Below are 57,671 nucleotides of genomic sequence, written 5' to 3' on the forward strand. Positions count from 1 at the left end.
CCTCCTAAAGAGCCGTTGAAGACTACGACGTTGATAGGTTGGATGTGGAAGCATAGCGATATGTGAAGCTGACCAATACTAATTGCTCGTGAGGCTTGACTATACAACACCCAAACAGTTGGGGTTGAATGCTCAATCGATTCAAATCCAATCAGTCAATTCAGACTGACCTTGATTTAGTTAAGGCTAAACAATAAAATTCAGACCCAATACAGCCCAATCTGTTACAGATTCGGAAAACGCAGTGCATCACTATCGTGAGTAAGACCAATGCAAGTCTCCGTAAACAGTTGTGCTGGCGACCATAGCAAGAGTGAACCACCTGATCCCTTCCCGAACTCAGAAGTGAAACCTCTTCGCGCTGATGGTAGTGTGGGGTTACCCATGTGAGAGTAAGTCATCGCCAGCTCATTATTCAAACACCCTCAACAAATGTTGGGGGTGTTTTTTTATGTAGAAAAGAAAAATTTAAGAAGAATAATCACATTTTATTGTGTTTGAAATAATAATAAATCCATAATTAATAAAAGGTTTTAGACTAATGTTGAATTTTTATCTTTTGTGTTTTGTGTGAAAGTTACACAATCTACTTGAGTAGCAAAAGTGGGCATGGATGACTGATAAAAATGAAAGTCTTCACTGTAAAAATTGCTATTCAAGCTTACTGAAACACAAACTCACAGGAGGTGAGGAATGGCACATCAAGCAATTAACGTGAATGATGTCATCGATCACGCAAAATTCAAACCATTTCATTTCAATGTCGTGGCATGGTGTCTACTGATCATTTTATTTGATGGCTATGACTTGGCAATTAATGGGGTTGTTTTACCCTTATTGATGGATGAGTGGGGCTTGAGTGCTGTTCAGGCGGGGATGCTCGCGAGTACTGCATTGGCAGGTATGATGTTTGGCGCGATGATTTTTGGTTCTTTAGCCGATAAAATTGGTCGTAAGAAAGTCATCATGATCTGTATCGTTCTGTTTAGTGGTTTAACCTTTGCAGGTGGCTTTGCTTCTAATCCAACTGAGTTTGCAATTTTACGTTTCTTGGCGGGTTTAGGCATTGGTGGTGTAATGCCAAACCTTGTGGCCTTAACTTCTGAATATGCACCTAAAACCATGCGTAGCACCTTAGTGACTACTATGTTTAGTGGTTATGCTGTAGGTGGTGTAATGGCAGCCTTACTTGGCTCATGGTTTACCCCAAGTTTTGGCTGGGAAATCATGTTCTTTATTGCAGGTATCCCATTGTTTTTATTGCCTGTGATTTGGAAATTCTTGCCAGAATCTTTAACCTTTATTGTCAAAGAAAATAAGCAGGATCAAGCCCGTCCAATCGTAGCGCGTTTAGCACCAGATTTAAAAATTACCGAAGACACCACTTTTGAATTGTATCAGGTTGGTGTGCCTGAAGCTGCTAACGTGGTGAGCTTGTTCAAACGCGGTCGTGCAGTGAATACTTTATTGTTCTGGTTAGCGTTCTTTACTTGTCTATTAACCATGTATGCACTCAGCAGCTGGTTGCCAAAACTGATGATGGCGGCAGGCTATTCTATGGACAACAGCTTAATGTTCATGATGGTGATGAACGTAGGTGCAGTCGTTGGTATCGTGGGTGGTGGTATTTTAGCAGACCGTTTCCACTTAAAACCTGTATTGATGTTCTTGGGAATCATGGGTGCATTGGTGATGAGCCTCATGGGCTTCCAATCTAATCAATTCTTGCTTTACATCTTAGTATTCTTGGCGGGTGCAGCATCTATTGGTTCACAAATGTTGTTGTATAGCTATGTGGCACAATATTACCCACTTGCGGTACGCTCAACAGGTATTGGCTGGTCATCTGCCATTGGTCGTATGGGTGCGATTGTGGGTCCAATTTTAATTGGCGGCTTATTGGGTATGAATTTACCTGCACACTTCAACTTTATGGCAGTAGGTTTGCCAGTGTTGATCACTGCAATTGCGGTTGCCTTGATTATGAGTGAAGATGAAGCTGAGCAAATTAAAGCAGGCAAAGCAGTTGCTGCCAAAGCTTAAACTTGTAATGTGCTAAGTTCAAAAGTCCTCAACCTTGTTTGGGGACTTTTTGATTATGGGGTGTGTAAATAGAAAGTGATGATAGATAAAGTTATATACTCAAGACACAGATAAAAAGAAACCCCATCATCCTGACGGGGTTTCTTTGTATTTCGTGTTTAGGTATAACTCCTGTCGTACCTCACGATCCTGGTGCTCAAACCTATTATTGTTGTTTTCTGTTTGGGAAACATCCTGTCTCCTTATGCTTTAAAGAATACCGTAAGCTCAAAATACTGCCTAGCCTCATTTTGCTTCAGTGCATGTAAGCAAAAACTGACAAAGTGATGAATGATACTGACGCTGATTTTGAGCAAACGATAAAATACCGAGCTTATTTTTGTCCATAAACAGGCGTATACTGATTGCGTGATTGGAGTAAATATGTCTGATTTAGCTGCAGCATCTCATGTTCAGTATGGTACTAAGCCGTTTAAAGCCATTCTTTTTTCGTTGTTTCTAGCGGGTTTCGCTTCTTTTTCGACCTTGTACTGTGTGCAACCGATGATGCCAATTTTGGCCGATTTTTTTACGGTTACACCAACCCAAAGTAGTTTCCCGCTGTCATTTTCTACTGTGGCTTTGGCGATAGGTTTGCTTTTCACAGGTTTTATTTCAGATCGTTTTGGGCGTAAACCTATTATGGTTTTGGCTTTATTTTTAGCTGCCATTTTATTAATTCTGAGTGCCTTACTTCCAATCTGGTCATTCTTTTTAACCACACGAATTTTTATTGGCATTGCTGTGAGTGGTGTAGCTGCGGTCGCCATGACCTATATTGGTGAAGAAATTCGACAGCAAGATATTGGTTTTGCTATGGGGCTGTATATTTCGGGTACGGCCATTGGTGGCATGGGTGGACGTTTAATTGCTGGGGTCTTGGTCGATTTTATTTCTTGGCAAGCGGCAACCTTAATTATTGGTAGTTTGAACTTACTGATTGCAATCACCTTTTATATGTTACTGCCCGCATCGAAAAATTTTACAGCGTATCCGATTCGCTTCTCGCGGTTTAGAGATGCTTTTGTTGCCAATTTGGCAGACCGTAAATTAAGAATCCTGTTTTTACAGGGCTTTTTGCTGATGGGCTGTTTCGTTAGTATTTTCAATTACATTAGCTATTATTTATTGGCTAAACCATTTGAGCTTTCTCAAGTTTGGATTGGGGTAATTTCAATTGCCTATTTGGCGGGTATTTACAGTTCACCACGCGCAGCAAGCTGGGGCAATCGTATTGGACGTGAACGTGTGTTGCCTATGGTGATTGTCCTAATGTTGATCGCATTATGGTTGATGTCGATTGCACATTTAGCCGTCGTATTGGCTGCATTGGTGCTATTTACCTTTGCTTTTTTTGCCGCACATTCTACTGCCAGTAGTTGGGTGTCGATTCAAGCACTGCAGTATCGTGCAGTGGGATCATCATTATATTTATTTAGTTACTACATGGGTTCGAGTTTGCTCGGTAGTGGTAGCGGTCTGATTTGGGAACAATGGGGCTGGTCTGGTCTGACATGGGTGATGACTGCAGTCTTGGGTGTGGCGCTTTATGGTGCGTGGCGTTTAAAGATTAAACCAACAGCGCTGCGATAAGCATTCAGGATTATTGCTTTAGGCTTATCCCTTTATGCTTTTCTTATTCAGATACCAACTTAGGATATAAAAATAGTTTGCTGATTTTGTGTGTTTTTTAATCAAGCAAGATGAATGGAATTCATGCTAAAATAGTCGGCTTTCATCTTTGATCGACTTTTGATCTTCCACTTCCCAGCCGAGAATTGCAAGCCATGTCTACTGCTTATACTGCTCAGACCGCACCCAAAGCGTTGTTTGATTACGACAAATATTGGGCGTCATGTTTTGAGCCTGCGCCATTTTTGCCGATGTCACGCGAAGAAATGGATCAGCTTGGTTGGGATGCCTGCGATTTTATTTTGGTTTGTGGTGATGCTTATATTGATCATCCCTCTTTTGTATCGGGCGTGATTGGTCGTGTGCTTGAGGCGCAGGGCTTTCGTGTCGGGATCATCGCCCAACCAGACTGGACCAATGTGGAATCTTTTCGGGTACTAGGGAAGCCGACCATTGCTTGGGGTGTTACCGCGGGCAATATGGACTCGATGATCAACCGCTATACCGCAGACCGTAAAATCCGTTCTGATGATGCTTATTCACCAGACAATCAGCCGAATAAACGTCCTGACCGTGCGGCTACGGTATATTGTCAGCGTTGTCGTGAAGCCTTTCCAGATGTGCCTGTTTTACTTGGCGGGATTGAAGGCTCGTTGCGTCGTATTGCACATTATGACTATTGGTCTGACAAAGTTCGTCGCTCAATTTTAATGGATTCTAAAGCCGACTTATTGATGTACGGCAATGGTGAGCGTTCGATTATTGAAGTGATGCACCGTTTGGCCAAAGGCGAAAAAATCCACGAAATTACAGATGTACGTGGTACAGCATTTATTATTAATAAACATAACCGCGCGTCTAAAGCCAAATTTGTTGAAATTGCATCTAATGATGTAGACAGCGTGGGCCGTGTTGATCCAATCATCAACCCTTATGTGATGACCGAAGATTTAGACGGTTGTGAGATTGAAAAAGACAAGGGCAACAACCTCGCGCAATATCAAAATTTCCAGAAAGATGTGGTCAGCAATCCAATTGTGCGTGAAGGCGATCAGCTAGATGCGGATACCCAGATTGTGCAATTACAGCCTGCTTCTAAAGCGATTAAACACAAATTGCCACCACGTGAATTGGCAGTGATTCGTTTACCTTCTTTTGAGGAAGTGGTGAATGATCCTGTGCTGTATGCGCATGCTAACCGTATTTTGCATTTAGAAACCAACCCAGGCAATGCGCGTGCTTTGGTGCAAAAGCATGGTGAACGTGATGTGTGGTTGAATGCACCGCCTATTCCGTTGACTACGGAAGAAATGGACTATGTATTCGATTTACCGTATGCACGTTTGCCGCATCCATCTTATGGCAATGCACGTTTCCCTGCTTTTGATATGATCAAGTTTTCGGTCAATATCATGCGTGGTTGTTTTGGTGGCTGTACTTTCTGTTCGATTACCGAACACGAAGGACGAATTATCCAAAACCGTTCTGAAGAATCCATTTTGCGTGAAGTGGAAAAAATTCGGGATACTGCGCCTGGCTTTACTGGCATTATTTCAGACTTGGGTGGCCCGACTGCAAATATGTACCGTTTGCATTGTAAAGACCCTGAAATTGAAAAGAATTGTCGTAAACCCTCTTGTGTATTCCCGGGCGTATGTCAAAACTTACATACCGATCATGCACCTTTAACCCAGTTATATCGTAAAGCGCGTGAACTGAAAGGTATTAAAAAAATTCTGATTGGTTCAGGTTTACGTTATGACTTGGCAGTGTTGAACCCTGAATATGTACGTGAATTGGTGACGCATCATGTGGGCGGTTATTTGAAAATTGCGCCTGAACATACCGAAAAAGGTCCATTATCTAAGATGATGAAACCGGGCATCGGAACTTATGATCGCTTCAAACAGATGTTTGATCGTTTCAGTAAGGAAGCAGGTAAAGAGCAATATTTGATTCCGTACTTTATTGCTGCGCATCCGGGTACCACGGACTACGACATGATGAATTTGGCCTTATGGCTGAAAAAGAATGGTTTCCGTGCCGATCAGGTGCAAACTTTCTATCCATCGCCAATGGCGACGGCTTCGACCATGTATTACACAGGTAAAAACCCACTGGCTAAAGTGGCGCGTTATACTGAAAACGTAGATATTGTAAAAGGTGAAAAGCGTCGTCGTTTGCATAAGGCTTTCTTGCGTTACCATGATCCGAATAACTGGCCGTTGCTACGTGAAGCTTTAAAAGAAATGGGGCGTGCAGATTTAATCGGAAACTCTAAACAGCACCTGATTCCAACCTATCAGCCGCAAGGCACAGATGGACAGTATCAAACGGCACGTAAGAAAAACTCGACTGTCGCGGGTGATTCACAAAAACGTACGGGGCAAAGTGGTAATCGTGCTCAGAACAGTAATCGTCCGAAGAAAGGGCAAATATTGACTCAGCACACAGGTTTGCCGCCACGTGAAACAGGTGAAAAACGTCCATTTTCACACAAAAAATCTAAGCCAAAATCGAAAGCTTAGTACTTGAAGTTAAGATCCATCAAAAGGCGCTGCAGCGCCTTTTTTGTTTGCTTTTCATTTCATCGGAATTGTCCGACAATCGAATCTGTTAAGCATTGCTTTGTTATTTTTTTGCATGCTATACAGTATTCGTATCTAATGATAAAAACACGCTTAGATGCTACAGCACTTAGACAAAAGGCGGGCTTGTGAAACAAAATTTCTGTTTCTATGATGGTTTTGTCAATGTTTCATGTAGTTTTTTAAATGGAACGTTTAAATATAAAAGCGTGTTATATACTGATTTGATGAAAAAATCGGCATGAAGCCGAAACAACTATAAAAAATGATTTTAAGGATTGAATTATGACCATTTATATTTTGATTGGGGTTTTGATACTGATTTTCTTTCTCTTGATGGCGGTTAAGGGCTTGGAAAATAGAGAAAAACCTCAGGACAGTGCACTAAAGCAACGTGCAATTTTTAACTTAAATGAACAGCTGACGTATACACGTTTGCAGGAAATTTTACCTCAACATATCATCTTGGCGCATGTGTCTTTTGATGCCTTGCTGACCACGAAATTTTCACGTACTCGACATAAATACCGCAATATGATTGCCGATTTTGTGGTGTTGGATGCCAATCATCAGGTCGTTGCAATTGTGGCTTTAGATGATTTGTTGATGTTGAAACGTAGCCGCAATGCACAATACCAAGATGAATTGCTGCGTTTGGCGGGTTATAAAGTGCTGCGTTATGAAGATGTGCCTGAATATCACGAATTACGCGAAGCTTTTGGGCAGTCATCGTCATCTTATGCAGATTTAGATGATTTGGATACTGCCTTAAAGAAGTATGATTTTTTAGCGCATTCTGTACGCCATAAAGTGAAGGTATTAGGCTAAACGCTTGCCGCTAAAATCACTAGATAGACAACATGAATCAGCATGTCGCCATGACATGCTGATTTTTTTGGGTATGTTCCTGATCCAATCACATCTGTTATACGTTGGGTTGCTCTTCAGGTTTGACTGCAACCACAGTCATCTCAACTAAAACGTCAGGATGATATAACTTGGCTTCTACGCAGGTACGCGGTAAAGTTTGTATATCTGCCACCCAAGCATCCCAAACTTGATTCATTGCGGCATAATCGCGCTCAATGTCTTTTAGAAAAATCATTACCGACATGATGTGGCTTTTATCTGTACCCGCATCTGCCAATAAACGATCAATCAGGGCAAGTGTTTGTTGGGTTTGCCCCTCAATATCTTGTTGTGTGTCTTCTGCCAGTTGCCCTGCCAAATGGACTAAATTTCCCGAAATTGCAATTTCAGAATAACGTTTTTGGATATGTAGACGTTGAACAGCCATTGGGTGTGATCCTCGCGCCAAGCGATTGGGTATAAAAAGCGTGAGGTATTATAGAGGCAGGCAAGCACGTGGAAAATATGCAGGCAGCAGTCTACTTAAAATAAAAAGTAGTTGAATGGAAAATACGAGGAAAAGAGAGACGGTGTATCAAAGCGGCGAAGTGCCAAGCGCAGAGTTGTCCTGTAATCTTCGGATTTGATCGTCACGCCAATCACAGGACAAGTATGCCAAAAGTAATGGTGATTTTTGACATCTCAGCGTATGTACGGATAAATACATCGCGCGCATAGATTACTCTAAAAAGCACAACTGTGAAGGGTAAATTGTCTTATTTTTATTCTTTTGGCTGAAATTTATACAAAAATAGCTTTAGTATTCATCGGTAAGCATTGCTTTGGCAGGCTGTCATGCCGTGCTGCGAGTTTATAGCTTTAATATCCGTGATATTTACGAGTCGTGATATTTACAGTAAAGACAGTTGTGCTTGTTCATCGGCAGAGCTGAGTTGATACAGACCGACCCCAATTAAACGGAATTGATCCTGTGCGGGAATATGCATTTCGTGAAGCAAAAGTTGCAGGACTTTTTCAAGATCGTTTTTGCTCTCAAGTGGCTGTTTAAAACTTTTGCTATGTTGTAAGACCTGAAAATTTTTGAGTTTCAATTTGGCCGATACGCCACGTGCAACATATTGTTTTTTCACTAAACTGTGCCAAACCTGATCAATCAAGCTAGACCAGTAAGCTGCACATTCGGCTAAGTTTAAGTCATCATCAAAGGTGATTTCTTTGGAAATTTGCTGGCGCTCACGTTCTGCCTGCACAGGACGTTCATCAATCCCTTGGGCAAATAAAAACAGGCGTTTTCCATATTTGCCAAAATGATGAATCAACAGGTTTTCTTCAATGTGTTGCAAATCGCCTAAGGTATTTAAATTCAAGCTTTTTAATTTTTCCTGCGTGACTTTACCTACGCCTGGAATTTTCTTTAAGGGTAAGTCCTGAATAAACTGCTGCACTTGACTGGGTTTAATCACGCAAATGCCATTGGGTTTATGCCAGTCCGAAGCAATTTTGGCTAAAAATTTATTCGGTGCGACACCTGCCGAGGCCGTTAAACCTGTACTTTGAAAAATATCTGCCCGAATCCGCATTGCGACTTCAGTTGCGCTTGGAATACCTTGTAAATTTTCGGTGACATCTAAATAAGCTTCATCTAAAGACAAGGGTTCAATAAGTGGTGTATAACGCTGAAAAATCTGATGAATTTGTGCGGAAACCTCACGATAGAGCGCAAAATTAGGCTCGAGCACCACCACCTGCGGGCAGCGTTTGCGGGCTTGTGCCATCGACATGGCAGAACGTAAACCAAACTCACGCGCAGGGTAAGATGCCGCAGCAATCACAGCACGAGGATGATGCGAAGCAATCACCACAGGTAAATGCTGCAATTCAGGACGACTGCGCAGCTCAACAGAGGCATAAAAGGCATCCATATCAATATGAATGATTTTCCGCATGGCACAAACTAGATGAAGCGTTTAGATTTCAACAGTATCGCATGTTTAGGAAGTCGGTTGTAGCATCGGAGCAAGCGGATAAGGCGTGTTGCTATTCAGCAAAATCACCTGTGTCGATTGCTGTTCTGCATAGTCGATCAAACGCTGTAAACTCCGTGGGCTATGGTCGGCAATGCGAGGCAAAAACTCTTTAGGGCGCGCTAAAGGCTGAAAAATTTATCCCAATGGATTGGAGTCATAACATGAGGACGCAACGTCCCTGCAGTTTCGTCTAAATAGAGAGGCGACTAAAAATCCATCAATTAGATTCTAGTTTCGCATCATCAAATAATAGGGTAGATACGCCAAAATAATGTACCTTTAAATTAGAACTTATAGTTTTTGTTGGATATTGCCATGCGGAAAATTGCTCCAGTTTACCCGCAGGTTGTAATAGGTAAAGCAGCGTGAATCCTGAAAAATGCAGAGCGCGAGAGCAGTCCTTTAAGCAATTTCATGACGGTATTTTTTTATTGTGATACGGCTAGCTTGTTATTTTTTTGGTTCGGTTCAAGTCTAGCGGGTTGAATCGCGTTGTCTGTTAAAAAACGCTGCCATTGTTTGGCGTTTCCATAAAAAACATTCAGGTCGACTGGGGTGTGAATACCTTTTATTTGACCCTGATTGGTATGTTGCCAAAACAACCATTTTGGCTGACCTACCAATTGTGGTTTACCCTGATATTCTCTGACCCAAAGTGGTGTTTGCTTGAAACTTTCAGTCAATACCATATTGTAAAAGGCTTTAGATACATAAAAAATCGGTTGTTTTTCATAATGTTGATATAGCGCATCATGCATGATTTGAATTTCGCGCAGTAACTGTTCTTTGCTATAGGTATTAATGCAGTTGCTGTCATATTCCAAGTCAATCACGGGGGGCAAACTGTCGGTTTTTTTGGGAACAGTTGCAATAAAGTTTTCTGCCTGGATTGTACCATCACGGCATAAGCGATAAAAATGATAGGCGCCGACCAAAAAACCATGTTCACGGGCTTTGAGCCAGTTATCCTGAAATTTACGGTCTTTAAAATCGCCTCCTTCGGTGGCTTTTAAATAGACAAAGGGATATTTTTGTGGGGAAATTTTTTGCCACTGAATATTGCCTTGATGATGTGACACATCAAAGCCTTGAATCGGATATTCTTCGGCTGCCGCAGGTTGTTGGCGCAACACACCCAAATACAATAAAACCGCCAAAATAGTACTGCCCAGCACCGCAATCATACGATAGTGCGGTGTAAAAGCTGAGTTTATAGCTCGATTTGGTGGTTTGCGCATGTTGGAAAAGCTTCGCGGGGCAATGTCATATCATAACGCGCAGTGCGGTGTAGCACTATGCGCTTTCGGTAATGGCGTTTTAAACAGCCGTGTGTTTAGGAATATTCCAAAACACTAAAAATGCCAAAATATTTAATACACCCAAACAAATTAAAGTGGCATGAAAGGCACTCACTAACTGTTCTGCACCGTAATAGGCACTAAACATATTCACCAAAGTACCTGCTAGTGCCACGCCAATACTCATCGACAGCATCATAATCATGGATAAAAAACTATTGCCGCTGCTGGCATCTTGTTGAGGTAAATCTTTGAGCGTAAAGGTATTCATACCCACAAACTGCAATGAATTAAGCACCCCAAATATAAAAAAATGTAAGGCACGTAACCAAGTCGCAGTTTCAGCAGTGGTCAGCGAAAAACTGGCAATACAGGCACCGACCAATAACGTATTAGTCAGTAAAAACTGCCGATAGCCAAAACGTTGAATTAAAGGCCGAATAATTGGTTTAGATACCAAAGAACCAAGCACAGTTGGAATCATCATCAAACCTGTGATAAATGGTTCAAAACCAAAAGCCACCTGCAGCATGATTGGCATGATAAAAGGCATGGCATTGCCCCCGAAGCGGGCAAAAAAGTTACCTAAAATACCAATCGCATATAAGCGATTTTTAAATAAATCACTGCGAAATAAGGCATTTTGATGGGTGTGGGCATGGCGGGCATAGCATGCTGCAGCAATACCGCCAGTCAAGATTAACGCTAAACTCCAAAGCAGATTATGGTGTGGATTGGCAAAATTTTCGATGCCTAAAGATAAGCCCGCCATCGCCACAACCAATAGAATAAACCCGAGTAAATCAAAGTTTTTAACCTCAGTTTCAGTCACATTCGGCATGGCTTTGATACAAATCCAACAGCCCAAGATGCCCATCGGAATATTGATCAGGAAAATCCAGTGCCATGTGGCGACTTCGACCAACCAACCGCCCAGCGTTGGGCCAATTAAGGGGCCAATCAACCCCGCCAGACTCATCAGGCTCATGGCAGATAAAAATTGGCTACGTGGAATAATTTTGAGCATCGCCAAGCGCCCGACAGGCAAGAGCAATGCACCCCCGATGCCTTGAATCACCCGATAAAATAGTAATTCATTCAGGCTCGCCGCAGCGGCACAACCCAAAGAAGCAAGGGTAAAAATAATAATCGCTGCAAAATAGGTGTTGCGAACTCCAAAACGATCTGCCAGCCATCCACTTAATGGAATACACGCTGCCACCGAGAGCACATACGCCACTACCACACTGTGCATCCGCAGCGGGTCTTCCTGCAGGCTATGTGCCATTGCAGGGATTGCTGTATTCACAATGGTGGTGTCGAGCGCCTGCATAAAAAAGCCAATTGAAACCAGAAATACCAAAAGGCGATATTCAGGATGCAGGGCTTGATGGGTCGATGTTTGGTTCATAACTCGGCAAAATGGGCATTTGGTCTAGTTTAAACCATTTTGCAATCTAACGGACTGCATCTGTAAAAACATGAAAAGTGTTCGAAAATTCAAGAGAATGCCATGAAATTGTCATTTATTTGTCACCGATTATTCACTTTGAGTTTGTAAGTTGGGTGCATTTAGAAAAATGATGAGTAATTTATGAAAACGCAAATTTCTGCATTAATGTTGGCTTTATTGTCTGTGGGGATGGTGGGCTGTAATGATAATAATGATCCTATTCCTGTAAAAGAAGAAGTTGTTGAAGCAACACCTACAACAATTAGTTTGGAGCGTTTAGGGGAATACGATGCACAAGTTTTTGGTGCGAGTGCTGCGGAAATTTCTGCTTATGATGCTGAAAGTAAACGTTTATTTGTAGTCAATGCGAAAAATGGCGTGGTCGATGTACTGGATTTAAGCAACCCAAGTGCACCTGTTAAGCTGAACAGCTTGGATGCCAAGACTCATTTGGCGAATTCTGAAGTCAATAGTGTTGCGGTACATCAAGGTATTGTCGCTTTAGCTGTTCAGGCAACACCTAAAACTGATAAAGGCATCGTGGCATTTTTTAAAGCCAAATACCTGAGCTTTATCAGCAAAGTTGAAGTCGGTGCATTGCCTGATATGTTGACTTTTACTCCAGATGGCAAAAAAGTCTTGGTTGCCAATGAAGGTGAGCCAAATGAAGGTTATAAGATTGATCCAGAAGGTTCAATCAGTATTATTAATCTAACTGACATCAACAAGCCTACTGTAAAAACTGCAGATTTTCAGGCATGGAATACACGTAAGCAGGAATTGCTTGATGCGGGCGTGCGTATTTTTGGGCCAAATGCGACTGTCGCACAAGATTTAGAGCCTGAATATATTGCGGTGAGTGACGATGGTAAAACTGCTTGGGCAAGTCTACAAGAAAACAATGCTATTGCTGTAATTGATTTGATTCAAGACCAAGTGGTCGATATTTTCCCATTGGGTTATAAAAACTTTGGCTTAGCTGCAAATGCTTTAGATGCAGGTGATCGTGATTGTGTTGTTGGTAAGCAAGACTATAACGGTAAAACGATTACAGCCTGTGCTAAAAATGAGGGGATGATTAATATTCAAGCTTGGCCAGGCTTATATGGCATGTATATGCCAGATGCAATTGCGCAATATCAAGCCAATGGACAAAGCTACTTGGTCACTGCCAATGAAGGTGATGCGCGTGAATGGTTGGTTGATGAAGACTTATATTTTGGTACGGATGAAATAACTCAGGGTTATGCAGAAGAAATTCGTGTTAAACACTTATTCAATAATAAAGGCTTCAGTACCAATGGCGATTATGCAGCGCATTTACGTCTATTAAAGTCAGGGGTTAAAGGCGCAAAGCTTGATTCAAACGTATTTAAAGCATGTACCACTACAGATGCCAATGAAGTTTGTGCAGATAATTTAATTAAAGATTCACAATTGGGTCGTTTGACGATTACTTGGACGCAAGGTTACAAGAAAGATACAAATGGTGAGCCTGTGCTAGACAGCGATGGTTTCATGACCTATGACAAACTATATGCTTATGGTGGCCGCTCGTTCAGTATTGTAGATCCTAAAACCAAAAAAATTGTTTGGGACTCAAAAAATGACTTTGAACGTAAAGCTGCTGAATTATTTCCAGAATACTTTAATACCAATCATGAAAAATTAAGTATAGATGATCGTAGTGACAATAAAGGCCCTGAGCCTGAAGGCATTGCTTTAGGTAAAATTGGTCAAAAAACTTTTGCCTTTATTGGGTTGGAGCGTATGGGTGGCATTATGGTGTACGACATTACCCAACCGACACAAGCATCTTTTGTTGAGTATTTTAATGATCGTAAGTTTGGTGAAACCCGTACATCTTTCGATGCAGAAGGTAATGAGGTTACCGTTGAAAATTCAAATCTCGGTCCCGAAGGTTTGATCTTTATTGCAGCCAAAGACTCGCCTAACGGCAAGCCACTGTTAGTTGTGGGTAATGAAGTCAGTGGAACTACTGCCGTCTACCAAATCAAGCTTAACTAACAGCATTGCAAAATTAGAAATCTATTAAAGAGGGCACTTTGGTGTTCTCTTTTTTGTGCTGTAAAAACCAATGAACAGTGAATTAAAAAAAGCGAGTCACCGACTCGCTTTCACTTTCATTTTTATTGCTATTTCATGTAGCTAAAAAAGTTCAACCCACAAAATGACGTGGAGAATCCAAATTCTTCAAGGCATTAATAATTTTATGGGAGTGGTTACACACGATCAGTTTAGCGCGGTGCTGTGGTGGTAAAAAACCTTCGTGTACCGCATGATCTAACTGCTGAATCAGCGCATCATAAAAGCCATTTACATTATATAAAATCATCGGTTTTTGGTGCTGATTCAATTGCCCCCAAGTGGCAATTTCCAAAATCTCTTCAAAAGTACCCAAGCCGCCTGGCAACGCCACAAAAGCACTGGCGCGATCTGCCATCATCGCTTTACGCTCATGCATGCTTTTGACTACGTGTAACTCGGTTAAATTACTGTGGGCAATTTCATAATCCAGCATAAATTCAGGAATTACTCCCACCGCTTGCCCACCATGTTGCACAACGGTGTCGGCAACCAAACCCATTAATCCAATACTCGCACCGCCGTAGACCATACCAAAGCCTTGCTCGGCCAGTTTTCTTGCCAGTTGTACTGCTTTTTCCTGATAAATCGGGTTATTGCCAGAGCGCGAACCACAGTACAGTGCCACCAAAGGTTGAGAGGTTTGAGGAGATGGATTATTGATATATTGGGTCATTCTTAATTCGCTATTCATTTATTTTCTTCACCATAGCATGTTCTTTTTGTTGGCTCTAGCTTAGTGCTCAAATATGACAAACCCGTCAGTATGCAGTGTTCAATTTGCAAAGATTTGTGAAAGTGCTGCATTGACGTGGATGATGTCGCAAAAAGGGGATGAATCTGAGCGCAAACTTTCCTATACTCAAAGCTTGTCTGACAACTATAGAATCGTCATGGACAGTGGCAGTAGTCGCACCGAACGAATATTTTTAAATTACATGCTGTGCCAACCAGAGCAAGCAAACTTATCTTTTCAGTGTCATCGCCGTGTGGCACGTTTGACCCATGATATTCAGGAGAAGAGTGCATGATCTTTGAATGGATGTCTGACCCCGCTGCGTGGGTTGGGTTATTGACCCTGATCGTACTCGAAATTGTATTAGGCATTGATAACTTGGTGTTTATTGCCATTTTGGCAGAAAAGTTACCGCCAGAACAACGCAATACGGCACGGGTGGTGGGCTTGCTTCTCGCCTTGGGGATGCGCCTGATTTTACTCGCCTCTATCGCGTGGGTCGTCACTCTGACCCAACCACTGTTTCATATTTTTGAACATCCTTTCTCTGGACGTGACCTGATTTTACTGTTTGGTGGTGTGTTCCTGTTGTTTAAAGGCACCATGGAACTGCGCGAACGCATTGAAGGCAAACCAGCACTAAAAGAAGAAAACCCTGTGCACGCGACTTTCTGGATGGTGATTGTGCAGATTGTGGTGCTAGATGCGGTGTTCTCACTCGACAGCGTGATTACCGCTGTGGGCATGGTGCAGCATTTATCGGTCATGATGATTGCGGTGATTATCGCCATTGGCATTATGTTGTGGGCCTCTAAAGCGCTCATGGACTTTGTCAATAAGCATCCTACCGTGGTGATTCTATGCCTGTGCTTCCTGATGATGATTGGTTTCTCATTGGTGGTGGAAGGCTTTGGCTATCACATTCCAAAAGGCTATTTATATGCCGCCATCGGCTTCTCGGTGATGATTGAATTCCTGAACCAAACCATCCGCAGAAATCAGGAAAAAACCGTGACCACCACCGATTTACGCTACCGTACTGCTTCGGCTGTGATGCGGATGTTAGGTGGCAAAAGTCAAAATACGACAGAAAGCAGTCATATCAACGAAGATGTTTTGGCTACCCGCGCCTTTGCTGATGAAGTCTTTGATGCTGAAAATGGCGTCTATCACAGCGTGATGGTACAAGGAGTGTTGGGCTTATCTGAGCGTCCTGTAAAATCGGTAATGACGCCACGTCCTGAACTGGAATGGATTGATTTAGACGAAGATGATGCCTCAATTCGCAGCCAATTATTAAGTATGACCCATTCACGAGTGATTGTGGCACGTGGTGAACTGGACAATATCTCAGGCATTGTCTTAACCCATAAAGTCATGAATCAATACATTGAAACAGGTGTACTGGACTTTGAAACACATTTGCGTGAACCCGTGATTGTGCATGAAAATGCCCAAGTTTTGATGGTGATGGAGCAATTGCGTCAAGCACCGCTGCAAATGGCGATTGTGCTGAATGAATATGGCTCGATTGAAGGCGTTGCCACACCTATTGATATTCTGGAAGCAATTGCAGGCGAATTCCCTGATGAAGATGCTCTCGAAGCCAGTGCTGAAAGTTTGGAAGATGGCACATTATTGCTAGATGGTTCCATTGATATTCGTCACGTATCTTTATTATTAGGTCGTGATTTGGTGGATGAAAGCGAGCAATATTCAACTTTATCAGGCTATATTTTATTCCATTTGGGGCGTTTGCCTGAAAACGGTGAAAAGCTGCTTTCCGATGGTTATGTTTTTGAAATTGTGACCATGGATGGACATAAAATTGAAAAAGTGCATTTGATTCAGCAGGAATCTTCAAGCGCATCATAAACTGAACGCCAAACTGCATTTCAGTCTTGTGCTTCCGCTAAAATAGCCTGCATTGTCAGGCTGTTTTGGGGCTGTTGCCATTGCAAATATAGACGAAGTGTCAACAGACCCTATTATTGATTTAAATTTCTGGAATTTTCTATGCATCACTTGGCATGTCCGTGCGGGCAAGGCGATTATCAATACTGCTGCCAACCTTTACACGTGGGGCAGGCACATGCAGAAACCGCGAGCCAACTCATGCGTTCACGCTATAGCGCTTTTGCCTTGCAACAAATTGATTATATTGTGCAAACTACTGCGCTAGGACAACAGGCAAGTTTGGATGTTGACGCAATTGCAGATTGGAGCAAGTCGAATCAATGGTTAAAGCTCGAAGTGCTGAATAGCAATGAAAAGTTAGATAAAAGCCATGCCCAAGTTGAATTTAAAGCCCATTACCATGATGCTAAGCAGGCGCAAATTCACCATGAAATTTCCCATTTTGTGCAACATCAGGCACGCTGGTATTTTCTAGATCCGACCACAGGGCAACAGCCGACCATGAAACAGCCGTGTATTTGTGGTTCGGGTAAAAAATTTAAGCAATGTTGTGCGCAATTTTTATAACTTTATCTTGGTTTTTCGCTTATTATAACGCGCATCTATTGGCCTAGTGAAAGAAGGGCAAGTCCATGTTGTTGTTGGTCATTTACTTAATCGCGATTACCGCAGAAGCGATGACAGGCGCATTGTCTGCAGGGCGTCGCAGCATGGACTGGTTTGGTGTCACCTTAATTGCCTGTGTCACCGCATTGGGCGGTGGTTCGGTGCGAGATGTATTGTTGGGGCATTATCCGCTGACTTGGGTCAAACATCCTGAATATTTGGTGCTGACCTGTATTGCAGCTTTTATCACCATTTTAATTGCCAAATGGATGCGTCATTTACGTTCCATTTTCTTGGTGCTCGATGCTTTAGGCTTAATTGGCTTCACTATTATTGGTTGTCAAATTGCTTTGGAAATGGGGCATGGCTTTGTGGTGTCTGCCGTTGCAGGCGTCTTAACAGGTGTGTCAGGTGGGATTCTGCGTGATATTCTGTGTAACGATGTGCCTTTAGTGTTCCGCCGTGAGCTATATGCCAGTATTTCTTTTGTGTCCGTGATTTGCTATTGGTTGTGTATCGAAATCGGTTTGTCGCTTGAATTGACCGTGATCTCAACACTTGTTTTTGGTTTTACTTTGCGTTTGATTGCGATTTATTTTGGCTTAGAAATGCCTAAATTTATTTATCAGGACGATGATGAACATTCAGCATCCTCTAAAGATGAAACCTAATTGGTTATAAGAATTGTATTGAATATCTAAATAGAAGCGAACCGATCACCAGATCGGTTTTTTAATGCTATCCACATCCTGTCAATTCATAGTATAAAAATACAACAGCAGTTGTGTTTTAGCCTATATCCTTTTAGCCAACTTAAAGAGTGTGTTATGGATTTAGTTTCGCGTGTGCAACGTCTACCCATTGGAAAATTCCACTATAGCCTACTGGTGGTGATTGGTCTGGGCTGGATGTTTGATGCCATGGATACAGGACTGATCTCCTTTATTTTGGCAAAAATGGCAGAAGACTGGAGCATGACCCCTGCCGAAAAAGGCATGGTGGTGTCGATTGGTTTTGTCGGAATGGCCATTGGGGCAGTCTTTTCAGGTGGTCTGGCCGATAAAATTGGACGTAAAACTGTATTTGCCACCACCTTGGTGATTTACAGTCTAGCTACTGCCGCTTGTGCCTTTGCACCGAATTTAACTTGGTTACTGGTCTTTCGCTTTATTGTCGGTTTAGGTTTGGGCGGGCAGCTTCCCGTAGCGGTGACGTTGGTCAGTGAATACATTCCTGCGCATGTGCGTGGGCGCTTTATTGTATTGCTGGAAAGTTTTTGGGGCTTGGGGTGGTTATGTGCGGCATTGGTTTCTTATTTTGTGATTCCAAAATTTGATTGGCATACAGCATTTTTAATCGGTGGTTTGCCTGCCTTATATGCCTTGGTTATCTGGAAAAAAGTCCCTGAATCTATCCCATATCTGATCAATCGTGGTCGTATTGCCGAAGCACATGCACTGGTACAAAAGTTTGAGCGTCAATGTGGGGTAGAAGTCATTGAACAGATTGAAGTTCAGCCTGTTGCCGCTAAACAGCATATCTCTTTTACCCAACTGTGGTCGGGGCCATTTGCACGCCGTAGTTTAATGCTGTGGCTGATTTGGTTTGGCATTGTCTATTCCTATTATGGCATTTTCACTTGGTTGCCTAGTCTGTTGGTGCAGCAAGGCTACAGCATCGTACAGTCATTTGAATATGTGTTGGGCATGATTTTGGCGCAATTACCCGGTTATATTGCAGCTGCTTGGCTGGTCGAAAAATTAGGGCGCAAAGCCACACTAGCTGGTTTTATTGGCATGTGTGCCGTATCGGCGTACTTCTTTGGTCAGGCGGATAGCGTGGCGATGATCATGTTCTGGGGCTGTTTGATGTCGTTCTTCAACTTGGGCGCATGGGGTGTGCTATACACCTATACTCCTGAACAATACCCAACCAATATTCGTGCCTTTGGTTCGGGTTGGGCTTCGGCGATTGGACGCATGGGCGGTATTGTCGCCCCGATGGTGGTCACCCACATGATGGTCATGCAAAATGGCTTTAGTTATGTCTTTATGATGTTTACAGCGGTTTTATTGGCCGTTGCTTTGGTGATTGTGGTGTTGGGTGAAGAAACCAAAGGCAGAACTTTAGAGTCGATGGGTTTATAAAAGACAATTTGCCTATTTTTATTTGGCATTGCATATCGGTTATAAAATGCATATTTTTAAGGCATAAGACACAAAATGTCGCAGAGCATCTGTACTAAGTCTTGTGCAGGATGCAACTGCGACTTAGCATAAGCCCATTGATACAAAAACAAATGATTTAGGACGATAGGTTTTATGACAAACCTTGCGCATCATGCGACAGAAAACCGTTCCGTAGCAGAATTTACTGAACGTGCATACCTTAACTATGCCATGTACGTGATTATGGATCGTGCATTACCCCATATCAGCGATGGTTTGAAACCTGTACAACGCCGTATTGTGTACGCCATGAGTGAGCTTGGACTCAAGCACAGCGGCAAACCGAAAAAATCGGCCCGTACCGTAGGGGATGTATTGGGTAAATACCATCCACATGGTGATTATGCTTGTTATGAAGCTATGGTGTTGATGGCGCAGCCGTTCAGTTATCGTTACCCATTTATTGAAGGGCAGGGCAACTGGGGGTCACCCGATGATCCTAAATCCTTTGCCGCCATGCGTTATACCGAAGCCAAACTATCGCAATATAGTGAAGTACTTTTGGCGGAATTGGGGCAAGGTACTTGTGATTGGCAAGATAACTTTGATGGCTCATTAAAAGAACCTGTCAATTTGCCTGCGCGTGTACCGAATATTTTGCTTAACGGCACCACAGGTATTGCCGTGGGGATGGCGACCGATATTCCACCGCATAACTTGCGTGAAGTGGTGAAAGGCACAATTGCCCTGATTCGCAACCCAAATTTAACCGATGAAAAAGTCGCAGAATATATTCCTGCACCAGATTTACCTACCAAAGCTGAAATTATTACCCCGCCTGAAGAATTGCTGAAAATGCAAAGTACAGGTCGTGGTAGTTACCGTATGCGTGCGGTGTACAGCATCGAAAAAAATGAAATCGTAATTACCGAATTGCCGTATCAGGTTTCGGGTTCAAAAATCATTACCCAAATTGCCGATCAAATGCAGGCGAAAAAACTGCCGTTGGTGAGCGATGTGCGTGATGAATCCGACCATCAAAACCCAACCCGTTTGGTGATTGTACTGCGTTCCAACCGTATTGATGCCGAAGCGGTGATGAGTCACTTGTTTGCCACGACCGATTTAGAATCGAGCTATCGTGTCAATATGAACATGATTGGCGCAGATGGTCGTCCGCAGGTGAAATCGATTCGTCGTATTTTGCTGGAATGGATTGAGATTCGTAAAAATACCGTCACACGTCGTTTGCAATATCATCTTAATAAAATCGAAAAGCGATTGCACATTTTGGCAGGTTTGCTGATTGCCTATTTAGATATTGATACCGTGATTCGGATTATTCGTGAAGAAGATCATCCTAAAGCCGAGTTGATGGCGCATTTTGGTATTGATGAAATTCAGGCTGAAGCCATTTTGGAATTAAAGCTGCGTCATTTGGCTAAGCTTGAAGAAATGGAAATTCGTCGTGAACAAGAAGAATTAGAAGCACGCGCTGCCATTATTCGTGAACAATTGGCGAATCCTGAATCATTGAAAAATTTAATTATCAGTGAGTTGAAAGAAGACGCGAAAAAGTTTGGTGATGATCGTCGTTCACCAATTGTATTGCGTGCCGAAGCGACTGCGATTAATGAACAAGATATGCTACCTGCCGACCCTGTAACGGTGGTGTTGTCTGAAGCAGGCTGGATTCGTTGTGCCAAAGGGCATGAGGTCGATGCGGAAAATCTAAACTTCCGTGCAGGTGATCAATATCTCAGTCATGCGCAAGGCAAGTCTAATCAGCGCGTTTATATTTTAGATGATACAGGACGCAGTTATGCGTTGCCAATTAATAGCTTGCCTTCGGCACGTGGCTTGGGAGAACCATTAAGTTCAAAACTTGCCCCTGCCAGTGGCGTTGGCTTTAAACAATTGCTGATTGCCGATGATGAAGCTGAAATTTTAGCAGCCAGCAGTAAAGGTTACGGCTTTAAAACACAGGCCAAACAGCTAGATACCAATGCCAAAGCAGGTAAAGCATTCCTGTCTTTGCCCGAACAATCGACAGTGATGAACTTGCAAATGATTGAACACGCGAGTCATGTTGCACTGCTCAGTTCAGCAGGGCGTTTACTGGTGATTGAGCTGTCAGAATTGCCAATTTTGAATAAAGGTAAAGGTAATAAATTGATACAACTTGAGGAAAAAGATCAGTTGGTGTCTATGTTACCTTTAAGTTTAGATGAAGCAATTCAAATATTTGCAGGACAGCAACAACTCAAACTCAAAGGTGACGATTTGCTGAAGTATGTGGCGAAGCGCGGCACGAAAGGTCAGCTCTTACCACGCGGTTACCAAAAAGCAAATAAACTGTTAATTCAAAGATAATACTAGCGTTTTTTAAGCAAAATACGTTATATATGGTTTGTATTCGTGAAAATGGATGCAATACGGGACATAAACAAGCAAACAACGACGTCCTGTATTGAGAAAAACAGTTTAAAACTAAGGATTATTGATTGGAGAAATTGGCATTATGGAAAAGATTTGGTTTGCTGAATACCGAAAGACAGGGATTCCAGAAACTGTAGAACTGCCTGCAGAAAATACGTCACTCGTAGACATTTTTGAACGTAATTTCCAAAAATTTGGTTCACGTGATGCCTTTATCTTTATGGATAAGGTTTTAAGCTTCAGTGAACTAGAAGAAGCTAGCCGTAAATTTGCAACCTATTTACAAAGTTTAGGTTTGGCACCAGGCTCGCGTGTTGCGGTGATGATGCCGAACGTACTTCAATATCCTGTGGTTGCATTAGGGGTGTTACGTGCAGGCTTAGTATTGGTAAACGTGAACCCACTTTATACTTCACGTGAGTTAGAGCATCAATTAAATGACTCTGGTTCTGAAGTTTTAGTCATTATTGAAAACTTTGCATCCGTTTATCAGGCGATTATTGGTAAAACTCCTGTGAAGCATGTTGTTGTTGCTTCTGTGGGCGATATGCTAGGTGCATTAAAAGGCACGTTGGTGAATTTTGTTTTACGTTCAGTGCGTAAGCAAATTCCTGCATGGAACATTCCGGGTCACGTTAAATTTAACGCAGCAATGTCTAAAGTAAGCCCAAGCAACTACAAACGCCCAAGCTTAACTTTAAGTGATACGGCTGTGTTGCAATACACGGGTGGTACAACAGGTGTATCTAAGGGTGCAGAATTAACACACCGCAACCTTGTGGCAAACATGCTGCAATGTGATGGTATTTTCCAGAGTAAATTCGGTGCACAAGATGGTCAGCCAGATGACCGTATTTTCTGTGCATTGCCGCTGTATCACATCTTTGCATTCATGGTGTGTGCGCTTTACGGCATGTACAAAGGTCAGGCAAACGTCTTAATTCCAAACCCGCGTGACTTACCTGCGGTGATGAAAGAATTACGTAAATATCAACCAACTTTCTTCCCTGCGGTGAATACTTTATTCAATGCGCTCGTGAACAATGAAGAGTTTAAACAGCTTGATCACAGCCGATTGAAAATGGCGATGGGCGGTGGTATGGCCGTATTACCATCAACTGCTGAAGCATGGAAAAAAGTCACAGGCACTAACATTATTGAAGGTTATGGCTTGTCTGAAACTTCACCAGTTGCAACGGCAAACCCACCTGCATCTGAAGAATTTAGTGGCACAATCGGTATTCCATTACCATTAACTGAAGTGGCTATTTTGGATGATGATGGCAATGAAGTTGCACTGGGTGAGCAAGGTGAAATTTCAATCCGTGGTCCACAAGTCATGAAAGGCTATTGGAACCGTCCAGATGAAACCGATAAAGTGATGATTAATGGTTTCTTCCGTACAGGTGACATTGGTGTTATGGATTCACGGGGCTATGTGAAAATTGTAGACCGTAAAAAAGACATGATTTTGGTATCAGGCTTTAACGTTTATCCATCTGAAATTGAAGAAGTGATTGCGAAGCATCCGAAAGTATTGGAAGTGGCTGCAATTGGTGTACCAGATGAAAAATCAGGTGAAGTGCCAAAACTGTTTGTGGTGAAAAAAGATCCATCATTGACCACAGAAGAAGTATTAGCATTCGCTAAAGAGAACTTAACTGGCTATAAACGCCCACGTTATGTGGAGTTTATGGATGAATTGCCAAAATCGAACGTAGGTAAAATTTTGCGTAAAGATTTGCGTAAGACTGCGTAATTCATTCTGCTCTGAAATAAAAACGCCCCTGAAAACTCAGGGGCATTTTTTATATGCTATAGAAAATAGATTGTTTCTTGTTCGATAAAGGCAAAAGTATTACTCTTTCATCAGCCAACGGTCAAAGTAACGACGCCCAACACCCACAATACCCAAGAAAATAAACATCGCACCAAATTGGCGGCTAAAACCTGATTGATTAAAACTGCCATAACTTAAAATATTATCAATTAAGCAATACACCACAATCACAATAATCCAGTGCCAGAGCGGTAAGCGCTTAATCCCTACCGCATAAAACGCCACCCAAAGTACAACGAAGGTAAAAATGGTCGACCATACGTTCATGTTGGCGCAAATCACCATCAATAAAAATGCCACAATAGGCAACACAATTTTTAAAACACGATCCACTCGCAGTTGATGTTGGCGCTGCTTTTCAAGTACATCTAACATTTCCTTTTGATCTGGGCTGACCATAATGGATCCTTTATACAATTGCTTAAAACATGCTATTTAACAAAATTTATTCAAGAAATGCCATGTTATGATAAGTTCTCAATACAGTTTATGAGAAAAAATTGATGCAAAGCATAAGTGGAATTGTTTATCTAATTATAATTGCTTGCTTATTGCCGTATGTCTTTGCTGTTGTCGCAAAAATGGCAGGCGGCTTTAAACGTGAAGATAACCAAAATCCACGTGAATTTTTAGCCAAAACCACAGGTTTTGCTGCACGTGCTAACGCCGTACAGCAAAACAGTTTTGAAAGCCTGCCTTTATTTATTGCTGCAGTGCTCATGGCGGAATATATGGTCATCCCACAAGTGGTGGTGATGATGTTTGGTATTGCTTATATTGTGCTGCGCATTATTTATGGAATTTGTTATTTAGCCAATTGGGCGACGCTGCGTTCAATTGTTTGGATGCTGTCTTTACTTTGTCCAATTTGTATTTTGCTGATGGTGATTAAACTGACCTGATCAAGTCATGTCTGAAAATATGTATTTTTGCCTTGCAGATGTATAATCGCGCAGTAATTCAGGACAGAAAACCGTTATAATTGACGCGGTTTTAAAAAGATTTAACTTGTTTAAGAGTGATGCTATGAGCTACAGCAATATCCCTGCGGGTAAAGATGCACCAAATGACATCTATGTGATCATTGAAATTCCTGCCAATGCAGCGCCAATCAAATACGAAATTGACAAAGATTCTGATGCATTATTTGTAGACCGTTTCATGGGTACAGCAATGTTCTATCCAGCGAACTACGGTTATGTGCCAAATACACTTTCATTGGATGGTGATCCGCTAGACGTATTGGTTGTGACCCCACACCCAGTAGAGCCAGGTTCTGTGATTCGTTGCCGCCCAGTGGGTAAATTGAACATGGAAGATGATGGTGGTATTGATGCGAAATTGGTTGCCGTTCCGCACGAAAAATTAACCCCAATTTATAAAGATGTTCAAGAATATACGGATCTTCCACCATTATTGATCAGCCAAATTGAACACTTCTTCCAGCACTATAAAGACTTAGAGCCAGGCAAATGGGTGAAGTTAAGTGGTTGGGAAGGTGCTGATGTTGCGAAACAAGAAGTATTGAACTCAATTGAAGGCTACAAAGCTGCAAATCCATAATTTGCGCGCAGTCTATTTAGCTTTCACATGAAAGCTAAAATATAAAAAACCTGCACAGAATATGTGCAGGTTTTTTATTGGGTTGGCTATTCCGAGAAATTAGAATAATTTCACAGGAATATCTAACCAGATACGCCATTCATTAGTTGAGCCAATACCTTCGCTGTTATTCACTTTTTGGTTATTGTAGCTACTACTTGAACGCAAGTAAGAGTAGCGTAAGCGTAAGCTCGCATCTTTAAATGCACCAGATTGAACGGTGTATTTCACTTGGTTGAAAAATTCATGTTCTTCAGCTTGATCAATAATTTCAGTTCGATTGTTGCGATCCGCAACATCAATATCCCAACCGTAAACAAATGCACTTGTCCAGTTCAAGCCAGGTAAACCGTGGTTTTTAAAGTTGTAGTTATATTGCAAGCCAACTGATTTTTCATCATTGCCGTTGAAATCAGATAAGTATGAATTTGGTACATAAATACTTTGTAGACCATCTGCATTGTAAGCATAGTCGTAACCTATGTTGCCCGCATTATCTTGGTACGCAAGCATCAAATTGTGTGCGTCCCTGTTATAGCTTGCAGATACACCCCAAATCGAGTTAGTCAATTCTTCAGTTTCACTGCGTGGATCAGTTGTTTCTGCTCCAACTTTCCATTTGGTATTGTAACCCATTGCATCTAAAGTTACGCTCGCACCATTTGCTGTAGGGAAGCTATAATTCACATTCCCATAGTGACGTTCTAATTTATCTTTAACATCTACCCCATAATAAGAGGCATTAACTTGGTCGTTAAATTTGTATTTTGCACCCCAGAAAATAGCACTATCCAAACCTTGTTGGTCTGAGCTGATGTCATTTGACCATTGGTTTTTAGTAAATTTACCACCAATTAACGTCAAGTCTTTAATTTCGTTACTTTCAATATAAAGACCAGTGTAGTATTCAGGTGTTAAGCGTGCTGTATTGCTTGCAATTACTGGTATTTCAGATACTTGCGTACCATATTTAGCTGTTGTATTTGATACGCGTGCTTTTACATAAGCACCACCACGTGCCCAGTGGTCATAAGCAGAACCATCGTTGTGGACTGGAATCATTTGGTTGCCAGTATTTTTGTTTTCACCTAGTTTGAATGAAGCATCACCAATGATACCTGCACCAAAACCAACAATACCTTTAGTAAAGCCAGAATCTAGATTGATAATTGCTGTTTGAGCTGCAGAGCTTGTGTCGTTTGTTAGTCCATCTTTTTTATCACGATTCAAATAACCTGTACGGAATAAAACCGAACCGTTTGCGTCTTCTACAAAGCCTTTAGATTCACTTTGTTCGCTAGCAAATGCAGTTGAAACAAGCGCTGCGTTGATCAGCAACGCAAGTGTTAATTTTTTAGATTGCAGCATTGGGAGATGGCCTCATGCAGTAAATGTGTAGTTGAAACGTAGGCGAATTGTATCGCTATTTATGCGCGAAAATATCACTTTTAAAGCACTTATGACACTAAAGTTAAGCATTTTTTCGATAAACTGTGGGGTCATTAAAAATATCGACTTTTCAAAAGTTGAATAAATATTTTATTTTTTAGTAAAAACATAAACATATTTAAAACTTACTGAGTCACTGAAACATAGCCAAATACAGCGCATCTGCAACTTGTACATTAAAAATACAGTTTATTCAATTTTTCAACAGCTTGGTGTGTGATCAAAGCGCATAAGGCACAGCATAAATTTTAAAATAGGGTGAAGTTTTCCTGTGAAATGGTTATCTATGAAGTCGAATTTTGGGCAAGAGATAAGTGGGGAAATAAATTTATGAATCTTTATTTGAATTAAGAGTATAAAAATTACATTTTATTTAAGCTTTGAGTAATAGCTTTTGGCTATTACGGATTTCATGTGAAACATCGGTGTTAAGTTTTGGCATTACGATGAAAACAGAACTGTTTAAGCAGATATTTTATACATAACTTTTATATGGTCGTTGGCTTGCGAAAATTAAAATTGATCTATCGTTTTGGTCATTGAATTATTTTTGATGTGAAGATTGAAGTGTCGCGTCGTATATTGATGTCAAATTTTGGTGCAGAAATCTAGTGCAGTTTAGGACAGGATTTCTGTCTGTTCACTGAGTTTTGATAGTTGATGGCGTAAGGATGAACAGAGGATAGGCATGACTTTCTATTTTTTGATCAGGATAGGCTTGTGATTCTTGACTGCACTTTTTTAGGTATGTGATTTAGCTTTATTGCTATGCAAGGATGCAAAAAATAATCATAGCACTGTGTAAATTCATGTTTAAAGTGCAGTGGTTATAAGACGAGTATTGATGCAAATCAAAATTCATTCCAATCAAAATAAAAAACACACTAAAAATAATTGATGTATAACAATAGTTTAAATTTATATCTATTGCTTTTAAACGTAAAATTGCTGTTCTGAATTTAATCGTTGGCATAGAGTTTGCAATCCCTTCATTGAGTCAAAAAAAATAGACAAAGGCATCTCATCCGATGCAGGGGGAATCTAAAATGAAATTCGTACTTCAAACACTTTCTTTGGCGATGTTCGCAGCCACATCAAGTCTCAGTTTTGCTGCAGAAAATGCGACAGGCATGTCGTTTAGCGGGACAGCAGCCTTAACCAGTGATTATCGCTATCGTGGTTTAACTCAAACCTTTAATGATCCCGCAGTGCAAGCAGGTTTTGCTCTCAGCCATGATTCTGGCGTGTATGCAGGCGTGTGGGGTTCCAATGTCGATTTTGGTGGTACGGCACATTTAGAGCTTGACCCTTATATGGGCTATACCACAAGCCTAGATTATTTTGCCAGCAAACCCATTTTGGATGTGGGTTTTTGGTATTACGCCTACCCAAGTGAGAGCGATTTAAACTGGCTCGAAGCTTATGCAAAATTAGGTTTTAGTGATGTTTTGTTTAAAGATGCCAGCTTATTAACAGCCATTAACTACAGTAATGATTTCTTAGGTGGTGACACCGATGCTTGGTATTTCAATGCCACTTATACCGCACCCATTGGAAGTACCGGCTTTTCTGGGGTTGCTGGATTAGGTTACACCCAAGCAGATGACTTTGATTTTGGCGGTGGAAAAGACAGCTATGTAGATTGGAAAGTCGGTGTAAGCTATAACTTTGCTTCAGTTGAAGGTTTATCTGCTGAATTGGCTGCTGTAGGAACTGATATTGATACCGATGGTTTTTCGCATGCGGCAAAGCGTGGCGTTGAAACAGGAGCTGTATTTACTTTGACCAAAGCATTCTAAGTCCTCTGTATTTAGGATAAATAAGAAGCTCCAATTGGGAGTAACATCCAAAAGAATAACAAGATAACTCGCCCATTGCTTAGACATGGCAATGGGCTGTTTTTATATCTCAATATTTTCGCCTAGGCTGGATTGCCACGATAAGACAATGCTTCACTCAAATGGCCGCTTTGAATCTGTTCACTTTGCGCCAAGTCTGCAATAGTACGTGCGACGCGTAACACCCGATGATAAGCGCGTGCAGACAAATTTAACCGTTGTTGTGCAATGGTTAAAATATCCTGTGCAGTGCCATCTAATAGGGCAAACTGTTCTAATTGTTTTGGGCTGAGCGCCATGTTTAAACACTCTTGGCGTTGCAATTGTCGTGTATATGCTTGAATGACACGGCTTCGCACGGTTTCAGAATTTTCCACTGGTCGGGTATCCTGTAATTCATGTGCTTGCAGAGGTGGTACATCAATGTGTAAGTCGATACGATCCAACAACGGTCCTGAAATACGGTTTTGATAGCGTTTAATACTTTCTGTAGAGCATTGACAGCGCACGTCCTGATTAAAAGCATAACCACAGGGGCAGGGGTTCATTGCAGCCACCAATTGAAAGTTCGCAGGAAAGGTAATTTGTCGCGATGCCCGAGAAATCACAATTTCTTTAGACTCCAACGGTTGCCGCAATACTTCTAATACTTTCTTATCAAACTCAGGTAATTCATCTAAAAACAACACGCCTAAGTGCGCCAGCGTGATTTCGCCAGGTTTTGGATATGAGCCACCCCCGACCAATGCTACGGCAGAGGCAGTATGGTGTGGGGCACGAAATGGGCGTTGCCCAAAAGTATGCGGTGTGTTGGCGACTGAGTAGATACTCGCAACTTGTAAATTTTCTTGTAAATCTAAGGGCGGTAAAATACTGGCAAGGCGAGAAGCCAACAAGGTTTTACCTGTGCCTGGCGGGCCTTTAAACAACAAGGAGTGTCCGCCTGCTGCTGCAATTTCCAAAGCACGTCTTGGGCGTAATTGCCCTTTTACATCTGCCAGATCAAAAGCCGAAGCCGAGAGCAAAGGCTGGTTTGCTGGCGTGACTTTATGAAGTGGCTGATGTTGTGCCAAATGCTCACAAACTTGTTTTAAGTGATTGGCAGCAAAAACTTCAAAGTCTGGTAATTGTGCGGCTTCTTGCGCATTTTGTTCGGGTAAAACTAAACAGTGCTGTGCCTGTTGGCAGGCAATCGCAATACTCAGCGTACCTGTAGTTGGACGCAATTGACCATCTAAAGCCAGTTCACCAATAAATTCTAAACCATCACTACTGTGTTCGGGCAGTTGACCTGAAGCAATCAAAATGCCCAAAGCAATGGCAAGGTCAAGGCGAGAACCATCTTTAGGTAAGTCTGCTGGTGCTAAATTAATGGTTAGACGTTTGCTTGGAAATTGAAAACCACTATTAATAATGGCAGAGCGTACTCGGTCTTTACTCTCACGTACGGCAGCTTCGGCTAGACCAACTATGGTTAAAGAAGGTAAGCCTTGACTTAGATGGACTTCAACTTCAATTGCAGGGGCATGCAAGCCGAGCAGCCCCCGCGTATACACTTTGGCAAAAGACATTATTATTATGATCCGTTTTGGTGCGTTATTTTTATAGGTGTTTGGTCTTTTATGGCACTAAATTGGTGCTTATTTTTTTGGCTGCATCTTTTGTTCGAGCATTTCGACTTGTTTTAACAATTCATTTAAACGCAAATTGGCATTATTCAGCGCAGTACGCTGACGATCTAGCTCATCTTGAGAGACCAAATCCATTTTTGTCACGGCTTCATTCAGTAAAGCACGTAAATTATGTTCTAAATCTTTTTTGGGTTGTTCAATTTGTTCCAAAATGGCTTGTAATAAAGTTTCAATCATTGTTGTTTCCACACAGATGGACAAAGGTAGGCAGTGTAGCACTGGTCTTTAATAGACTATAGCATTTCAGACGAAATATGGATTTATTCGATGAGTAAAATCGTAAATCTTCTAGTAAATATGTCTATTTTTTGAAGATCAAAACCATATAAATGTATAAAATAAGGTATAAAGAAAACTCATGTCACGGTTTCTAATTTCCCCCGACCTTAGAACTTTGGCATGGAATTTGAACATAAAACCTTACTGGTGAATTAAGCCGAAGGAAAACAAACATGAAGCTCGTAACTGCAATTGTAAAACCCTTTAAATTAGATGATGTGCGTGAAGCATTATCTGAAATTGGTGTTCAAGGGATCACCGTAACAGAAGTCAAAGGCTTCGGTCGCCAAAAAGGTCACACCGAACTTTATCGTGGCGCTGAATACGTCGTTGACTTCTTGCCTAAAGTTAAAATTGAAATCGCAATTAGCGATGAAATGGTGGATTCGGTGATTGAGTCAATCACTCGTGTTGCTAGTACAGGCAAGATTGGTGATGGCAAAATCTTTGTTACTAACCTCGAACAAGTCATCCGTATTCGTACAGGTGAAACGGGTGCAGACGCTGTTTAAGAAAATGGCACGAAGTTTGCTGAGTACCTAATAACTCACAAAAACAAAGGTCGGGGGACACAAATGAAAAAAATGCTACTCGCGCTGAGTCTATCAGGCGCACTTCTTGGTGGTTCTGTTGCTTGGGCTGAAGAAGCCGTAACAGCCACCGCACCAACTTCAGATGTTGCAGTGCTTGAAACTGCCGAAACATCTCCTATCGAAACACCAAATGCAACAGAAGTTGCAGCTGTAGCAGAAGTCAGCACGCCCGAAGCTGCTGAACCAGAAGCTGTATTAGATACAGGCGATACCGCTTGGATTTTAGTTTCGACTGCTTTAGTTTTACTCATGACCATTCCTGGTTTGGCACTATTTTATGGCGGTATGGTACGCAAGAAAAACGTACTCAATACTATGGCTTATAGCTTTGTAGCAGCAGCCGTGGTCAGTATTGCCTGGGTGGCAGTGGGCTATAGTTTGGCTTTTGGTGAAGGTAATGCCTTTATTGGTGGTCTAGACAAAGTCATGCTGGCAGGCATTGGTACCGATGCGCTCAGTGGCAGTATTCCTGAAATTCTATTTGTGATATTTCAAATGACCTTTGCCATCATTACTGTGGCAATTATCAGTGGTTCAATTGCAGAACGAATGAAGTTTGGTGCCTTTGTTGCCTTTATCGCGATTTGGGTGGTCGTGGTCTACGCACCAATTACCCACTGGGTATGGGGTGGTGGTTGGTTAGGCAATGATGGTGCTCTCGACTTTGCTGGTGGTACTGTTGTTCATATTAACTCGGGTGTTGCAGGTTTAGTTGCTGCATACATGTTGGGCAAACGTATGGGCTTGGGCCGTGAATCTATGGCTCCGCACAACCTGACTTTGACTGTACTGGGTGCAAGTTTACTCTGGGTGGGCTGGTTTGGTTTCAACGGTGGTTCTGCTTTAGGTGCCAATGGTGCAGCGGGTTATGCCTTAGTTGTGACTCAAGTGGCAGCCGCAGCCGCAGCAATTGCATGGCTTGTAGCAGAAAAACTGGTACGTGGTAAAGGTTCTGTATTAGGTGCTGCATCGGGTGCTGTAGCAGGTTTGGTGGTGATTACTCCAGCAGCAGGTTTTGTGACTGTTGGTGGTGCATTAGCGATGGGTTTAATTGGTGGTGTGGTATGTTTCTGGGGTATTACTGCCTTAAAACGCGCCCTGAAAGCTGATGACTCTCTAGATGCCTTTGGACTACATGGTGTAGGTGGTATTGTTGGTGCAATTTTAACAGCCTTCTTTGCCAGCGAGTTTATTATGGGCGATGCTGCACCAAGCAACTTGATGAGCCAACTTTGGGTGCAAGTTGAAGGTGTGTTAGCGACCATTGCTTACTCTGCTGTACTGACTTTCATCATCTTAAAAGTAATTGATCTAACCATTGGTATTCGTGTGGCTGCAGAAGATGAGCGTATGGGACTCGACTTAAGCCAACATGGTGAACGTGTAGAATAATCTAGACAGTACATAATCAATATATTGTGTAAAACAGCCCTTCGGGGCTGTTTTTTTTCTATATGTTGCGTAAAACTCTACAAAGTTTGGAATTTTTGCTACACTGCATTTTCATTCAAATTTGTGCAATTAAACCGCTATGCATTGTCCATTTTGCAACACTGCAGACAGTAAAGTGATTGACTCACGTTTGGCGGCAGAAGGCTGCCAAATTCGCCGACGTCGTGAGTGTATTGGCTGTGGTGAACGCTTTACCACCTTTGAAAGTTATGAAGTGGTTATGCCACGGGTGATTAAATCCGATGGTAAAAGTGAGCCTTTCGATGAAGCCAAGTTACGTCGTTCGTTAATGCATGCTTTGCAAAAACGTCCCGTGACCCAAGAGCAAATTGAAACGGTACTCAGCGACATCCAATTACAAATTCGCCGTTTGGGAGAGCGTGATGTGAAATCACGTACCATTGGTGAGGTTGTTATGCAGGCTTTATTTGCATTGGATCATGTTGCTTATGTACGTTTTGCCTCGGTGTATCAAGACTTTCAGGATGTCGAAGCATTCCGTCGCCAAATTGAACAAATGCAGTCGCGTGAGCAATAAAGCGCAATGCCATCATCTATTCCACAGCAACCATCCATGATTGAACTCAATACTGACGCGCAACCCGATGATCTTTTTTGGATGCGTCGTGCCATTGAACTGGCACGTTTGGGGCAATACAGCACTAAGCCAAATCCGAACGTGGGCTGCGTTATTGTTAAAGATGCCCAATTATTGGGCGAAGGTTTCCATCCTCGTGCAGGACAGCCACATGCCGAAGTCTTTGCTTTGCGTCAGGCCGCTGAACAAGCGCAGGGTGCAACTGCTTATGTGACTTTGGAACCTTGTGCACACTATGGGCGCACACCACCATGTGCCAAAGCCTTGGTCGATGCAGGCGTGGCTAAAGTGGTTGTGGCTTGTCCAGACCCGAATCCATTGGTGGCAGGTAAAGGCGTTCAGATTTTACAGGATGCAGGTATTCAGGTTAGCGTGGGCGTGGCAGAAGCTGAAGCAGCGCAGTTAAATGCAGGCTTTTTAAAAGCCATGGCTACAGGCATGCCTTATGTGCGTTTAAAAATTGCTTCTAGTTTGGATGGTCGTACGGCAATGGCTTCGGGTGAATCCAAATGGATCACAGGCACGGCTGCACGTGCCGATGTGCAGCATTGGCGGGCAATTTCTGCTGCAGTATTAACGGGGATCGACACGTTACTGGCCGATGACTGTCTGCTTAATGTACGCCACTTAGAGGGTGTAGATGACATCCACAGCGTAGTACAACCCAAACGGATTATTTTAGATCGCCAAGGTCGTTTGCCTTTGAGCGCACAAATTTTGCAGCAGCCTGAAACGGTGATGGTGATGGGACCGTATCGTGCAGAGTTGGCTGCTTTGGGCGTGTTACAATTGGAACCGCAACCTTTAGCCACCTTACTTGCCCAATTGGTACAGCAACATCAAATTTATGATGTGTTGGTTGAAGCGGGTGCAACCTTATCGACCGCTTTCTTACAGGAAGGTTGGGTTGATGAAGTGATCAGCTATGTGGCACCTACATTGTTAGGGCGCTCGGCTCGTGCCATGTTTAATGCAGAATTTGAACAGATGGCAGAGCAACTTCGATTTAAACTTTGCGATGTCACTCAATTGGGTGATGACGTGCGCCTTAGGTTAATTCCTTCTCAAGAGACACTATGAGTTCAGAGTCAACGGTTTATCACAAACGTCGTCATGCGGCACGCACCACTGATGAATACTTATTCCATCAGTTAGTGCCTTATTTGGGCAATAAACGCCGTTTACTGCATCTGATTTTAGAAGCACTTGAACAGACAGGAACGCTACATCCTAAAAATGGTCGTGCACCAATTTTTGCCGATTTTTTTGCAGGTTCAGGAGTGGTATCACGTTTGGCGCGTCAAAATGGTTATCGGGTGATTGCCAATGACTGGGAACCGTACAGCCATGCCTTAAACCATGCGATTTTGGCCTGCACTGAAGCACCTGCGTTTAAAGAATTAGGCGGCTATCAAAAAGCCATTGATTATTTGAACCGTTTGCCTGAAGTCAAAGGCTGGGTGACGCATAACTTGTGCCCGCGCAATGACGAAATTTATGACCCAAGTCGTGACCGTTTATTCTTTAAACGTCGTAACGGTATGCGCATAGATGCGATTCGTCAGCAAATTGCTACGTGGCAAGCGCAGGGTGCCATTGATGATGTTGAGATGTCGGCATTGTTGGCGCCGTTGTTGTACTCTGCCAGTTTTGTCAGCAATACCAGCGGGGTGTTTAAAAGCTTCCACCACGGCTGGGGCGGCAAAACCCAAACTGCACTCGAACGAATTGAATCATTATTGTGGCTCACGCCAAGTCGTTTTTGTGACATTGGTGAACCAAATAAACCTGCTGCAGAAATGTGGTGTGTCGATGCACAGCATCTGGCCAATCAAATGAGTGGTTTTGAGGTCGATGTGGCTTATTTAGACCCACCGTATAATCAACATGCTTATAGCAGTAACTATCATGTCTTAAATGCCTTAACCTTGTGGGATCAGGTCGATTTACCAACCCCAGACACCAAAGGCTTTAAAAGTGGTATTGACCGTGCATGGCGCAAAGAACGTCCAAGTCCATACAACTCATCTAAGTACGCCAAAGAGGCGTATGAAACCTTATTGGACACCATTAATGCACGTTTTATTCTGACCAGTTATTCTACCGATGGTAATATTAGTGCCACAGACTTGTTGCAAGCCAATTTAAAACGCGGTCGAGTGACGTTATTGACGCAAGATGTTCCGCGTTATCGCGTGAGTAAACAGCGTCAGTCCGAGCGTGCGCGCGTGCTGGAATTTATTGTGATTACCGATACGCATGCCAAGTCAGGCCCACCTATTCGCCAGTTGTTAGGGCAACTTTACCATTTTGCAGAATTGGGTGGTGTAGATACCTCAGGTGTGAGTACCCAATTGGCGTTGTGGTAAATCCACAAATCCTCAGTGAATGAGAGAAAAGATTATGTTTACAGGCATTATTGAAAGTTTAGGTAAAGTAGAAAGCCTGCAAAGTGTGGGCGGTGATGTACGTTTGCGTATTCAGACCGATTTGGATATGTCGGATGTGCATTTGGGGGATTCAATTGCCACCAATGGTATTTGCCTGACTGTGATCGAGTGGGGCGACAATTGGTATGCCGCAGATGTGTCCCGTGAAAGTTTGAACCGTACCACTTTAGGCACATGGAAAGTGGGTCAGCCTGTCAATGTCGAAAAAGCCATGTTGCCGACCACACGTTTTGGTGGACATATCGTAAGTGGCCATGTTGATGCAGTCGGTGAAATTACGCTGGTACGTGAAGATGCACGTTCAATTTACTATGAAGTGACTGCACCTGCAGAAATTGCCAAATATTTGGCAGAAAAAGGTTCGGTGACCGTCGATGGCATCAGCCTGACCATTAACCATTTACGCGGCAGTGTTATCAGTCTGAATTTAATTCCACACACGGCAGAGCGTACCAATATTGGCACATGGAAAGTTGGCAGCAAGGTCAATTTAGAAGTGGATGTCTTGGCGCGTTATATTGAGCGTTTGCTCTTGGGTGATAAAGCTGCAGAAACTACGCAGCAATCTAAAATTAGCATGGAATTCTTGGCTGAAAATGGCTTTTTAAAATAAGCACAGAGCCGAATGAAATTTAAACAGTCTGATTGAAAAATTAGACTGTTTTTTTGTTTTTAGGGATAATTAAAAAGATAAAGATGTTTTTTTCATCATAAACACCCCTTTGGTTTAATGTAGATGATTGATTTTTTAATGAATTTGGAACACTGGCTGCCATTATTACTCGATAATTATGGTCTGTGGATCTATGCCATTTTGTTTCTGATTATTTTTGCAGAAACAGGTTCTGTGTTCATGTTCTTTTTACCAGGCGATAGTTTGCTGATCGCAATTGGTGCCTTGTGTTCCACCACCGATGTGGTGCATTTGCACTATATGGGGATTTTACTTTTTGTCGCTGCGGTCTTGGGATATAGCGTCAACTATTACACTGGACGAATTCTAGGGGTGAAGTATTTTCATCAACATTCACGTTATTTCAAACCTGAATATATTGTCAAAACCAACCATTATTTTATGAAACATGGTGGCAAAACTATTTTAATGGCGCGTTTTATACCGTTTGTTCGTTCATTTGCACCATTTGCTGCAGGGTCAGGGCACATGCCTTTGGCGACCTTTAGTTTTTATAATGTGGTGGGTGCTGCCGTATGGATTTTTTCTTTAATGGCAATAGGTTATGGCTTGGGTAATATTTTGTCTTGGTTGGGTGATTGGATTTAAATTCCTCATTTTTCTATTTTCTTCTTCTAAATCCACCGCGATAACTAAAAAAGTGGATTGATGGCCACAAAAAAAGCCCACCGTGTGGACTTTTGATATTGTTCAGTTTTAGTGTTTGGTGACAATTAATTCTGTGCCACCCAAGCGCGGGCTAAAAGTATCGTTACTTTGAATTGAAAACTCACCCTTTTCCGCTTCTTTAGACAAGTACATGCTTAATGATTGGAAATCTGCACGACTGATCCATAAATCCTGAGCACGAATACTCCACTGTTCGCCCGCATTAAGATGGTCGATTTTGCCTGAAATTTTCGTCAAGATATCCATTTGAAACCCATGATTACAAAAGTCATTTAAAGGAGATAAAAGTTGAGAATTCAACTTTTTCTGGATGATTATCATGTGACAAAATTATTTCATTTTGATGACATTGGGTTTAAGACTTTGGGCTAATTGGGGATAAAAAGTAAAATTATTCTTTAGAAAAATTTGAATTTTTTAAGATATAGTCAATTTCTTCTTGGGCTGCAGCATGTAGTCGCGCACGAAAGATCGTTACCGCCTGCTCAATTTGAGTTTCGGCTTCTAGCTCTAAACGCAAACGTACACTTTCAAGTTCAGAAACAATTTGATCATCACTTACCGCAGTTGCGGCTTGATTAAAAGTCACTGCAGGTAATTCAGGATTTTGCTCATAACGTGCAGTATAGTTTGAAATTTCCTGATCCAGACTTTGACGCATCAACTCAAGTGCTTGAGTTTGTTCTGCAAAGCGTTGCGCTTCATCTTGCTGTAGCTGTGCAGCATAAGCGGCTTGTTCTGCACGTTGCTGTTCTAATTTGAGTTCGAGTGCCAATTGGCGACGTTGCCGTGCTTCTTCAATCAAACGTGCTTTCAGGTCAGCATAGGCTTGTTCAATTTTTTCCTGTGATTGTTGCTGAGCGCGCTGATCTTCTGCAATCCAGTTGTGTAATTGCGTTTCAGGTTGCAAGACCTCACAAATTCGATGCAGATCATCCATAAATGTCTGGCGCACAGCCTGAGGCGCGGTTAACCAGCGCTGTTTAAAATCTGAGCCGACATTTAAAGTCACCGCATCTCTCCTTATTTTGAGCAGTATTTTTAAAAAAACGTTTTAAAATTAAAGCTTAAACGTCTGTGGTTCTATGCCCAAACGTCGATATTGTTTAAATTTTTCACGTCCAAGCACTTTAGCTGCTTCGTGATTTTCAATAATCTCAATAATGTGACTAAATTTTGCATAGGCTTCAAGTGCCTGACTGTTAAAATTAAACATAATCCAGTCCGATTGCTGCGGTAATTCGGCAGAAATACATACGCTGGCCTGTGTTTGGTTAATGCCATGTGGAATAAAGCTGCTGGCATCAAAACTCCACAGACGCTCATCCAATATTTGCTGTAACTCTGGATCAGGGCAATGCAGCCAAATGCGTGCCTGCTGCCGCAAAATTTTGCGGCATAAACGGCAAGTGCTTTCCACTTGCCGTTCAGGACTTTTTTCAAACAAATAAAAGCTAACTTTAGCCATTATTGCTTGCACGTTGTGCGAGGAACTGCATCAATAACGGTACAGGACGACCTGTTGCGCCTTTATTGCTGCCTGAATTCCATGCAGTGCCTGCAATGTCTAGATGCGCCCAGCGATAGTCACGGGTAAAGCGTTGCAAGAAGCATGCTGCAGTAACTGAACCTGCTTTAGGCCCACCAATATTGCCAATATCGGCAAATGGTGAATCCAGTTGTTCTTGGTAATCGTCAATCACGGGCATACGCCATACACGGTCAAATGCAGTGTGTCCCGCAGCATCCAATTCCGCCGCAAGTTCATCATCTGGGGTAAACATGCCTGTCAGTACCGAACCGAGTGCAACCACGCAAGCGCCTGTTAAAGTCGCAATATCAATCACCAAAGCAGGGTTGAAGCGTTTCACATAGGTTAGGGTATCGCACAGCACCAAACGACCTTCGGCATCGGTATTTAAAATTTCGATGGTTTGGCCGCTCATACTGGTCACAATATCACCCGGGCGAGTGGCTTTGCCTGACGGCATATTTTCTGCAGCGGCAATCGTGCCGACCACATGGATAGGTAAACGTGCTTCACACAGCGCGCGCATGGTGCCTAAAACTGAAGCAGAACCACACATATCAAATTTCATTTCATCCATCCCTAAGCCGGGTTTGAGTGAAATGCCGCCTGTATCAAAGGTGATGCCTTTACCAACCAATACCACAGGTGCTTCATCACGCTGTGCTTGGTATTCGAGGCTAATGATGCGTCCTGGACGGTCTGAACCCTGACTGACTGCAAGGAAAGCACCCATGCCCAATTCCGCTATTTCTGCTTCATCTAAAATGGTGACTTTGAGTAGGTCTGGATATTCTGCCGCAAGTGCTTGGGCTTGTTCTGCCAAATATTCAGGGAAACAAATATTGCCCGGGCGGTTGCCCAAGTCGCGAGCCATGTTTTGACCTGATTGCATGGCTTCAATTAACTGCAACTGATCGGCAGTCAGTGAGCTGTCCTTGGCAATTAAGTTGATTTGTTCAAGCTGAAACTCATTCTTTTTGCTTTTGTATTCATCAAAAGCATAGGCTGCTTGGGTCAGGCTGAGTGCAAATACATAATGCAGCTCGCTAGGCAGGGCAGACAAGTCAATGCTGATCTGTTTAAATTTTTTTTGTGAAGATTTGATAATGCTTTGTGCAATTTTTGCCAGCTTTGCGGCTGGTAATTCTTCGGTTTTACCCAAACCGATCAGGTTGCTATTGGCGCATTCAACAACGCTAGCCACCAAACTTAAACTTTCATTAAAGCCTGCTTTAAATTGTGTCGCTTGAATAATGCTGTCTAAATCCTTGATTTGATAAGCAGCAGTTGCCTGTGGCACCTGTTCTGCAGCCACTAAAATTGACAAAGATTCACTCGCGCTGTGTTCTTGGAATGAGGGACTTAAGCTAAATTTAATCACTGGATTTTATGCCTATCTAAATGTGCAAACTATGCAACCATTGAAACATTTTTATGCGTCGAGTTTCAATGTATAACAAGGCGATAGGTTTTATATTTTCAACATTCAGGTAAACTAACGCGAATTGGATTCCCTCACATTTTGGAAGAAATAATTTGATTATTCGGCGTTATTTGGTCAAGCAAGTTGTGTCGACATCCTTGGTTGTGATTGCCTTACTGACTTTGATCATGATGGGTGGTCGCTTGATCAAGTATTTTGGCGTGGCGGCACAAGGGCGTTTGGATGCGAGTATTTTATTCAGCATCATTGGCTATCGCTTGCCTGAATTTTTGACGCTGATCTTACCTTTGGGTTTCTTTATTGGTTTGATGCTGGTATTTGGTCGTTTATATGTCGACCATGAAATGGCGGTGCTCAATAGTAGTGGTGTGAGTCGGCATCAACTGGCACGTTTATTGGTGCCAATGACCTTGGTATTTCTAATCGTTCAAGGTTTCTTAATGCTGTGGGCATCACCGTGGGGACTGCGTCAGTTTGAAGCATTGACCACCAGTCAGGCAGTACGCACAGGTTTTGATTTGGTGCGACCCAAAGAATTTATTTCTTCAGGGCCATATACCATTTACGCAGGTGATCTGTCCGAAGATCGTAAAAACCTGAAAGATATTTTCTTTTATCAACGTGCAGAAAAAGCAGGTCGTCCTGATGTCATGATTCTGGCAAAAGAAGCGACACGGGTAGAGTTGGAAAATGATCCTGCCAATGTGGTGGATTTGGTCGAAGGGCGTCGTTATGAAATATTTCCGGGCACAGCCAAATATTCACAGGCAGAATTCCAAAGTTATCGTTTACGTTTAGAAAATGATAAAGAAGCCAAATTTGAAAGTGCCGAAGTAGAAGCCTTAACCACCTCGCAACTTTGGAAAAACCGTGCAGACCCTGTGGTTGCAAGTGAACTCGGCTGGCGTATTTTTGTGCCTTTTGCGATTGTGGTGGCGTTGTTTTTAGCCGTGGCATTGTCAGAAGTTAGTCCGCGTCAGGGGCGTTATTTAAAACTGTTTCCTGCCTTGTTAATTTTCGCCAGTTTGATTGTGGCGCTCATGGCGGTTAAAACCCGTATCAGCAAACAAGAAATGGGCATGATTGCTTATCCGTTGGTGTTGTTGGCTTATGCGATTGCGGCAGCCTTGTTCTCACGTAAACAAAAACTAGCACCTAAAATTAAGCAGCAAATTCAGCGAGTGAGGTCTTAAGATGTTGGCACGTCGTATAGTTGCAAAACACGTCACCAAGACCACTGCACTGGCTATGTTTGGTGCAACGGCAATTTTGTCTGGTTTGCAGGTGTTGTTTACCTATTTAGGCGAATTGGGTTCACTCAATGAAAACTATAGTGCATGGCAGGCATTGCTGTATGTATTGTGGGGTGCGCCAAATTATCTCTATGAAATTTTGCCGATTTCTGCCTTGATTGGCGCAGTGTTAGGCTTGGGTACGTTGGCATCCAACAGCGAATTGATTGTGATGCGTTCTGCAGGGATTAGCCTGTGGCGTATTGTGGGATGGGTGATTCGTTCCGCCATGGTATTGGTACTGCTGTCTTTTGTGCTCAGTGAATGGGTGATTCCATACACCAATGAACAAGCCAAAAGTGTTAAAAGTCACCGTAGCGTCGCTGAGCTGGGTGAAGTTCGTGGCTATTGGTCGCGCGAAGGCAATCGTTTTATTTATATTGACTACGCCAATGCCCAAGGGCAGCTCAAAAATGTACAAGTGGTCGATTTTGATGATAATTATCGCTTGCGTGGTACATTGTCTGCAGATCAGGGACAGTTTGTTAAAGACGGTAGTTGGTTGCTCAATCAAACTGAACAGATGGATATTTTGCAGGCGGGCAACGCGACTTTAGCTAAAAACAGCGAACAGGCTTTGGCTTTAGCATTGCAACCGAAATATGTGCACATGGTCACCATCGACCCTGAAGATTTATCCCCAAGTCAATTGGTCAGTTTCATGAGTTATATGCATGAATACAGCCAAGTACCCAAAACCTACCAACTGGCGTTCTGGCAAAAACTTGGTGCACCCTTTGCGCTGATTGCTTTGGTGGTGATTGCTTGCTCCTTTATTTTTGGGCCGTTACGTCAGCAATCTATGGGTTTCCGTTTGGTGATTGCTTTATTTGTCGGCTTAACCTTCTTTTATTTACAGGATTTCTTGGGCTATGCCAGCTTGGTCTATGCACCATCGCCTGCGTGGTTCGTATTTATTCCTATTATTCTGATGTTTGTCATCGGCGGTTACTTACTGCATCGTGCGCGTTAAGTGCGGACCGATGCTGCTGCTTTTTCCGTATGATTGGGTAAACCTATCTGAATCAGTGGCGGAAACCATCTTCTGAACATAGAGTCTTGACGCAAAATTCGTTAAGATAGCATGATTAATTTGTAGACGAAAAAGAGTATTGATTATGGCGGATGCAACTGCTGGCAAAATCCCTCACGTATTGGTGATTATGGATGGTGTGGGTCATCGCGAAGCGGTCGAAGACAACGCGTTTTTAGCAGCGAAACGACCAAATTTGACTGCTATGCAGGAAAAGCATCCGCATGGTTTGATCTCTGGTTCAGGTGAAGATGTGGGCTTGCCAGATGGTCAAATGGGTAACTCTGAAGTTGGTCACATGAACTTGGGTGCAGGACGTGTGTTGTACCAAGACTTTACCCGTATTACCAAAGACATTCGTACAGGCGCTTTCTTTGAACATGAAGTGTTGGTCGATGCGGTAGAAAAAGCCAAAGCAGCCAACGGTGCAGTGCATCTGCTTGGTTTATTGTCTGAAGGCGGTGTGCATTCGCATGAAGATCATATCGTGGCGATGGCAGAATTGGCATTAAAACGTGGTGCAAAAGTTTATCTACATGCCTTTTTAGATGGCCGTGATACGCCACCAAAAAGCGCGCAGCCTTCTTTGGAAAAACTGGACGCATTATTTGCACAATATCCAAATCAAGGTCGTATTGCCAGCCTGATTGGTCGTTACTATGCGATGGATCGTGACAACCGTTGGGATCGTGTAGAACAAGCCTATCGTTTACTTACCGAAGGTGAGGCAGTACGTACTGCGGCAACCGCGGTAGAAGGCTTGGCAGCGGCTTATGCGGCAGAGGAAAGTGATGAGTTTGTGAAAGCCACCCGTATTGGTGAAATTGCCAAAATTCAAGATGGCGACAGCGTGGTGTTTATGAACTTCCGTGCTGACCGTGCGCGTGAATTGACCAAAGCTTTTGTGGAACAAGACTTTGCTGGTTTTGAACGTAAAGTTGTGCCGCAATTGTCTAAATTTGTGATGCTAACCCGTTATCAAGCCAGCATTGCTGCACCAGTGGCGTACATGCCAGAAGATTTGAAAAACTCCATTGGTGAATATTTATCAGACTTGGGCAAAACGCAATTGCGTATTGCTGAAACTGAAAAATACGCACACGTGACGTTCTTCTTTAGTGGTGGCCGTGAAGATGAATATCCGGGTGAAAAACGCATCCTGATCCCATCGCCAAATGTAGCAACCTATGACTTAAAACCTGAAATGAGCGCTTATGAAGTGACTGATGAACTGGTTGCAGCCATTAACTCAGGTGAATATGACTTGTTGGTGGTGAACTATGCCAATGGCGATATGGTCGGTCATACTGGTGTGTTTGATGCAGCTGTCAAAGCAGTTGAAGCGGTAGATACCTGCTTAGGTCGCGTTTATGAAGCGGTGATGGCGAAACAAGGTCACATGATTATTACAGCTGATCATGGTAACGTCGAGCAAATGCAAGACTATGACAGTGGTCAGGTACATACTCAGCACACCACTGAATTGGTGCCATTCATTTATGTAGGCCCAACTCAGGCCACCATTTTGGAAGGTGGTGTGTTGGCAGATGTTGCACCAACTTTATTGAATTTGATGCAATTGCCAGTGCCAGCAGATATGCAAGGTCGCAACTTAATTCGCTTACAGGCATAACCCTCGATACAGGTAGATGATGGAATGACGGCTCACAAAATTTATGCGGTTGTGTTGGCAAGCGTGTTGTGTGCCAGTCATTCGAGTGTTTGGGCTGCGCCAGATTGGGAGTTAGATGGCCCTACACTACAACAGGACTATGTCGATGTGCCTGTAGAGTCGATACAGGAATTTGTACAAATCTATGGCATTGTCAAAGACAACTATGTGACTGAAAAAAGTGATGATGCCTTGTTTCAGCAAGCCATTCGTGGCTTGGTGAGCGGTTTAGACCGTTATTCACGCTATTTAACTGCTGAAGAATATAAACAACTTTTACAATATACCGAAGGCGACTTGGCCTCGGTTGATTTTACTTTGCGCTATGACGCTGCCCAGCAACATTGGGTCATTCAAAATTTAAGTGCCAATGCCGACTCGGCTAAACAAGGGCTGAAGAATGGCGACAGCCTATTTAAAATTGATAACCAAGAACTGAAAAAGCTGAGTGCAGATCAGGTCAATAACCTGCTCACAGGCTCAGTGGGATCGACTGTAAGCGTACAACGTGCAGCCAATCAGCCTGAAATTATGTTGGTACGCAACAAAAAAGTAGAAACCGATATTCAGGCGCAGATGCTTTCTAATCAGGTCTTGTTGTTAAAAGTACGTGTGTTTCAGCAAGACACCGCCAATGAAATTAAACGCTTAATTGAAGAACATAGCACGCCACGCTTAAAAGCCGTATTGATTGATCTGCGTAATAACCCAGGAGGCTTACTGTCTGCTGCGGTGGAATCTGCCGATTTATTTTTAAATCAGGGTGTGATTGTATCGACCAAAAGTCGTTCTGAAGGCGATCAACAATTTCAGGCGTTACCTAGCTTTGAATTTCAAAATTTAAAAGTCGGAGTACTGATTAATCATCGCTCTGCATCTGCGGCAGAAGTCTTTACTGGTGCTTTAAAAGACCATTCACGCGCTTGGGTGATGGGCGAAAAAAGTTATGGCAAGGGGGTGGTGCAAAAGCTGTTCCCACTTAGCGATGGTGCTGCCTTACAAATGACGGTTTCGCATTATTACACCCCACGCGAGCAAATGATTGAAGGGGTTGGGATTCAGCCGAATCAGCAATATATTCAAAGTCCTGAAATGAAAGAAGAGGCTTATCTTGAGCATGTGGCAGATTTACTGCTGAGCCGCCGTTAAGTCTCATCTGAGTAACACGTATTTTTAGACAGTCTTCATTGTTTAGCGTTTACTCATCTTCAGTATCTAATCCAAACTTTTTCAGACGATAGCGCAAAGAACGGAAAGACATGCCCAATTTTTTTGCTGCCAACGTACGGTTCCAGTGGGTCAGGTGCAGCGCATTCAGTAAAATGTCTTTTTCTACTTTTTCCAAGTAGGCTTCTAAACCTTCTTCAGGCAGTTTGCGTCCTGTCAGCAATACATCTGTCACGATCTGCTGTGGTGTTTCTGCTGTAGGTTGTGATTCAGTGGTTGCTGTATTGCTCATACTGAATTGGCGCAAGGGTGCGGTTTGTAAGTGTTTGAGATCAATAACATCATCATCACTCAGGGTAATGGCACGTTCAATAATATTGCGTAACTCACGCACATTACCAGGATAGTACTGTTCTAATAAAAATTGCTGGGCACGAGGTGTCAGTTGTTTGGCAGGAATGTCCCATTCTTGTGCAACTTTTTGAATGAAGTGGTCTGCCAATAACAGAATATCTTGTCCACGTTCACGCAAGGCAGGCAAGACCAAATCCATCACGTGAATACGGAAGAATAAATCCTGACGGAAACGTCCTTGCTGAACCAAACTTTCTAAGTCCTGATGACTGGCGCTGATCACACGAAAATCGACATCAATTTCACTATCTGAACCCACAGGACGGATGCGCTTTTCCTGAACGGCACGCAGCAGTTTGACTTGCATGCTCAGTGGCAGTTCGGCAATTTCATCTAAAAATAAGCTGCCACCATGTGCAGATTGAATCAGACCTTGTTTGTCTTGAGTCGCTCCTGTAAAGCTACCTTTTTTGTGTCCAAATAGCTCGCTTTCCATGAGTTCGGTGGGGATTGCACCACAGTTAATTGCAATAAATGGTCCTTCGTTGCGGTTACTTAAACGGTGAACCAAATTGGCGACAACTTCTTTCCCCGTACCCGATTCGCCTGTAATAAATACAGGCGCTTGCGAGCGCGCAATTTTTTTGATGGTGCTGCGCAATTGTTGAATAGGCAAAGACTGCCCAATCAACATTTTATATTCAAGCTGATCTTGGCTGTGATGATCGGTGGTGTCGAAAGGTTTATTCAGTGCTTTTTCAAGGAGTTGCTGTAAATGTATTTGATTGACAGGCTTGCTGACAAAGTCAAATGCACCTGCTTTTAAAGCAGCAATCGCAATATCCATATTGCCGTAGGCGGTCAATACGGCAACAGGTACATTCGGATATTGTTCGGAAATCCATTCAACCAGTTGCAAGCCATTGCCATCGGGCAGGTTTAAGTCGGTTAAGCAAGCATCGTACTGATGTTCTGCCAATAATTGCTTGGCTTGTGCTAAACGATACGCGACATGGGTTTGAATCCCCATACGTGCCAAAGTCATCTGCATGAGGGTACAAAGGTCTTCTTCGTCATCGACCAATAAAACCAAAGGTTGAACAGCGTGCATATTTTCCCCAAAACCACACAAAATTAAATCAAAACCACAGCAACAAGATTGATCCAATATCAATCGCGTTTATTCAATGGCACGTAGACATTTCATCCTGAAACATGCGCCTTGTTCTTGTTCTACATAGCTCAGCTTGGCTTGATTCGCCTCGCAAAAACTATGCGATAGATACAATCCTAAACCAGTTCCATTGATTTCGGTACTGAAAAATGGCTGGAACAGATAGAGGAGATCTTGACTGGCGACACCTGCACCAAAATCCCGCACATCAATATAAATATAAGTTGTTTGCGGGTAGACCGTAATCTCAATGGGCTGCTGTGCAGCATTGTGTCGAATGGCGTTACGAATCAGGTTAATCAGCACTTGGCGAAACTGTGATTCATCAAACTGGATGCTCAGTGGTTCGGTCAGTGTAAGCTGAATTTGACTCGCTGCATCAGGTAAATCTTCCTGAATGAATTGTGGCAAAAATTGATTGAGCTGAATCGCGACAGGCGTGGTTTGTTTATTTTTGACCATACTCAGCGTGTCGTGAATAATCTTATCAATCCGTGTCGCTTGTTTGCTGATCATGTCCGACAGCAATTGTTGCTGTGCAGCATCACTGCCTGTAAATAAATTGTTGGCTTGTACAATGGCTGCCAACGGGTTGCGAATTTCGTGTGCAATACTGGCAGAGAGTTGTCCCAAGGCGGCTAATTTGAGTTGCTGGACTTGCTGATTGATTTTACGTCCATCCTGCAGCGCCAATAAAGTCAGCGTTTGATGTGGCACTTTGAGTTTTTGTACCTGAATATGCACATGAAAATGACTCAGTTGCGACTCGAATTGAAATTTTTCTCCATCTTGCAATTGATCAAATTTGAACAGATCAAATAAATCGGGCTGAATTTTATATAGGGGATAGGTCGCGTGCGCATATTTAGGATGAATCCCCAACAAATGACAGGCTGCAGGGTTGCTGAGGACGACATGGCAATTTTCATCTAAAACCAAATAGCCCATTTCGGTTTGTTCTAAAATATAACGGTTGATATTTTGTAGGCGGTTTAATTCCAAAGATTGCGAAAAATTTAGATTTTCTAAAATTTGGAAACGCCGTACTGCAATACGTCCACTGCCATAAACCACCCAAAATAAAAATGCCAATAGCGCACTTTGACCAATATTATTTAGCGATGAAAAGTCCAGCAAACTCCCAACAAAGTGTTGGTAAATCACCATAATCATCGCGATGAGGGTAATGGCTAAGGCTTTACGCTTTTGCAGCAAGAGAGAGGCTGCAAAAATCGTGATCACAAACAGCAGACTTAAATATAAATTAGGGCCATCACTGGCAAAAGTCAGGCTACTCAGCGCGATAATATCGACTGCAAAAAACAGGGTCAGTTGTTGCGTGCTTTTAAAAGGAATATATTTATAGCTGATCAGTTGCAGGCAGCTAAAAATAAAATAGCAGACCAAGGTATACAGATATAAACCCGGGTGCTGATATTGTGTGCCAAGCTGCTGAAAGGTGAGCAGGGTAATCAGCAGCAAACAAAAGGCAATCAGCAGTCGGTAAGTACCATACCACATGCCAAGATGATACTGATTTAACTCAGAATGTTGTTTTAAATCTGGCATATCGTAAAGGTCTTATTTGTGCATCAACAGCGTTGAAAATTTAGGGTTTAATCAGTCCATAACGAATGGCAAGGTGAGTCAGTTTGACATCACTATCAATATTTAATTTTTCAAAAATACGGTAACGATAGGTATTTACGGTTTTTACACTGACAAACAACTTATCGGCAATTTCCTGTGCGCTAATACAATTCACCACCATCATCGCCACTTGCATTTCACGTTCTGAAAGACTATCAAAAGGCGATTGTTGTGTGTCAGATAAGTATGAACTTGCCAGTTGTTCGGCAATGTCGGCACTGAAGTATTTACCGCCCTGCATGACTTTTTTAATGGCACGTACCATTTCACTGACAGGTGCGCCTTTGGTGATATAGCCTTTTGCACCTGCTTTCAGCAATAAAGAAGGGTAGGGTTCTTCTGCCAAACCACTCACCGCCAAGACCTTAGTGTCTGGTGCAGTTTGCAATAGACGACGTGTGGTTTCTACGCCTCCAATCCCAGGCATGTTCACATCTAACAACACCACATTGGGATGATGCTGACGCACTAAGGTAATCGCTTCTTCACCCGATTCAGCTTGTCCAATCACCTGCACATCGGCATGGTCTTCGAGCATACGGCAAATCCCAGTACGTACCAATTCATGATCGTCGACTACTAAAACTGTGATCACCTACACTCTCCCTTTGAAAAAATCATCTTTTTTGTTACATAAAGCAAAATTAGCTTGCAATGAAACGACAAAATTAGCAATGCTATTCTTAATCTAGAATGAAAAGTTCTGCACAATATGGTGTCAAAAACGATTCATTGTTGTATTTTTAAATGTAAGGCATATTTGAGGTAATACGCAAATGTATCTTACCTCCCTGAGTTGAGTAAGCAGTCGTGAAAAATTCTAAGAAGTCGTTCATGCATGTGCTGGTCGCATCTATGATGTTCAGCCTAAGTTCTGTCAGTTTTGCTGAACTTGTCATCAATCCTTCCTCTGGGAGCGACGGTCAGGCGACCTTAAGTTGGTCTTCGGAGCAAGCCGATCAATTCTTAAATGGTGATCTGGAAAGTAGCAGTGCGAGCGCTCAGGCTACACCAGACACTTATGTTGCAGAGCCCACACCGCCAGGTTCAACCAAAATTACCACAACTGTACGTAGCAGCAATGGTGTTGCACCCGCGTCTACTACGCCAAAAACTGTCCGTATTTTAGATACTTCTGCTTATAGCAGCCAGCCTTCTGTTAATGCTCGCGCAGCTTTAGTGATGGATGCGCAAACTGGTGAAGTACTGTACAGCAAAAACACAAACGTAGCATTGCCAATTGCTTCAGTGACTAAAGTAATGACTGCAGTGGTCACCTCAGATGCCCGTTTGAATATGTCTGAACAAATTACCTTACAATCAATAGACTTTGCAGGTGCTGCAGGCAAAAACTCAAGTTCCACTTTACGTGTGGGTGACAAGCTCAACCGTGCCGAAGCATTATTATTTGCTTTAATGAAATCGGAAAATCCAGCAGCAGCAGCCTTAGCGCGTACCTACCCAGGGGGCAAAAGTGCCTTTGTTGCAGCCATGAATGCAAAAGCACGTGAATTGGGCATGAATGCTACCCGCTTTACCGAAGCCACAGGTCTAGACCCGCGTAACGTTTCTTCTGCACGTGATTTGGGAATTTTGGTGAGTACTGCCTCGCAATATGGTTTGATTCGTCAATTCTCAACGACGCCAACGTATGACTTTAACTTGGGTTATCGTGTTTTAAAATCTAACAATACCAATGCACTGGTACGTAATGGTGGTTGGAATATTAATCTGTCTAAAACAGGCTATATCAATGAAGCAGGGCGTTGTGTGGTGATGCATACCACTTTGAATAACCGTCCTGCAGTGGTGGTGCTTTTGGGTGCAGATACTTCACAAGCACGTACCAATGATGCAACTCGCTTAATGAGTTGGGCAAGTCAGTTACCTAAACGTATTTAAGAGCACATTCAGCTTGGAGCGTTGAGTTATCAATCGTATGACTCAACTTCCGTTAAAGTTGCATGATTCCAAATACAAAAAAACCTGCTAATGCAGGTTTTTTTGATCACGATTCAAAACTTACATGTTTGAAAGGATAGAGTCTTTTACTTGTTGCATTGTAGCATCAATAGAGAGCATCACCGCATCTGCACATTGTTTCATTGCAGTGTCAGGATCTTTCAGACCGTTACCTGTTACGGTACATACAATCACAGAACCTTCTTTGATTTTACCTGCTTTGATGTCGCGCATTGCACCACCAATAGACGCAGCAGATGCAGGCTCAACAAATACGCCTTCATACATTGAAAGCATGCGTTGTGCTTCTAAGATTTCAGCATCAGTTAGCTCATCAAACCAACCTTCTGAATCGCGTACAACGGCTTTGGCATGGTTCCAGCTTTGTGGGTTACCAATACGAATTGCAGTTGCAACAGTTTCAGGGTTTTCTACAGGCGCACCACGTAAGAATGGCGCAGCGCCAGACGCTTGATAACCCACCATGATTGGGCGGCCTTCAGGGTTTGGACCTGTGAACTTGTCCGTTGCTGCGTCATAGACCACTTGCTCGAATTGATCGGCAGATTGGTTGGCAACCGCTTCGGTATAACCCATCCAGTGTGCAGTAATGTTGCCTGCGTTACCTACAGGTAAGCAGTGGTAATCTGGTGCACGACCTAACTCATCTACAATTTCATACGCAATGGTCTTTTGACCTTGTAGGCGGTAAGGGTTGATCGAGTTCACAATGGTCACAGGTGCTTGGTCAGCAACTTCTTTAACTAGACGCATACCATCGTCAAAGTTACCGCGGATTTGCATGGTGATGGCACCGTACATCATCGCTTGTGCCATTTTACCCATGGCAATTTTGCCTTCAGGAATTAAAACGAATGCTTTGATGCCTGCACGTGCAGCATAGGCAGCAGCAGCAGCAGAAGTATTACCTGTAGATGCACAGATAATGGCTTTTGAACCTTCTTCAACTGCTTTAGTAACTGCCATGGTCATACCACGGTCTTTAAATGAACCTGTCGGGTTTAAGCCTTCATACTTCACATAAATTTCAACATCTTTACCAATAATGCGTGGAATATTCTCAAGCTTAATCAGTGGCGTGTTTCCTTCGCCTAGAGAGATTGCACGTGTGGTTGCAGACACTGGTAAACGGTCACGATAACGGTCAACTAAACCAGTATAACGATTGGCATTCGACATGATGATGTTCCAATTGTGTGTAGAGCTTGGCAAGGGGAAATACTCCCCTTCACCCGATTAATTATCAAGCGATTCTAAACGAATTCGTACAATTTCGCCATGAATGGTTGGCAATGCTTGAATTTGTTGTAACGCTTCATCCATTTTCGATTCTAGGACTGGGTCAGTCAGAATCACGATAGGAATAAGGTCTTTTAAGCGTGATTGCTGCATGATGGCATCAATACTGATTCCCGCACGGCTTAAAATAGTGGTTACATCAGCAAGTACGCCAGTTTGGTCTTCGGCATTAATGCGAATGTAGTAACCCGTGGTCATTTCTTCACGGCTTAAAATTGGCAAGTCGGTTAAGGCTTCAAATGCCAATTGTGGAATTGTACCTGCGCCATCTTCGGTATAAGAAATGTCACGGACAATATCAACGACATCGGCAACTACCGCAGAGGCTGTTGGGCCTGCACCTGCACCTGCGCCATAATAGAGCGTTGGACCAACCGCATTGGCTTGTACCAAGACCGCGTTTTTCACGCCATTAACATTGGCAATCAATTCTTCTTCAGGAATTAAAGTTGGGTGAACACGCAGTTCAATGCCTTTGTCGGTACGACGGGCAATACCCAAGTGTTTGATGCGGAAACCGAGTTCTTCGGCATATTTCACATCTTGCGCGGTCACTTTGCCAATACCTTCGGTAAAGACTTTGTCAAACTGTAGTGGAATACCAAATGCACATGAAGCCAAAATAGTCAGTTTGTGTGCAGCATCAATACCTTCGACGTCAAAAGTCGGATCGGCTTCGGCATAGCCTAACTCTTGCGCTTCTTTCAGTACGTCTTCAAATGCACGACCTTTTTCACGCATTTCACTTAAAATGAAGTTGCCTGTACCGTTGATGATGCCTGCCAACCATTCAATTTTGTTGGCAGCCAAACCTTCACGGATGACTTTAATAATTGGAATACCACCTGCAACCGCAGCTTCATAGGCAATTTGTACGGCATTGTCTTCAGCTGCTTTAAATAGCTCATTGCCGTGTTCTGCAAGTAGGGCTTTGTTGGCTGTCACTACTTGTTTGCCGTGCTTCATGGCTTCCATGATCACGTCATAAGCAGGGTGAATACCGCCCATCACTTCAACCACCACGTCTACATCGGGTTGACGGACAATGTCCATCAAGTCGGAGCTTTGCTTGACCGATTCAGACAAGTTTAGGTCAGGACGCGGACGACGTGTTCCCACATAAGTGATTTCAATTTCACGACCGGTGCGACGTCTAATCTCAGCAGCATTTTCTTTTAATAGTTTAAGGGCACCACCACCCACAGTACCAAGACCGAGGATTGCCAGACGAACTGGTTTCACGTCACACTCCATATTTTAATAACTTTAAGCAAGCCTAGATCATAGCTAAAAAAACGCGCTGACTCTAGGGCAGATCTCACTTATCTTCACAGTATAAAAAAAAGTAAAATAACGCATAAAAAATCGTTATTTATATTGGCTTCATAGATGCTACGTCTTGGTATATTGGGATGATTCAGCATCTACAAAACCTCTATTTTTATTTGTCTAAACGCTTGATCAATTCAGCGGTAGACAGATAGCCGCCTAAATATACGCCTTCGGCATTATAAATTGCAGGTGTGCCATTGACGCCCATATTTAAGCCCAATTGATACTGAGCACGAACAGGGTTTTTACAGTTGGCAGGTGCAATTTGTGCGCCATTCATGACCTGATTAAAGGCAGCGTGACGATCTTCGCTACACCAAATTGCTTCCATAGCAGGCATGTGCTGTTCACCACGCGGCCAAGCAATGTAACGGACTTCAATGCCTTTACCATTCATTTCATCCATTTGTTCATGTAGACGATGGCAATATGGACAGCTGACATCGGTAAATACATAAATGACGTGTTTGGTTTTGCCTTTGGCAGGGAATACCAATAAATCTTCCTGTTTTAATTCAGCAAAAATTTTCTTGTTCACGCCTGCTTGCAGGTTTTCACTGACGTTATGTAGTTCTTTGTCACCTAAACGGATCACATCGCCCTGAATAATGTATTTGCCATCACTGGTGGCATAGACCGATGACATGCCTTCAAGACTCACCCAAAATAAATTTGGAACTTCAGTGGCTTTAATGTCGGTAATTTTGGCGTTGATACCTGCAGTTTTAAAATGTTGCTGCAAGGTTGTACTTAAACGCTGTTGTGCATTGCGTTCAATTAGGGTTGATGCTTCACCCGTTGCAGGCGCACTGGCGGTGAGCGTGGTTTGCTTTTTATCTTCATTGTTTGCATTTGAACATGCGGTGATTGCAAAAGCACTTGCCAGTGAACAGGCAATCAAAAGTGTCGAGCGGGTAAATGTCATAAACAACCCTTTCTTGTTGGCATAAAAAATAGAGCGTTAGCATAACAAAAAATATTCGTGATCGTTAGGGTCTGTTGCCATTTCATAAATGGCTTGCGTTCATAGATGAAGTGTCAACAGACCCTATGCTTCTACGTCGTTTTTGTTTTAAGCCCGTGGATGATGTTGGGCATGCAATTGCTGCATACGGATTTGTGCAACGTGGGTATAAATTTGTGTAGTGGATAAATCGCTGTGCCCGAGCAGCATTTGTACCACACGTAAATCTGCCCCATGATTGAGTAAGTGCGTGGCAAAGGCATGTCTTAACGTGTGTGGCGATAACTCGGCTTGAATGCCTGCTTGCAGGGCATAGCGTTTAATGGCATACCAAAAATTTTGTCGGCTCATAATGCCGCCATGCTGCGTTAAAAATAGATAATCTGTGGCGGTTTTATACAGTTGTGGGCGCGATTCTGTTAAATATTGCTCGATCCATTCACATGCGACTTGCCCCATGGGTACTAAGCGTTCTTTATTGCCTTTTCCCACAATGCGTAAATAACCTTGTTTGAGGTTAATCAAGTCTAGACGCAAGTTGAGTAATTCAGTGACACGTAAACCGCAGGCATACAGGACTTCCAGCATGGCACGATCTCGTAAGCCCAAGGCCGTCTGAATATTCGGTGCTTGAATCAATGCATCGACATCGGCTTCGGACAAGTCTTTGGGTAGAGCACGACCTAACTTAGGTGTTTTATGTGCTGCAACAGGGTTGTCAGAACGTAGTTTGTGTTCTCTTAAAAATTTGTAAAAAGAGCGCAGGGCAGAAAGACAGCGTGCTATCGAGCGTGGACTTTTCTGTTGTTTGGTCAGCGCAATCAACACATCAGAAATATCATCATGTTGCCAGTCTGGCATGGGTTTACTGACATATTCGCTGCACTGAATTAAATCGGATAAATAGGCATTACGTGTATGTGGGCTCACACTTTGTGCAATTAAATCATTGCGATAACCTTCCAAAAAACTCAGGGATTCTGGAATTTGAATTGCAGCAGGAATACGCGGTTTTTTGTTCAGCATAGTGATCACATGAAAAATCCCAATGTTGATTGGGAAAATCGATAATAAGCATAGTTATTTCCTACTCTAATCCAATTCAGTAAGCCTGTCGATGTGATATAAAACCATTAAATGTAAGTTGACCTTATTTGTTAATTATTCTCATTTGCGTATATAATGGGCAAAATAGTATAGGAATTTCACGGTGCGTTTGTCAGAACTCAAAGCAAAACAAACAGCCATCATTCGTCAGGTACTTCGGACTGCCGATGGTGGAACATCCCTAAATGATTTGGTTGCGAATCGCTTAGAAACGTTGGGCTTTGTGCCTGGAACGCCTGTGCAGGTGATTACCAAAGGTATTTTTGGTGGAGATCCGATCTTAATTCAGGTGGGATTTACCCGTTTTGCCTTGCGCAAAGTGGAAGCTGATCGCGTTGAAATTGAACAGGGAGTAACTGCATGAGTGATCCCTTACGTATCGCACTTGTAGGGAATCCAAACTGCGGTAAAACTTCTTTATTTAACCATTTGACAGGGACGCGTCAGAAAGTTGCAAACTATGCGGGTGTTACCGTAGAGCGCAAAGTGGGTCAGTTCAACTTGCCTTCGGGGCAGGCGGTACGTGTACTGGATTTACCAGGTACATACAGCCTAGAAGCCACCAGCCCAGATGAAGCCATTACCCGTGATGTAGTGCAGGGCAAAATTGCTGAAGAAGGTCAGCAAGATGCATTTTTGTGTGTGGTCGATGCGACCAACCTGAAACTGCATCTAGGTTTAGTACTTGAAATGATTGAGTTGGGACGTCCAATTTTATTGGTGCTCAACATGATGGATGAAGCACGCCGCCGCGGAATGCAAATTAATACGCAAAAGCTATCTGAGCGTTTGGGTGTGCCTGTGGTGGAAACCGTTGCGGTGCGTGATTCAGGTATTCAAAATTTAATGAATGCGTTGGATTTGGGTAAGTTTTCGGTACCACAGACTGAATTGACAGGCTTAAAAGGCAGCCAGCACCAACGTATTCAAACCATTTTGCATGATGTGGTGCAGTTTGTAGATGAAGAAGACAAACGCTCTGACTTTCTAGATAAAATTTTTCTGCATCCTGTGTTTGGCTTGGTAAGCCTTGCGGTGATGATGTTTATTGTCTTCCAGGCGGTATTTGCTTGGGCTGCACCGTTTATGGATGGCATCGAAAGTTTATTTGGCTGGTTAGGTGAAGTGATTGGCGAAAACATTAGTCATCCTTTGCTGAACAGCTTGATTGTGGATGGCATTATCGCAGGTGCAGGCGGTGTGGTAGTGTTCTTGCCACAAATTCTAATTTTGTTCCTGTTTATTCTGATTTTAGAAGAATCGGGCTATTTGCCCCGCGCTGCATTCCTACTAGATAAGCTGATGTTTAGTGCAGGCTTGAGTGGTCGTGCCTTTATTCCTTTGTTGTCCAGTTTTGCCTGTGCAGTTCCAGGGATTATGGCAACCCGCAGCATTGCTGATCCACGTGATCGTTTAACCACGATCATGGTTGCGCCATTGATGACTTGTTCCGCACGTTTGCCAGTATATGCCTTACTCATCGCAGCATTCATTCCCAATCAAACCGTATGGGGCATGTTTAATTTACAAGGTCTGGTCTTGTTCGGTCTGTATATGGCAGGCATTGTGAGTGCCTTGGGCGTATCTTTTGTGCTTAAATTTTTGCAAAAAGATAAATCTGAGCATGTCTTGTTGATGGAACTACCAAGTTACCGTTTTCCAGACCTAAAAAGTGTTTGGATTGGTTTGCTAGATCGCGCCAAAATTTTCTTGAAGCGTGTCGGTGGCATTATTTTTGCGCTGTCGATTTTATTGTGGTTCTTGTGTACCTTCCCGCAACCGCCTGAAGGTGCGACCCTGCCTGCAATTGACTACAGTTTTGCAGGGATGCTGGGGCATGTATTACAGCCGATTTTTGCTCCAGTTGGCTTTAACTGGCAAATTGTGATTGCCTTGATTCCTGCTATGGCAGCGCGTGAAGTGGTGGTGGCTGCATTAGGCACAGTCTATGCCTTATCTGCAGTGGATGAAGATGCTATGTCTCAAGGCTTGGCTGCATTAATCAGTGGCGGTGGCGAACTGGGCTGGTCATTGGCAACGGGTTTGTCGTTATTGGTGTGGTTTATTTATGCACCGCATTGTTTGGCAACTTTAGCAACGGTAAAACGCGAAACAGGATCATGGCGTACGGTCAGTATTATGACCTGCTATCTATTTGGTTTGGCTTATTTCATGTCATTCCTGACTTATCAAACGGCATCGTATTTGTTGGGTTAAGGCACATGCCTGACCTACAGGAGTAGATGAACATGGTTGAAATTTTAATTGTTGCTGCATTGGTACTGTGGAGTGCTGTAGTAGTCTTTAAAAAAGTCTTTCCCAAGACTTCTGGCGCAGTTTTTCTAAAACTCTCCAATTTCTGTACTGAAAAAGGCTGGCATGGCTTGGCCAAATGGCTAAAACCTGCAGCCGCGGCAGGCTGTGGCGGCAGTTGTGGTTGTGATTCTCAAGATCAACCCGCAGAAAAGAAAGTTGAAGTTCAAGCGGTGAAGTGGAAATAGGCTTGTTTATTCACTTTAGCAATATTCTTTTTAAAAACCGTCTGCAATATGACGGTTTTTTTAACGCACTGACACAAAAAAACTGCAGGAA

Annotated in this window: 51 protein-coding genes and 2 rRNA genes; 32 read left to right on the top strand and 21 right to left on the bottom strand. The window is 42.8% G+C overall.

Annotated features, from left to right (window positions below; genetic code table 11):
* From FTV28_RS05110 to FTV28_RS05135, 6 genes are all read left to right on the top strand, one after another.
* Positions 1 to 103: ribosomal RNA gene (locus FTV28_RS05110) — 23S ribosomal RNA — on the top strand; the annotation flags it as partial.
* A gap of 191 nt (positions 104 to 294) precedes the next feature.
* A 5S ribosomal RNA gene (gene rrf, locus FTV28_RS05115) occupies positions 295 to 409 on the top strand.
* A gap of 284 nt (positions 410 to 693) precedes the next feature.
* The gene (locus FTV28_RS05120; RefSeq protein WP_096902259.1) at positions 694 to 2,043 is read left to right on the top strand and encodes an MFS transporter; all 1,350 of its coding nucleotides are present in this window, start codon (positions 694 to 696) and stop codon (positions 2,041 to 2,043) included.
* 423 nt (positions 2,044 to 2,466) lie between these two features.
* Positions 2,467 to 3,675: an MFS transporter gene (locus FTV28_RS05125; protein ID WP_179989619.1), complete on the top strand. Its 1,209-nt coding sequence runs from the start codon at positions 2,467 to 2,469 to the stop codon at positions 3,673 to 3,675.
* Between the two features lie 194 nt (positions 3,676 to 3,869).
* A complete protein-coding gene (locus FTV28_RS05130) occupies positions 3,870 to 6,242 on the top strand; it encodes a YgiQ family radical SAM protein (protein WP_179989622.1) in 2,373 nt (790 codons plus the stop codon).
* 345 nt (positions 6,243 to 6,587) lie between these two features.
* A complete protein-coding gene (locus FTV28_RS05135; RefSeq protein ID WP_131261667.1) occupies positions 6,588 to 7,130 on the top strand; it encodes a DUF2726 domain-containing protein in 543 nt (180 codons plus the stop codon).
* 97 nt (positions 7,131 to 7,227) lie between these two features.
* On the opposite strand, the gene FTV28_RS05140 is transcribed toward FTV28_RS05135, so the two are convergent.
* The 5 genes from FTV28_RS05140 to mdtD all read right to left on the bottom strand — a co-directional run bounded on the left by FTV28_RS05140 (position 7,228) and on the right by mdtD (position 11,908).
* The gene (locus FTV28_RS05140) at positions 7,228 to 7,599 is read right to left on the bottom strand and encodes a RidA family protein (RefSeq protein ID WP_104852890.1); all 372 of its coding nucleotides are present in this window, start codon (positions 7,597 to 7,599) and stop codon (positions 7,228 to 7,230) included.
* Positions 7,600 to 8,062: 463 nt separating this feature from the next.
* The gene (dinB, locus tag FTV28_RS05145; protein ID WP_096902254.1) at positions 8,063 to 9,118 is read right to left on the bottom strand and encodes a DNA polymerase IV; all 1,056 of its coding nucleotides are present in this window, start codon (positions 9,116 to 9,118) and stop codon (positions 8,063 to 8,065) included.
* A 45-nt stretch (positions 9,119 to 9,163) separates the two neighbouring features.
* Positions 9,164 to 9,301 (bottom strand): hypothetical protein, encoded by a 138-nt coding sequence (locus tag FTV28_RS05150; protein ID WP_179989624.1) that lies wholly within the window; start codon positions 9,299 to 9,301, stop codon positions 9,164 to 9,166.
* A gap of 326 nt (positions 9,302 to 9,627) precedes the next feature.
* Entirely contained in the window at positions 9,628 to 10,437 is an 810-nt protein-coding gene (locus tag FTV28_RS05155) for a GH25 family lysozyme (RefSeq protein ID WP_179989625.1), read from the bottom strand.
* Positions 10,438 to 10,516: 79 nt separating this feature from the next.
* Positions 10,517 to 11,908 carry a multidrug transporter subunit MdtD gene (mdtD, locus tag FTV28_RS05160; RefSeq protein ID WP_179989627.1) on the bottom strand — a complete coding sequence of 464 codons (1,392 nt, stop codon included), beginning with the start codon at positions 11,906 to 11,908 and terminating at the stop codon, positions 10,517 to 10,519.
* 183 nt (positions 11,909 to 12,091) lie between these two features.
* Between mdtD and FTV28_RS05165 the strand changes: the two genes are divergently transcribed.
* Entirely contained in the window at positions 12,092 to 13,978 is a 1,887-nt protein-coding gene (locus FTV28_RS05165) for a choice-of-anchor I family protein (RefSeq protein ID WP_179989629.1), read from the top strand.
* A gap of 151 nt (positions 13,979 to 14,129) precedes the next feature.
* On the opposite strand, the gene FTV28_RS05170 is transcribed toward FTV28_RS05165, so the two are convergent.
* Entirely contained in the window at positions 14,130 to 14,750 is a 621-nt protein-coding gene (locus tag FTV28_RS05170) for a TIGR00730 family Rossman fold protein (RefSeq protein WP_096902251.1), read from the bottom strand.
* 124 nt (positions 14,751 to 14,874) lie between these two features.
* Between FTV28_RS05170 and FTV28_RS05175 the strand changes: the two genes are divergently transcribed.
* From FTV28_RS05175 to FTV28_RS05205, 7 genes are all read left to right on the top strand, one after another.
* The gene (locus FTV28_RS05175; protein ID WP_165492541.1) at positions 14,875 to 15,087 is read left to right on the top strand and encodes a hypothetical protein; all 213 of its coding nucleotides are present in this window, start codon (positions 14,875 to 14,877) and stop codon (positions 15,085 to 15,087) included.
* Entirely contained in the window at positions 15,084 to 16,667 is a 1,584-nt protein-coding gene (locus FTV28_RS05180; RefSeq protein WP_004975629.1) for a TerC family protein, read from the top strand. Before FTV28_RS05175 ends, FTV28_RS05180 begins: the two co-directional genes overlap by 4 nt.
* 141 nt (positions 16,668 to 16,808) lie before the next feature.
* Complete coding sequence (locus tag FTV28_RS05185; protein ID WP_178865910.1) at positions 16,809 to 17,276, top strand: YchJ family protein; 468 nt, start codon at positions 16,809 to 16,811, stop codon at positions 17,274 to 17,276.
* A 65-nt stretch (positions 17,277 to 17,341) separates the two neighbouring features.
* A complete protein-coding gene (locus FTV28_RS05190; RefSeq protein ID WP_004975638.1) occupies positions 17,342 to 17,986 on the top strand; it encodes a trimeric intracellular cation channel family protein in 645 nt (214 codons plus the stop codon).
* Between the two features lie 156 nt (positions 17,987 to 18,142).
* The gene (locus FTV28_RS05195) at positions 18,143 to 19,462 is read left to right on the top strand and encodes an MFS transporter (protein WP_179989631.1); all 1,320 of its coding nucleotides are present in this window, start codon (positions 18,143 to 18,145) and stop codon (positions 19,460 to 19,462) included.
* 174 nt (positions 19,463 to 19,636) lie between these two features.
* A complete protein-coding gene (parC, locus tag FTV28_RS05200) occupies positions 19,637 to 21,856 on the top strand; it encodes a DNA topoisomerase IV subunit A (RefSeq protein WP_179989633.1) in 2,220 nt (739 codons plus the stop codon).
* Between the two features lie 148 nt (positions 21,857 to 22,004).
* Positions 22,005 to 23,681, top strand: a complete 1,677-nt coding sequence (locus tag FTV28_RS05205; RefSeq protein ID WP_179989635.1) for an AMP-binding protein — start codon at positions 22,005 to 22,007, stop codon at positions 23,679 to 23,681.
* 99 nt (positions 23,682 to 23,780) lie between these two features.
* Here FTV28_RS05205 and FTV28_RS05210 read toward each other — a convergent pair whose 3' ends face one another.
* Positions 23,781 to 24,161 (bottom strand): hypothetical protein, encoded by a 381-nt coding sequence (locus tag FTV28_RS05210; protein WP_004975646.1) that lies wholly within the window; start codon positions 24,159 to 24,161, stop codon positions 23,781 to 23,783.
* Between the two features lie 104 nt (positions 24,162 to 24,265).
* On the opposite strand from FTV28_RS05210, the gene FTV28_RS05215 reads away from it, so the two are divergent.
* Together FTV28_RS05215 and ppa are read left to right on the top strand one after the other, a co-directional pair.
* The gene (locus tag FTV28_RS05215) at positions 24,266 to 24,664 is read left to right on the top strand and encodes an MAPEG family protein (RefSeq protein ID WP_096902243.1); all 399 of its coding nucleotides are present in this window, start codon (positions 24,266 to 24,268) and stop codon (positions 24,662 to 24,664) included.
* A gap of 124 nt (positions 24,665 to 24,788) precedes the next feature.
* Positions 24,789 to 25,325 (top strand): inorganic diphosphatase, encoded by a 537-nt coding sequence (gene ppa, locus FTV28_RS05220; protein ID WP_004975651.1) that lies wholly within the window; start codon positions 24,789 to 24,791, stop codon positions 25,323 to 25,325.
* A 99-nt stretch (positions 25,326 to 25,424) separates the two neighbouring features.
* On the opposite strand, the gene FTV28_RS05225 is transcribed toward ppa, so the two are convergent.
* Entirely contained in the window at positions 25,425 to 26,732 is a 1,308-nt protein-coding gene (locus FTV28_RS05225) for an OprD family outer membrane porin (RefSeq protein ID WP_179989637.1), read from the bottom strand.
* 1,127 nt (positions 26,733 to 27,859) lie between these two features.
* On the opposite strand from FTV28_RS05225, the gene FTV28_RS05230 reads away from it, so the two are divergent.
* Positions 27,860 to 28,612 (top strand): TorF family putative porin, encoded by a 753-nt coding sequence (locus tag FTV28_RS05230; protein ID WP_026438393.1) that lies wholly within the window; start codon positions 27,860 to 27,862, stop codon positions 28,610 to 28,612.
* A gap of 122 nt (positions 28,613 to 28,734) precedes the next feature.
* On the opposite strand, the gene FTV28_RS05235 is transcribed toward FTV28_RS05230, so the two are convergent.
* Entirely contained in the window at positions 28,735 to 30,222 is a 1,488-nt protein-coding gene (locus FTV28_RS05235; RefSeq protein ID WP_179989639.1) for a YifB family Mg chelatase-like AAA ATPase, read from the bottom strand.
* A 69-nt stretch (positions 30,223 to 30,291) separates the two neighbouring features.
* Positions 30,292 to 30,519 carry an accessory factor UbiK family protein gene (locus tag FTV28_RS05240; RefSeq protein ID WP_179989641.1) on the bottom strand — a complete coding sequence of 76 codons (228 nt, stop codon included), beginning with the start codon at positions 30,517 to 30,519 and terminating at the stop codon, positions 30,292 to 30,294.
* Positions 30,520 to 30,794: 275 nt separating this feature from the next.
* Here FTV28_RS05240 and glnK point away from each other — a divergent pair, with 275 nt between their 5' ends.
* The 7 genes from glnK to FTV28_RS05275 all read left to right on the top strand — a co-directional run bounded on the left by glnK (position 30,795) and on the right by FTV28_RS05275 (position 36,996).
* Positions 30,795 to 31,133 (top strand): P-II family nitrogen regulator, encoded by a 339-nt coding sequence (gene glnK / locus FTV28_RS05245; protein ID WP_004650081.1) that lies wholly within the window; start codon positions 30,795 to 30,797, stop codon positions 31,131 to 31,133.
* Positions 31,134 to 31,196: 63 nt separating this feature from the next.
* A complete protein-coding gene (locus FTV28_RS05250; RefSeq protein ID WP_179989643.1) occupies positions 31,197 to 32,606 on the top strand; it encodes an ammonium transporter in 1,410 nt (469 codons plus the stop codon).
* A 139-nt stretch (positions 32,607 to 32,745) separates the two neighbouring features.
* Positions 32,746 to 33,204, top strand: a complete 459-nt coding sequence (gene nrdR, locus FTV28_RS05255) for a transcriptional regulator NrdR (protein ID WP_096902237.1) — start codon at positions 32,746 to 32,748, stop codon at positions 33,202 to 33,204.
* A 36-nt stretch (positions 33,205 to 33,240) separates the two neighbouring features.
* Complete coding sequence (ribD, locus tag FTV28_RS05260; protein WP_154321290.1) at positions 33,241 to 34,344, top strand: bifunctional diaminohydroxyphosphoribosylaminopyrimidine deaminase/5-amino-6-(5-phosphoribosylamino)uracil reductase RibD; 1,104 nt, start codon at positions 33,241 to 33,243, stop codon at positions 34,342 to 34,344.
* Entirely contained in the window at positions 34,341 to 35,633 is a 1,293-nt protein-coding gene (locus FTV28_RS05265) for a DNA adenine methylase (protein ID WP_004975669.1), read from the top strand. Before ribD ends, FTV28_RS05265 begins: the two co-directional genes overlap by 4 nt.
* Before the next feature lie 34 nt (positions 35,634 to 35,667).
* Positions 35,668 to 36,327, top strand: a complete 660-nt coding sequence (locus FTV28_RS05270) for a riboflavin synthase (protein WP_104852910.1) — start codon at positions 35,668 to 35,670, stop codon at positions 36,325 to 36,327.
* Between the two features lie 123 nt (positions 36,328 to 36,450).
* Positions 36,451 to 36,996, top strand: a complete 546-nt coding sequence (locus FTV28_RS05275) for a VTT domain-containing protein (RefSeq protein ID WP_004975673.1) — start codon at positions 36,451 to 36,453, stop codon at positions 36,994 to 36,996.
* A gap of 108 nt (positions 36,997 to 37,104) precedes the next feature.
* Here the strand turns inward: FTV28_RS05275 and FTV28_RS05280 are convergent, their stop codons facing one another.
* The 4 genes from FTV28_RS05280 to FTV28_RS05295 form a co-directional block, all read right to left on the bottom strand.
* The gene (locus tag FTV28_RS05280; protein WP_096901968.1) at positions 37,105 to 37,323 is read right to left on the bottom strand and encodes a hypothetical protein; all 219 of its coding nucleotides are present in this window, start codon (positions 37,321 to 37,323) and stop codon (positions 37,105 to 37,107) included.
* A 145-nt stretch (positions 37,324 to 37,468) separates the two neighbouring features.
* Positions 37,469 to 38,089 (bottom strand): hypothetical protein, encoded by a 621-nt coding sequence (locus tag FTV28_RS05285; protein WP_004975677.1) that lies wholly within the window; start codon positions 38,087 to 38,089, stop codon positions 37,469 to 37,471.
* 48 nt (positions 38,090 to 38,137) lie between these two features.
* The gene (locus tag FTV28_RS05290; protein ID WP_096901966.1) at positions 38,138 to 38,545 is read right to left on the bottom strand and encodes a DNA polymerase III subunit chi; all 408 of its coding nucleotides are present in this window, start codon (positions 38,543 to 38,545) and stop codon (positions 38,138 to 38,140) included.
* The gene (locus FTV28_RS05295; protein WP_179989748.1) at positions 38,538 to 39,986 is read right to left on the bottom strand and encodes a leucyl aminopeptidase; all 1,449 of its coding nucleotides are present in this window, start codon (positions 39,984 to 39,986) and stop codon (positions 38,538 to 38,540) included. The genes FTV28_RS05290 and FTV28_RS05295 overlap by 8 nt, the downstream gene beginning before the upstream one ends.
* 158 nt (positions 39,987 to 40,144) lie before the next feature.
* Here FTV28_RS05295 and lptF point away from each other — a divergent pair, with 158 nt between their 5' ends.
* From lptF to FTV28_RS05315, 4 genes are all read left to right on the top strand, one after another.
* Entirely contained in the window at positions 40,145 to 41,245 is a 1,101-nt protein-coding gene (lptF, locus tag FTV28_RS05300) for an LPS export ABC transporter permease LptF (protein ID WP_004975682.1), read from the top strand.
* Position 41,246: 1 nt separating this feature from the next.
* Positions 41,247 to 42,317 (top strand): LPS export ABC transporter permease LptG, encoded by a 1,071-nt coding sequence (gene lptG, locus FTV28_RS05305; protein ID WP_004975683.1) that lies wholly within the window; start codon positions 41,247 to 41,249, stop codon positions 42,315 to 42,317.
* A 145-nt stretch (positions 42,318 to 42,462) separates the two neighbouring features.
* Positions 42,463 to 44,010, top strand: a complete 1,548-nt coding sequence (gpmI, locus tag FTV28_RS05310) for a 2,3-bisphosphoglycerate-independent phosphoglycerate mutase (RefSeq protein ID WP_104852912.1) — start codon at positions 42,463 to 42,465, stop codon at positions 44,008 to 44,010.
* A 24-nt stretch (positions 44,011 to 44,034) separates the two neighbouring features.
* On the top strand, positions 44,035 to 45,198 hold the full coding sequence (locus tag FTV28_RS05315) for a S41 family peptidase (RefSeq protein ID WP_004975690.1): 1,164 nt from the start codon (positions 44,035 to 44,037) through the stop codon (positions 45,196 to 45,198).
* 49 nt (positions 45,199 to 45,247) lie between these two features.
* Here the strand turns inward: FTV28_RS05315 and FTV28_RS05320 are convergent, their stop codons facing one another.
* From FTV28_RS05320 to FTV28_RS05330, 3 genes are all read right to left on the bottom strand, one after another.
* Positions 45,248 to 46,681, bottom strand: coding sequence for a sigma-54 dependent transcriptional regulator (locus tag FTV28_RS05320; RefSeq protein ID WP_004975695.1), 1,434 nt, complete (start codon positions 46,679 to 46,681; stop codon positions 45,248 to 45,250).
* Between the two features lie 69 nt (positions 46,682 to 46,750).
* Positions 46,751 to 48,313 (bottom strand): PAS domain-containing sensor histidine kinase, encoded by a 1,563-nt coding sequence (locus FTV28_RS05325; RefSeq protein ID WP_167845705.1) that lies wholly within the window; start codon positions 48,311 to 48,313, stop codon positions 46,751 to 46,753.
* A gap of 40 nt (positions 48,314 to 48,353) precedes the next feature.
* Entirely contained in the window at positions 48,354 to 48,989 is a 636-nt protein-coding gene (locus tag FTV28_RS05330) for a response regulator (RefSeq protein WP_004975702.1), read from the bottom strand.
* Positions 48,990 to 49,204: 215 nt separating this feature from the next.
* Between FTV28_RS05330 and FTV28_RS05335 the strand changes: the two genes are divergently transcribed.
* Positions 49,205 to 50,296, top strand: coding sequence for a serine hydrolase (locus FTV28_RS05335; protein WP_179989645.1), 1,092 nt, complete (start codon positions 49,205 to 49,207; stop codon positions 50,294 to 50,296).
* Between the two features lie 120 nt (positions 50,297 to 50,416).
* On the opposite strand, the gene thrC is transcribed toward FTV28_RS05335, so the two are convergent.
* The 4 genes from thrC to xerD all read right to left on the bottom strand — a co-directional run bounded on the left by thrC (position 50,417) and on the right by xerD (position 54,998).
* Positions 50,417 to 51,556, bottom strand: a complete 1,140-nt coding sequence (thrC, locus tag FTV28_RS05340) for a threonine synthase (RefSeq protein WP_004975706.1) — start codon at positions 51,554 to 51,556, stop codon at positions 50,417 to 50,419.
* A gap of 57 nt (positions 51,557 to 51,613) precedes the next feature.
* Complete coding sequence (locus FTV28_RS05345; RefSeq protein ID WP_096901944.1) at positions 51,614 to 52,918, bottom strand: homoserine dehydrogenase; 1,305 nt, start codon at positions 52,916 to 52,918, stop codon at positions 51,614 to 51,616.
* A gap of 199 nt (positions 52,919 to 53,117) precedes the next feature.
* Positions 53,118 to 53,933 (bottom strand): DsbC family protein, encoded by an 816-nt coding sequence (locus FTV28_RS05350; protein ID WP_004975709.1) that lies wholly within the window; start codon positions 53,931 to 53,933, stop codon positions 53,118 to 53,120.
* Positions 53,934 to 54,080: 147 nt separating this feature from the next.
* The gene (gene xerD, locus FTV28_RS05355) at positions 54,081 to 54,998 is read right to left on the bottom strand and encodes a site-specific tyrosine recombinase XerD (protein ID WP_179989647.1); all 918 of its coding nucleotides are present in this window, start codon (positions 54,996 to 54,998) and stop codon (positions 54,081 to 54,083) included.
* Positions 54,999 to 55,182: 184 nt separating this feature from the next.
* Between xerD and FTV28_RS05360 the strand changes: the two genes are divergently transcribed.
* The 3 genes from FTV28_RS05360 to FTV28_RS05370 are packed head-to-tail and all read left to right on the top strand — an operon-like array spanning position 55,183 to position 57,580.
* Complete coding sequence (locus tag FTV28_RS05360) at positions 55,183 to 55,443, top strand: FeoA family protein (protein ID WP_168418377.1); 261 nt, start codon at positions 55,183 to 55,185, stop codon at positions 55,441 to 55,443.
* A complete protein-coding gene (locus FTV28_RS05365; protein ID WP_179989649.1) occupies positions 55,440 to 57,296 on the top strand; it encodes a ferrous iron transporter B in 1,857 nt (618 codons plus the stop codon). Before FTV28_RS05360 ends, FTV28_RS05365 begins: the two co-directional genes overlap by 4 nt.
* A 32-nt stretch (positions 57,297 to 57,328) precedes the next feature.
* Positions 57,329 to 57,580 carry a DUF6587 family protein gene (locus FTV28_RS05370; protein WP_004975717.1) on the top strand — a complete coding sequence of 84 codons (252 nt, stop codon included), beginning with the start codon at positions 57,329 to 57,331 and terminating at the stop codon, positions 57,578 to 57,580.
* The last annotated feature ends 91 nt before the right edge of the window (positions 57,581 to 57,671 follow it).

Source organism: Acinetobacter sp. YH12252, assembly GCF_013417365.1.
GTDB classification, from domain to species: Bacteria; Pseudomonadota; Gammaproteobacteria; order Pseudomonadales; family Moraxellaceae; genus Acinetobacter; species Acinetobacter towneri.

Bases quoted from the DNA above. Each gene is read 5' to 3' on its own strand.
- FTV28_RS05165 (WP_179989629.1), top strand. From the start codon at position 12,092: ATGAAAACGCAAATTTCTGCATTAATGTTGGCTTTATTGTCTGTGGGG.
- FTV28_RS05175 (WP_165492541.1), top strand. From the start codon at position 14,875: ATGTCGCAAAAAGGGGATGAATCTGAGCGCAAACTTTCCTATACTCAA.
- FTV28_RS05265 (WP_004975669.1), top strand. From the start codon at position 34,341: ATGAGTTCAGAGTCAACGGTTTATCACAAACGTCGTCATGCGGCACGC.
- FTV28_RS05365 (WP_179989649.1), top strand. From the start codon at position 55,440: ATGAGTGATCCCTTACGTATCGCACTTGTAGGGAATCCAAACTGCGGT.
- FTV28_RS05185 (WP_178865910.1), top strand. From the start codon at position 16,809: ATGCATCACTTGGCATGTCCGTGCGGGCAAGGCGATTATCAATACTGC.
- thrC (WP_004975706.1), bottom strand. From the start codon at position 51,556: ATGTCGAATGCCAATCGTTATACTGGTTTAGTTGACCGTTATCGTGAC.
- FTV28_RS05210 (WP_004975646.1), bottom strand. From the start codon at position 24,161: ATGGTCAGCCCAGATCAAAAGGAAATGTTAGATGTACTTGAAAAGCAG.
- FTV28_RS05350 (WP_004975709.1), bottom strand. From the start codon at position 53,933: ATGACATTTACCCGCTCGACACTTTTGATTGCCTGTTCACTGGCAAGT.
- FTV28_RS05205 (WP_179989635.1), top strand. From the start codon at position 22,005: ATGGAAAAGATTTGGTTTGCTGAATACCGAAAGACAGGGATTCCAGAA.
- FTV28_RS05290 (WP_096901966.1), bottom strand. From the start codon at position 38,545: ATGGCTAAAGTTAGCTTTTATTTGTTTGAAAAAAGTCCTGAACGGCAA.
- FTV28_RS05280 (WP_096901968.1), bottom strand. From the start codon at position 37,323: ATGGATATCTTGACGAAAATTTCAGGCAAAATCGACCATCTTAATGCG.
- FTV28_RS05320 (WP_004975695.1), bottom strand. From the start codon at position 46,681: ATGCACGCTGTTCAACCTTTGGTTTTATTGGTCGATGACGAAGAAGAC.
- FTV28_RS05250 (WP_179989643.1), top strand. From the start codon at position 31,197: ATGAAAAAAATGCTACTCGCGCTGAGTCTATCAGGCGCACTTCTTGGT.
- FTV28_RS05180 (WP_004975629.1), top strand. From the start codon at position 15,084: ATGATCTTTGAATGGATGTCTGACCCCGCTGCGTGGGTTGGGTTATTG.
- FTV28_RS05370 (WP_004975717.1), top strand. From the start codon at position 57,329: ATGGTTGAAATTTTAATTGTTGCTGCATTGGTACTGTGGAGTGCTGTA.
- FTV28_RS05155 (WP_179989625.1), bottom strand. From the start codon at position 10,437: ATGCGCAAACCACCAAATCGAGCTATAAACTCAGCTTTTACACCGCAC.
- FTV28_RS05230 (WP_026438393.1), top strand. From the start codon at position 27,860: ATGAAATTCGTACTTCAAACACTTTCTTTGGCGATGTTCGCAGCCACA.
- gpmI (WP_104852912.1), top strand. From the start codon at position 42,463: ATGGCGGATGCAACTGCTGGCAAAATCCCTCACGTATTGGTGATTATG.
- FTV28_RS05190 (WP_004975638.1), top strand. From the start codon at position 17,342: ATGTTGTTGTTGGTCATTTACTTAATCGCGATTACCGCAGAAGCGATG.
- FTV28_RS05135 (WP_131261667.1), top strand. From the start codon at position 6,588: ATGACCATTTATATTTTGATTGGGGTTTTGATACTGATTTTCTTTCTC.
- glnK (WP_004650081.1), top strand. From the start codon at position 30,795: ATGAAGCTCGTAACTGCAATTGTAAAACCCTTTAAATTAGATGATGTG.
- FTV28_RS05240 (WP_179989641.1), bottom strand. From the start codon at position 30,519: ATGATTGAAACTTTATTACAAGCCATTTTGGAACAAATTGAACAACCC.
- FTV28_RS05270 (WP_104852910.1), top strand. From the start codon at position 35,668: ATGTTTACAGGCATTATTGAAAGTTTAGGTAAAGTAGAAAGCCTGCAA.
- mdtD (WP_179989627.1), bottom strand. From the start codon at position 11,908: ATGAACCAAACATCGACCCATCAAGCCCTGCATCCTGAATATCGCCTT.
- FTV28_RS05215 (WP_096902243.1), top strand. From the start codon at position 24,266: ATGCAAAGCATAAGTGGAATTGTTTATCTAATTATAATTGCTTGCTTA.
- ribD (WP_154321290.1), top strand. From the start codon at position 33,241: ATGATTGAACTCAATACTGACGCGCAACCCGATGATCTTTTTTGGATG.
- dinB (WP_096902254.1), bottom strand. From the start codon at position 9,118: ATGCGGAAAATCATTCATATTGATATGGATGCCTTTTATGCCTCTGTT.
- FTV28_RS05325 (WP_167845705.1), bottom strand. From the start codon at position 48,313: ATGCCAGATTTAAAACAACATTCTGAGTTAAATCAGTATCATCTTGGC.
- xerD (WP_179989647.1), bottom strand. From the start codon at position 54,998: ATGCTGAACAAAAAACCGCGTATTCCTGCTGCAATTCAAATTCCAGAA.
- lptG (WP_004975683.1), top strand. From the start codon at position 41,247: ATGTTGGCACGTCGTATAGTTGCAAAACACGTCACCAAGACCACTGCA.
- FTV28_RS05315 (WP_004975690.1), top strand. From the start codon at position 44,035: ATGACGGCTCACAAAATTTATGCGGTTGTGTTGGCAAGCGTGTTGTGT.
- FTV28_RS05275 (WP_004975673.1), top strand. From the start codon at position 36,451: ATGATTGATTTTTTAATGAATTTGGAACACTGGCTGCCATTATTACTC.
- FTV28_RS05140 (WP_104852890.1), bottom strand. From the start codon at position 7,599: ATGGCTGTTCAACGTCTACATATCCAAAAACGTTATTCTGAAATTGCA.
- nrdR (WP_096902237.1), top strand. From the start codon at position 32,746: ATGCATTGTCCATTTTGCAACACTGCAGACAGTAAAGTGATTGACTCA.
- FTV28_RS05125 (WP_179989619.1), top strand. From the start codon at position 2,467: ATGTCTGATTTAGCTGCAGCATCTCATGTTCAGTATGGTACTAAGCCG.
- FTV28_RS05120 (WP_096902259.1), top strand. From the start codon at position 694: ATGGCACATCAAGCAATTAACGTGAATGATGTCATCGATCACGCAAAA.
- FTV28_RS05195 (WP_179989631.1), top strand. From the start codon at position 18,143: ATGGATTTAGTTTCGCGTGTGCAACGTCTACCCATTGGAAAATTCCAC.
- FTV28_RS05235 (WP_179989639.1), bottom strand. From the start codon at position 30,222: ATGTCTTTTGCCAAAGTGTATACGCGGGGGCTGCTCGGCTTGCATGCC.
- FTV28_RS05130 (WP_179989622.1), top strand. From the start codon at position 3,870: ATGTCTACTGCTTATACTGCTCAGACCGCACCCAAAGCGTTGTTTGAT.
- parC (WP_179989633.1), top strand. From the start codon at position 19,637: ATGACAAACCTTGCGCATCATGCGACAGAAAACCGTTCCGTAGCAGAA.
- ppa (WP_004975651.1), top strand. From the start codon at position 24,789: ATGAGCTACAGCAATATCCCTGCGGGTAAAGATGCACCAAATGACATC.
- FTV28_RS05225 (WP_179989637.1), bottom strand. From the start codon at position 26,732: ATGCTGCAATCTAAAAAATTAACACTTGCGTTGCTGATCAACGCAGCG.
- FTV28_RS05170 (WP_096902251.1), bottom strand. From the start codon at position 14,750: ATGAATAGCGAATTAAGAATGACCCAATATATCAATAATCCATCTCCT.